This is a genomic window from Pseudomonas sp. R84, assembly GCF_009834515.1.
Taxonomy (GTDB): domain Bacteria; phylum Pseudomonadota; class Gammaproteobacteria; order Pseudomonadales; family Pseudomonadaceae; genus Aquipseudomonas.
Genome location: NZ_CP019426.1, coordinates 287918 through 344522, shown reverse-complemented (window position 1 = coordinate 344522; position 56605 = coordinate 287918). Strand labels below are relative to the sequence as shown.

Genomic DNA, 56605 nt, shown 5'->3' with positions numbered 1-56605 from the left:
GCGGGTTGCGGGCCGGGGTTACGTAGTGGCGCATGTCGCGATCGAGGAAGTAGGTGGTGTCGAGAATTTCCTCGTAAGTGGTCGATGCCAGTTGATGCTCGTGGGTGTCATACAAACGACTTTCCGCACCCTCGACGTTATTGCGGCCCCAGAAGTGCACACCGCTGAACGGATAACCGTCGCAGTGAATGCCTTCAGGGGTGATTTCCAGTTGTTTGCCGGGTTTTATCTCGATGCGGATCTGATGGATCTGGCACTGCCAGATTTCATCGTGCAGCTCTTCCGGCAGTACGCTTTTGTACACTTCGAAATCGGTGTCGATCAGGCTGCGCATCACCGGCGAAGTAATCACTTCATCGGAGAAGTCCTGAAAGTGCCGCACCAGGCCGCCAACATAGGCGTTGTTCTCTTTCGACTGCACGTAGGCGCGATGCTCGAGCTGCTTCAACTCACGCGTCTTGGGGTTGTACTCAAAGTCGCTGTAACGACGGTAACGCATGCCGGCTTCGGCCTGACCGTAGTAGCTGTCAGGCTCCATGTTTTCCCAACTTTTGGTCAGTCTGACGAAGTCGGCAAAATGACCGTAGAGATTGAAGTCACCACCCTGGACGTTGACATATTTGTCGCGCCGTAGCGATTCGCCCACTTCTCTGTTCAAAACGATCATTACCAAATTCTCCGCTGCGTTGAGCGGCCTAATCTATTAGGTGGAGAATTTGCGTCCATGAGAAAGAATTTCAGGCATTTAAAGCCCTGTTTGAAACGGAGTTTGCAGCGCCTCAAAAACAACTTTCACATGACAAAAACACGGGTTTTTTCTGGTTTTCATCGAAAAACCGTCGAAAAAAAACCCCGAACCAGTCGGGGTTTTTCTCATGTTTCTTACACTTGATCAGGCATCAGAAGATGTTGATCGGGTAATCCACGAATACGCGCAGTTCGTTACCGCTGACGTTGTACTCGCTGGATTTCTGCGAAACACGCAGGATCGAGCTGCGCAGTTTCACGCTCAGGTCTTTGGCCGGGCCAGACTGCACGACGTATTTGAACTGGTTGAAGATCTCTCGCTCGGTGCCGCCTTCGCTGGTGGAAGTGGTGATGTTGTCGCCACGCACGTAAGCAAAGTTGTAGCTCAGGCCCGGTACGCCGAATGCGCCGAAGTCGAGGCCGTAGCCCAATTGCCAGCTACGTTCGTCTTCAGCGTTGAAGTCGGACCAGTAGGAGTTGGCCAGGTAGATGGAGTTACCGCCGTCACCGACACGACCTTGATCTTTCTGGTAACCGCCGTAGGCGTAACCCAGGTTGCTGTCGCCGGTGGAACGCTGGTGCGCCACGGTGAACGAGTGCGGGCCCGTTGCGAATGTTGCGGCCAGGCTCCAGATTTTGTTGTCGCGACCGGTCACGATGCTTTCGCCCGGAACGGTGTTTTCGCGAACGTACGAGCTGTCCAGCTTGGTGCGATAGCCGTTGAAGTCCAGGGTCAGCGACTGATCCTTGTTGAACGGCAACACGTAGTTGGCGTTCACGTATTGTTTCTTCAATACGTCTTCGACGTCGGAAGCGTACAACGCACCTTTGAAGTTCTCGGTGAACTGGTAGCTACCGCCCAAAACGTTGATCGACTTCAGACCACCACTATCACGGCCTTCATCGCTCTTGCGCGATTCGGCGGTGAAACGACCGGCGTTCAGTTCCAGGCCTTTGATCTCTTTGGAAGTGATCAGGGTACCGGTGTAGCTTTCCGGCAGCAGACGCACATTGTCGTAGCTCAGCACCGGCAGGGCCGGCATCTGGTCGCCGTAGGTCAACACGGTGTTGGAGAAGCGGAACTTCACCGCGGCACCGCCCTTCGCTATGTCATGGTTCGCGCGGCCGTCATTTTCCTGCTTGAAGAAATCGATACCACCGGCGCCGCTGCGGCCCTTGCCGCCGTCCAGACGCAGTGCGTACAGACCGAAAGCGTCGACACCGACACCCACGGTGCCTTGGGTGAAGCCGGACGAGAACGTACCGATGGCCGCTTGGCCCCACTCGGCCTTGTCGTCGTTACCGTTTTTGTAATCACGATTGATGTAGGCATTGCGCAGCAGCACTTTGAGGCTGCTGTCTTCAACAAAACCCTTGGACTCGGCCTGGTCGTTAGCCATGGCCTGAGTGGCACTCAACATCCCCAGTGCGATCAGACTGATTCGCTTGTTCAACATTTTGTTTTCCTTATTACGGGTTGAAACGCGCTGTGTCGAACGGCGGAAACGGCGCTTTTGCACTCTTTTATTCACCCCGAAACAAAAAGGCCCGCCCACGATAAAGTGATGGCGGGCCTGCTCCTTGTTTTGAGTCATGGCGGTTGGCCACAGGCGTTGGGCCGAATCGTAGCCGCGCCCTCAACAATGTGTCAATTTCAAGAATCGTCTTTAAATAGGTAAAAATCGTCTAAGAAACGTAAATTTTGCGCTGACTCCTTGCTGGGAAATGCAAACAGCCGGTGAATCCAGCGCGTATCAGGCGCAACCATCGATAGAACAAAATGCAGAAGTTTTACCGGTTTCATCGAGGACTATTGCCTGTTGCAACCAATCGGCAAATGCCTGCGGCTTGCCCAGCCAAGGGCTGATGTCGATCAACTGGAACGTGCCATTCTGCTCCAGAGCAATCGTAGGAAAACCCTGACCGCCCAATTGAGCCAAAAACTGGCGACTGGCTTTTATATGCCCCTGGCTATCAACGGACTCAAACGCAATGTGGAAATCTTCCTGCGCATAGCCCATCTGCATGGCCAATTCCAACAGCACGGCTGAATCGGCAATGCGTCGCCCTTCCACATAGTGCGCGGTCTGCAACCGCCCCAACATGCGCAGGCCGCCTCCGTCGATGGCTTCGGCCGCCATGACCGCAGCAATCGGCGGCGTCGAATCGAACACTGCCGAGTGATCGCGCAGCAAACCTTCGAAATACCCTTCGCCAAAAGGCTGGCCGGTGTACTCGGCAATGCGTCGGTCGTGGGGCATGACGTAATTGCGCAGTTGCGAGGAAACCGGCTGGCGGTTGGCGCCACTCATCATGCCCCCGGCATGGGCAATCACTGGCAGCACCTGTTGCGCGGCTTCAACCAGCGGCTTGGCGCCATAACACCAGCCACACAGCGGGTCGTAGACGTAATGAAGAATCATGGGAAAACTCCGGCAAAAGTGAGGAAAATCGATGGCGGCAGATTAGTCCCCGCACTCATGCGGAAAAACGCTGGAATGGCTTTCAGTGTGTTTCACGAATCGGTCGAATTGGCCGACCGGTCAGATTGTGTCGAACAGGACACAAATTGAAACAATCAGACAAGGGAACTTATAAGGAATAATTAACGGAAGTAAATGCAAAGCATTACCATTCGCGCGATCGAATTCTTCTACCCTTTCGGATGCGCTGTTCAATGTCTGCCCCGTTCCGTCTTACGCCCGTCACCCTTGGGCTTTCTGCTTTTCTGTCCAGTGGTTTTGCCTATTCGGCGACCGAACTACCCGCCACCGCGATCAGTGCCGAAGCGCAAGTCGATGACCCGCGCGTGAAGCTCAGCAGCACCGCGACCCGCACCTCGACACCCGTGCGCTATGTGCCGCAGGCGATCGATTCGATCAAGACCTCGAACGTCGCCAACTACGGCACCAATGACATCGCCGACGCCTTGAGCGGCATGCCCAACGTCAGCAGCAGCGCCGATACTCGCTTCGACAGCCTGCGCATTCGCGGCTTTGATGCCAGCAACGATTTCTATCTCGACGGCATCCGCGACGACAGCCAATACAAGCGCGACCTGCACAACATCGAACGCGTCGAAGTGCTCAAAGGCCCGGCCGCCGTGCTGTACGGCCGAGGCAGTCAGGGCGGGATCGTCAACCGCGTGAGCAAAATGCCCGAGTTCGGTCGCCGCTCGACCATCGAAGCACAGGGTGGCAGCGAAGATTTGCGCAGTCTTTACGCTGATCTCAGCACCGACCCGAGCGAAAACATCAGCCTGCGCCTGAACATGGGCAACATGGATGAAAACAGTTTCCGCGATGGCGTCAGTGGCAATCGCCAACTGTTCGCGCCGTCGATGAGCTGGCAACTGACGCCGGATCTGCACTGGCTGGTGCAATACGAATACAGCCGCTACAACCGCACCCCGGATCGCGGCATCCCCGGCGTCAACGGGCGCCCGGCCGATGTCGGTCGTGACACCACCTACGGCAACGATCACGATTTCATCGATGACAAGTCGCAGTCCTTGCGCTCAAAACTCAGCTACGAAATCAACGACAACTGGCAACTGCGCCAGACCCTTGGCGTGTTCAAGCTCGACAGCGATTTCGACAACACCTACCTCACCGGTTACACCCCGGCGACCAACAAGGTCACGCGTCAGCACTGGCAGCAGGATCTGACCACCCGCAACGTCTACAACAACGTTGAACTCGAGGGCGGATTCGACACTTTTGGCCTTGAACATCGCCTGCTGACCGGCATCGAGATCGGCAGCCAGCACCGCGATCCAAAGCTGTATAACGCTGCAACCGGCAGAACGCCCGGCGCGCAGCCGGTGCCGTCGCTCGACCTGTACAACCCGAACCGCGATCTGCGCCACACCGGGGCCATGCAGGTTTCCAGCAGCAGCCACACCGAAGTCGAAAGCCGCGCGGTGTACGTGCAGGATCAGTTGCGTCTGAACGATCAATGGCAAGTGCTCGCCGGTCTGCGCTACGACACCTTCGATATCGAGTCGACCAACAAGCTGCGCAACATTTCTGAAGATCGCGACAGCCACAGCACCAGCCCGCGCGTCGGCCTGGTCTGGACGCCGTTGCAGAACCATTCGTTCTACGCGTCGTGGTCGAAAACGTTTTCGCCAGTGGGCGGCGGCTTGATCGGCATCACCCCAGGCGCGGCCGGCAACACCAACGACCTCAGCCCCGAATTGACCAAGCAGAAAGAGATCGGCGTGAAGAGCGACTGGTTCGATGACCGCTTGAGCACCACGCTGGCGATCTATGACCTGGAACTCTATAACCGCCGTACCACCGATCCAAACGATCCGACCTTGACCGTGATGTCCGGTCTGCAACGTTCGCGCGGGATCGAATTGACGGCCACTGGCAACATTGTCGGCAACTGGTACATGCGCGGTGGCGTTGGTATGCAGGACGCGAAGATCGAGAAGGACAACAACGGCCTGGAAGGCAAACGCATCAACAACGTCGCCAAGCACAACGGCAGCCTGTTCCTGACCTGGAAACCGGAGATGGGCTGGTATGGCGAAACCGGTCTGACCCTGGTTGGCCAGCGCTATGCCGACAACGCCAACACCACCGTGTTGCCGGGTTATGGCCGTTGGGATGCGCTGGTCGGTTACCGCTTCAAGGATTGGGATTTGCGCACAGCGCTGAACAACATCACTGATCGTGAGTACTACGCGTCGGCGACCAGCCAGTATCAGATCCAGCCGGGAGCGCCACGTAGCGTCGTGATGACCGGCACCTATTCTTTCTGATTCAACGCAAAACCTGTAGGAGTGAGCCTGCTCGCGATAGCGGTGTGTCAGTCGACATCAATATCAACTGACAAACCGCTATCGCGAGCAGGCTCACTCCTACATTGGTTTTTGTATGGTGCATAAAAAAGCGCCGCCATCCCGGCAGCGCTTTTACCAATCCCTGTTGTTTTTCTTATCCTTCCATCACAGCCCACAACGCATCCAGTTCGGCCTCGCTGAACAGGTCAGCGGGGTAACGCTCGATCATCATCCGGCGCGGATCAGGTTGCCTGATCTGACGCGTTCCATTGGACTTCAACCAGTGCGCGACAATCTGGAGCGATTCGCCGTTTACGGCCATGGGATGCAACGTCCGCTCGCTGACTACGTTCACTTCGGCGTTCATTTCAGCGCTCTCTCCCCGTTCATGAGCGGCTAAGTTATCCAAGGTTTATGACAGAACTGTTGAAGTTCTCCCCCCTCCCTAGTGCACGGGTGATGAATACAAGAGCTATGCCAAGGTTTCTGATTTGTCGACAAGCGGATACAAAGAAGCCCGCAGTCCAACCGGGCTGCGGGCTTCTGTGCATGCATAGTGAGCTAATCATTGCCCGGCTGATTTATTAATCAACTCAAGCTGTTACGACTCAACTCAATCTTTGTGCGGCGCGGGTTGCTGTTGGGTAAGGCAGTGGATATTGCCGCCACCCAGTAACAGTTCACGACCTGGCACCATCACCACTTCGTGCTGCGGGAACAGCTTCTGCAGGATTTCCTTGGCCGGCGCATCCATTGGATCGTCGAAGCTCGGCGCGATGATGCCGCCATTGACGATCAGGAAGTTCACGTAGGAACCGGCCAGGCGCACAGACGGATTGCGTTCTTGCGTGCCGTCTACCGGATCGACACCGGCGCACTCTTCTTCGGTCGCGTAGAGCGGACCCGGAATCGGCATTTTGTGCACCGTGAACGGGCGACCCTTGGCGTCGGTGCTGCTTTGCAGGACTTTCATCGCCGCCTGGCAGCGCGGGTAGTTCGGATCCTGCGGATCGTCAGTCCACGCCAACAACACTTCGCCCGGACGCACGTAGCAGCAGAAGTTATCCACATGGCCGTCGGTTTCGTCGTTGAACAAACCATCCGGCAGCCAGATGATTTTATCCACAGACAGATTGGCGCTGAGTACCGCTTCGATTTCTTCGCGGCCCAGATGCGGGTTGCGATTGCGGTTCAGCAAACACTCTTCGGTGGTGATCAGCGTGCCTTCGCCATCGACGTGAATCGAACCGCCTTCAAGCACAAAACCTTCAGTGCGATAACGCGAGCTGCGCTCGATCTCGAGGATCTTGCCGCCGACCTGCGAATCACGGTTCCACGGCGAGTACAGACCGCCGTCGAAACCGCCCCAGGCGTTGAAGTCCCAGTTCACACCGCGCACTTCGCCGCTGTTGTTGATGACGAAGGTCGGGCCGCTGTCACGTACCCAGGCGTCATCGCTGGACATTTCGACCACGCGGATATTCGGCACGTCGAGGCGTGCACGGGCGTTTTCATATTGGCCGGCGGACACGGCCACGGTTACCGGTTCAAAACGCGCGATGGCTTTGGCCACCGCGGCGTGTGCGGCTTGCGCCGGTTTGCCGCCCAGACGCCAGTTGTCCGGGCGCTCGGGCCAGATCATCCAGGTCTGCGTTTGCGGCGCCCACTCGGCCGGCATGTGAAAGCCGTCGGCACGCGGGGTACTTTTCAAGGTGGTCATCGGGATCAGGACTCCAGGGAACCGTCGAGGGTTTTCAACGCACCGTACAGGTTCGGACGGCGGTCACGGAATGAACCCCACGCGCTGCGAATGTGTTCGAGCTCGTCGAGGTTGAAAGTGTGCACAAGAATACCTTCTTCGGTTTTATTCAGCTCCTGCACTTTTTCGCCGAACTGGTTGGCGATGAACGACGAGCCGTAGAACGTGATGTCATAGCCGTCCTGTTCTTCGTTGCCGATGCGGTTGCTGGCGATCAGCGGCATCAGGTTGGCGCCGGCGTGGCCCTGTTGTACGCGCTGCCAGTGATCGCGGGACGAGATGGTCTTGTCGTGCGGCTCGCTGCCGATGGCGGTTGGGTAGAAAAGGATTTCTGCACCTTGCAGCGCCATGCTGCGTGCAGCTTCAGGGAACCACTGATCCCAGCAGATGCCCACGCCGATTTTCGCGTAACGGGTGTTCCACACTTTGAAACCGGTGTCGCCCGGGTTGAAGTAATACTTCTCGTGATAACCCGGGCCATCCGGGATGTGGCTTTTACGATAAATCCCGAGGTTGCTGCCGTCGGCATCGATGATCGCGATGCTGTTGAAACGCGCGCGGCCGGCCAGCTCGTAGAAGCTGATCGGCAGCACCACTTGTAGCTCTTTGGCGATCTTCTGGAAATGTTTGATCGCGAGGTTTTCTTCCACCGTCGTCGCCAGTTGCAGGTAGTCCGGGTTTGGCTTCTGGCAGAAGTACGGCGCCTCGAACAGCTCCTGGATCAGGATGATCTGCGCGCCTTTGGCGGCGGCTTCGCGCACCAGCCTTTCAGCGATTTCGAGGTTGGCTTGCAGATCCCAGGAACAGGCCATCTGAGTGGCGGCGACGGTAACGATACGGCTCATGAATCATCTCCGGGCAAGTGCTTCGACGGTCGACAATTCGACCGAAAAGAAAAACGCGCGCACCGGACATGAAATCGCCATGCCGGAGCAATGGCGACTTTATAGCCGATAAATATCGGCTTTAGAAGCGGATTAATAGCCTTTCGTCTAAATATACCCAACAAAAGCCGATACAAATCGAATTAGCAACCCAAAACAAATGTGGGAGCGAGCCTGCTCGCGAAGGCGATTGATCAATCAACACAGTGGTTGAATGAGAAACCGCTTTCGCGAGCAGGCTCGCTCCCACAGGGGTCAGTGTGCGTGCTTACAGACCTTCGCTGAGGACTCGATCAAGCATGTCGACAAAGAAATCCACGCTCTGGCGCGACGTCACCATCGGCGGTTTGATCTTCAGAATGTTCAGATCATCACCGGTCGGCTGCATGAAAATCCCCAACTCACGCAGGCGATCACACAGTAACGCCGTCTCCTCGGTCGCCGCTTCCAGCGTCTCGCGATTGCGGATCAGCTCAAGCCCGAGATAGAACCCGGAACCGTGCACCGCGCCCACCAGCGGATGTTTATCGATCAGCGCTTCGAGCCGCGCCTTGAAGTGGCCACCGACCACCTGCGCGTTCTCCCAGAGCTTTTCTTCTTCCATGACATCGAGCACCGCCATGCCAATCTGGCAACTGACCGGACTGCCGCCCGCCGACGAAAAGAAATAACCCTCGGCCTCCAGCGCCTCGGCAATTTCCCGCCGCGTGATGACCGCACCCAGCGGTTGACCGTTGCCCATGCCCTTGGCCATGCAGATGATGTCCGGCACCACGCCCTGCTCTTCGAAGCCCCAGAAGAAATGGCCCATGCGCCCGTACCCGACCTGCACTTCGTCGGCGATGCACACGCCGCCCTGCGCGCGTACCAACCCGTACACCTGTTTCAAATATCCCGGCGGCAGCGAGATACCGCCGGCATTGCCATACACCGGCTCGCAGATAAACCCAGCCAATTGGCGCTTCTGCTCGGCGAGCTTTTCCAGGTGATGCTCAACGCTGCGCACATAATCCGGCGCCGAGTCGAGACCGCGGAATTCACCGCGATACGTGTTTGGCGCAGGTACCGGATGCACCCAGTCCGGGCGGCTTTCCAACGCTTTCGGGTTGTCGGCGATTGACGTCGATACCGCATCGGCGCCGACCGTCCAGCCGTGATAGGCCTCAAGCACGCTGATCATGTCGCGCCCGCCGCTGTAGGCCCACGCCAGACGAATCGCCAGGTCATTGGCCTCGCTGCCGCTGTTGACCAGAAACACCCGGTCCATGCCTTCCGGCGCCAATTTCAGCAGACGCTCGGAGAATTCGGCAACCGCCGCATAGTTGAATCGCGAGTTGGTGTTGAGCAGCGACCATTGGCGCGCCGCAACCGCCGCCATGCGCGGGTGACCGTGGCCGAGCACCGCAACGTTGTTGAGCATGTCCAGATAGGAACGGCCCTGCATGTCGATCAGGTGATTGCGCCAGCCGCGTTCGATGCGCGGCGGGTCGACGTAGTAGTGCTTTTGCGTGCGGGCGAAACTGGCATCGCGGCGCTCGAGCAGGGTTTTCGCGTCCAGCTCCGGCTCGGCATCGCAGGCCAGCCCCAACAATGCCGCTGGCGATGGGCACAGCGCCTGCCAAGCCGCTGCATGCGCCGGGGTGCAAAACAACGGTGCATCAAGCTGCGCGCCCCGGCACAACTGCACCCGCAACGGGCCGCTGACCGCGCCCAGCACCTGACCTTTGACCAGCGCCGCGCCGCTGTGCAGCGACGGTGTCACGCCCCACAGCCGCAGGCTGAGTTGCGGGCCATCCAGTTGCAGCGCACCGTCAGCTGCCTGATGCACGACGCCAGCGAACGGCGCCTCCACGGCGCTGCCATCGGGCACGCGCAATTCCACGTGCAGCGGGAAGGTGTCCGGTTCAACGGCACTGTCAGGACGAGTACGCGACAGCCGGTACTGACCATAACGGCTCGCCGCCAAACCATGCGCTGCAGCCGCTTCAGTCAGCAGGCGCTGGTCGATGCCCGCCTGCTCCCAGTTGCCGGCCTCGAAATGCGGACTCAGGACACCGAGATCGATCAGGGCAAATTCACGTCCGACCAGGCCGGGCAGCAAGGGCGCAAAACCTTCGCTATCGATCACCGGCAATGCGTGACCGACGGCAGTGAGGATCGCCGCTTCCATCAGCGCCTGTGGCACCGATATCGCCACCCTGAAGATTTCCCACTCATGGCTGAGGTTGTCACGGCTGTAGGTATTCGCGGGGTCGATGCTGACCTGTTGCTCGCCACTGAGTACCAGCACCGCCGCGCGCGCGACGATCAATGGCCACAGCGCTTGCAACTCTTCGTGTTGCAGCGGGTTGACCGCGTGGTAGGCCTGCACCGCCGGCAGGATGATAAACGGATCACCATCGGCGTGATGCAACAACGCCGCACAGGTCACCGACAGATCGCTGATGCGCCAGGTGCGCACCAGATCGCCAAAGTCGATCACGCCCTGCAACTGCCAGTGACGCAGGGCATCGCGCGCCCAGACAGCGTTGTCATCGGTGATATCCATGTGGATCGCCTGCACCGGCAGTTTGCCCTGCAACGGTTGCAAGCGGCGCTCGGCCTGTTCTGCCGCATCGGCAATCAATGCGCGTTGCTGCTCATCCTTGATCACCGGCAGCAGATGGCTGATCAGTGCACTGGCGTGGCGGGCATCCCACTGCAATGTGCGCTCAAGGCCCGGATGGTCGAACCCGGCCAGCGCCAGATCCATCTCACCGCAGAGCCGGCCAAAACCCGCCACCACTTCCTGGCCCAGGTGATCGAGATGTGTCAGCGGTTGGCCGTCGATGTAATCGAGCAGACGCACGTGCACCGCTTCGCCCCCAACCTCCAGTGACAGCAGATCCTCGCCGTTATTGGCCGCGATCACCCGCGGCACCGTCACCGCCGCCTGCTCGGCCAGGTACTTGAGCCCAGCGTGCTGGGCTTGCAGCTCCACCAGGGCGTAATCGCCACGGCAGATTTTCAGCACGAACCGACCGCGCGGGCTGTCGACGCGGAAATTGAGATCCTGCTGGCTGCCAAGGGCCTGCAACGTGCCGCTGAGTCCGTAATGTTCCGCCAGCCATTGCCGGGCCTGCTCTGCAGAAACCTGCGGGCTGGGCAAACTGGCGCGATGAATCAACGTGGCGAGCGGCATGAAACGACCCCTGAAATTTTATTAGGCGCCTATATCGCCATTGCTGCGCGCTATCCGCAACCCCCAACCGTGTAAAGGCATCCGGGCTATTTGTCTTCCAGCACTCGCACCCTTCGGCACTTTGCGCAAGAATGACGGCCATTCACACCTGCCTAGGAAGCCCCCATGAATGTAATCACCACCGACCTGCCCGGTGTCTTGATCATCGAACCGAAGGTGTTCGGTGACGAGCGCGGTTTCTTCTACGAGAGTTTCAACGCCAAGGCGTTCCAGGACGCTACCGGTCTGGACACGCAATTTGTTCAGGACAACCACTCGCGCTCGCAAAAAGGCGTATTGCGTGGCCTGCATTACCAACTGCAAAACACTCAGGGCAAACTGGTCCGCGTGACCGTTGGTGAAGTACTGGATGTCGCCGTGGATATTCGCCGCAGCTCGCCGCACTTCGGCAAATCCGTGGCGGTGCGTCTTTCTGCGGAAAACCATCGTCAACTGTGGGTGCCGGAAGGTTTTGCCCATGGTTTCGTGGTGCTGAGCGAGTTCGCCGAATTCCTCTACAAGACCACCAACTACTACGACCCGTCGTCCGAGCGCAGCATTCGCTGGGATGACCCCGCTCTGGGCATCGACTGGCAGTTGGACGAAGCGCCTAAGCTGTCCGCCAAGGATCAGGTCGCAGCGTTGCTCAAGGACGCTGACGTCTTCGCCTGAGGCCGGGCATAATGCGCCTGTCCCTACAGGCGCATCTGGCTCATGAAACCAACCCTTCCCCGCAGACCTCGCTGGCGCAGCCTCGCCCTGCTGGCCCTGTGTCTGGCGCCGCTGTTGTGGCCGCTGGAACATCTGGCCGAGCGCTATTACCGCAGCGAACTGGCCGGACAGAACCGTCAGACCCTCGACCTGTACGTCGCCAACCTGCTGGGCACCCTGCACCGCTACGAAGTGTTGCCACAGATTCTCGGCGACCTGCCGGCCCTTCGCTCGGTCCTCGGCGCGCCGGACGACGGCGTTACCCAAGGCAATGCCAATCGCCTGCTGAAGAACATCGCCGCGCAGACCGGCGCCGAAGTCATGTACCTGATGGACACCAGCGGGCAAACACTGGCCGCATCGAACTGGGACAAGCACGACAGCTTTGTCGGCCGCAACTTTTCGTTCCGGCCGTATTTCAGTGAAGCCATGGCCGGACGCCTCGGTCGCTTTTTCGGTCTCGGTACCACCTCGGCCAAGCGCGGTTACTTCTTCGCCGCCGCCGTGCGCAACGGCGAAAAAATCATCGGCGTGCTGGTGATCAAGGTCGACCTCGACCACACCGAAAGCCTGTGGGGTAAAACTCCGGAACAACTGCTGGTGACCGACCACAACGGCGTGGTCATCCTCACCTCGCGTCCGGAATGGCGCTTTCGCTCGACCCGTAAATTGAGCGATGGCGAACGCTCAGCGATCACCGCCATCCAGCCCTACCCGACCCGCGAGCCACGTCCATTGAACCTCAGCCCCAGCGCGTGGCTGATTCAGACCCACGACATCGCCGAAACCGGCTGGAGCGTGAGCATCCTCGCGCCGCGCACGCTGATCGACCGTCCGGTGCGCACCGTGGTTGCAATCGGCGGCGCCACGCTGCTGGTAGTGATGCTGTTGCTCGGTCTGATGATGCAGCGCCGTCGGCATTATCTGGAACGCATCGCGTTCGAGGCCAAGGCACGCCGTGAACTGGAAGGCCGTGTGGCGGAACGCACCAGCGACCTCGAAGGCCTCAACCGACGTTTGAAAGAAGAGGTGCTGGAGCGTGAACAGGCTCAGCAGGAGCTGGTGCGCGCCCAAGATGATCTGGTCCAGGCCGGCAAGCTGTCGGCGCTGGGGACCATGTCAGCGAGCATCAGCCACGAACTCAATCAGCCGCTGGCGGCGATCCGCAGCTACGCGGAAAACGCCGAGGTGTTGCTCGATCATCAGCGCACCGACGACGCTCGCGGCAACCTCAAACTGATCAGCGAACTGACCGGGCGCATGGCCTCGATCATCGCCCACCTGCGCGCCTTCGCCCGCCGTGATCGCCACGCGCCGGAGAGCGTTGCCCTGCAACCGGCGCTCGACGATGCCTTGGCGCTGCTGGCCAAACGGCGCCGGAGCATGGAAGTCGAGCTGATCCGCGACCTGCCCGCCGCCACCCTATGGGTCGAGGCCGGGGAAACGCGTCTGCGCCAAGTGCTCGGCAACCTGCTCGCCAACGCTCTCGATGCCCTTACCGAAAAAGGCCCGCCGCGCAAACTCTGGCTGAGTGCCGAATCCACCGCCGAGGGCGTCAATCTGTACATTCGCGACAACGGCCCGGGCTTTTGCATGGAAGCCCTTGGCCGCGCCAGCGAACCCTTTTACACCACCAAGACCCGCACTCAGGGCCTTGGTCTGGGGCTGGCCATTTGTGAGACGCTGATGCGCGCCTTCGGCGGTGAACTGTCGTTCGCCAACCACAAGCAAGGTGGCGCCTTGATTACCCTGCGGCTGCGCGCCGGTGCGCCCGGGGTCAGCCTGCAACCGTCCGAGGATCGAAGTGCATGACCATCGACAATCGCATTCAGGTGGTGTTGATCGACGACGATCCGCACCTGCGTCAGGCCCTCGGCCAGACCCTGGATCTGGCCGGCCTGAAAATTCTGCCACTGTCCGAAGCCAAGGGCCTGGCCGCACAGCTTGAGCGTGACTGGCCGGGCGTGGTGGTCAGCGACATTCGCATGCCGGGCATGGATGGCCTGGAATTGCTCAGCGAACTGCACGCACAGGATCCGGAACTCCCCGTGCTGTTGATCACCGGCCACGGCGACGTGCCGCTGGCGGTACAAGCCATGCGTGCCGGCGCTTATGATTTTCTCGAGAAACCCTTCGCCAGCGATGCCCTGCTCGACAGCGTGCGCCGCGCCCTCGCTCTGCGCCGCCTAGTGCTGGACAACCGTAGCCTGCGCCTGGCCCTCAGCGACCGCAACGAACTGAGCGCGCGACTGGTCGGCCACTCGACGCCCATGCTGCGTTTGCGTGAACAGATCGGCGCGCTCGCCGCGACCAAGGCTGACGTGCTGATCCTCGGCGAAACCGGCGCCGGCAAGGAAGTCGTCGCCCGCGCACTGCACGATTTATCCAGCCGCCGAAATGGCCCGTTCGTGGCGATCAACGCTGGCGCACTGGCCGAGTCCGTGGTGGAAAGCGAACTGTTTGGCCACGAACCCGGCGCCTTCACTGGCGCGCAGAAACGTCGGATCGGTAAATTCGAATTTGCCAATGGCGGCACGCTGTTTCTCGATGAAATCGAAAGCATGAGCATGGATGTGCAGGTCAAGTTGCTGCGCATGTTGCAGGAGCGCGTGGTCGAGCGTCTGGGCGGCAATCAACTGATCCCGCTGGACATCCGCGTGATCGCCGCGACCAAGGAAGACCTACGCCAGGCCGCTGATCAGGGCCGCTTCCGCGCCGACTTGTATTACCGCCTCAACGTCGCGCCATTGCGCATTCCACCGCTGCGTGAACGTGGAGAAGATGCGTTGGTACTGTTCCAGCATTACGCCGATGAAGCCAGCGCCCGCCACGGTTTGCCGCCACATGAACTGCAGCCGGCACAACGCGCCTTGCTGCTGCGCCACACCTGGCCGGGCAACGTGCGCGAACTGCAGAATGCCGCCGAACGTTTCGCCCTCGGCCTGGAACTGGCGCTGGATAACGCTGGCACCGAAGGCGGTGGCAGCACCACGGTCGAAGTCATCACCGGAGGTCTCAGTGAGCAGGTGGAGAATTTCGAGAAGTCGCTGATCGCCGCTGAACTGGCACGCTCCCACAGTTCGGTGCGCAGCCTCGCCGAGGCCTTGGGTATTCCGCGCAAGACTCTGCATGACAAGTTGCGCAAGCATGGTCTCAACTTCGGCGACAGCAGCCATGGGGACGAGAACGAATGAGCACCGACAGTCACTATCTGGAGTCCGTGCTCCATCACGATATTCCACTGACCCGCGACATGGGCCTCAAAGTGCTCGACTGGCGCGAGCAGCAATTGAGTCTGCATTTACCGCTGGATCCGAACGTCAATCACAAGAGCACCATGTTCGGCGGCAGCCTTTACTGCGGCGCGGTGCTGGCCGGTTGGGGCTGGTTGCATTTGCGTCTGAAAGAAGAAGGAATCACCGACGGGCACATTGTGATTCAGGAGGGACAGATCCGTTATCCACTGCCCGTGACCGGCGATGCGGTAGCAATTTGCCCGGCGCCTGATGCGAAGGCGTGGAAGAGGTTTCTGGCGATGTATCGGCGTTATGGGCGGGCGCGGTTGGCGCTCGATACGCGGATCGTCAATGCGGGTAGCGATGAGGATGCGGTGAGGTTTACCGGCCAGTACGTTTTGCACCGCTGAAGATCAAAAGCCCCTCACCCTAGCCCTCTCCCAAAGGGAGAGGGGACTGACCGAGATGTCTTGCGTTGTACATCGACCTGGAAGATCGCAGCGATTATGGATTCAGCAAATCCTCGACCAGGTCAGCGCTGCTTTCCAATATCCCTCGGTCGGCTCCCTCTCCTGGGGGAGAGGGCTGGGGTGAGGGGGATTGCGGATCAGCCCACTTAACCCCGAGCCAACTCCAACAACCTGGAACGCCACGCCGCCTTCGCCGGCAGCGCCAAAAAGAACTCGTTCAACAGCGATTCCCGCGCCGGATAACAGAACGCTTCCCCGCGCAGATCCAACACCTCACCGCCCGCCCCTTCCAGCACACCTTGCGCCGCCGCCGTGTCCCACTGCGAAGTCGGTGCCAGGCGCGGATAGCAATCCGCCGCACCTTCGGCCAGCAGGCAAAATTTCAGCGAGCTGCCGATATTGGCCAATTGCAACTCGCCCAGACTCGCACTCAACCCCGCCAGCAAGCGCTCCTGCTCAGGACTGGAATGCCGACGGCTGGCCACCACGGTAAACGCCTCTCCCGGCCCCGGCACATCACGCACCTGAATCGCAACCGGCGTGCCGCCCTTGTCGCAGCGCCACGCACCAAGCCCGGCGCCGCCGACATAAAAGCGACCGTTGGTCGGCATCGACACCACGCCAAATACCACGCGACCGTTTTCGATCAGTGCAATATTCACAGTGAACTCTTCGCTGCCGCTGATGAACTCCTTGGTGCCATCCAGCGGATCCACTAACCACCAGCGCTGCCAGCCGGCGCGTACGCTCTGGGCGATGTTGGCGTCTTCTTCCGACAACACCGGAATGCTCGGATCCAGCGCCGTCAGCCCGGCAAGGATCAGATGGTGCGCGGCCAGATCAGCCGCCGTCACCGGCGAGTCATCGGACTTGGCCGTGACTTCAACGCCGGAGCGCCAGAACGGCAAAATCGCCTCGCCGGCCTGCAATGCCAGCTCAACGACCGGCGCCATCAACGGGTGGGGAAACGTCATCGATATCTCACTCATGCTGGAAAGAACCCGCGCTCGGTCAGCAGATCGCGGGTCAGATACAGTGCAGCCAACGCACGGCCTTCGGAAAATTGCGGATTGAGCGCCAGCGACGACAATTCGCGCAGGTTCACCTTATCGACGCGCATCGGTTCGGGCTCGTCGCCTTCCAGCCGCTCTTCGTACAAATCGGTAGCCAGAACGACCTGGATCTTCTGGCTCATGTAACCGGGCGATAACGACAGCTCGGTCAGATGCTCCAGTTGTCGCGCGCCAAATCCGGCTTCTTCCTTGAGTTCCCGCTCGGCTGCCGCCAATACGTCTTCGCCCGGTTCGATCAAACCTTTAGGCAAGGACAGTTCGTACTCATCGGTACCGCCGCAGTATTCCTCGACCAGCACTGCGTGTTCGGCGTCCAGCATCGCCACGATCATCACCGCGCCGTAGCCCGCACCTTTGCCGACCAGACGCTCGTAAGTGCGTTCCACGCCGTTGGAAAAGCGCAGCTTGAGTTCTTCGACGCAAAACAGGCGGCTGGTGGCGACGATCTCGCGGGCAAGTACGGTGGGTTTCTGGCGCATGCAAAGCTCCTTGGCGTGAACGCGCTACTATAACGCGGCTTTCCCGATTGTTTACGTCGGATATCTTTCTACCGCTCGAGACGTTGCCATGCCTTCATTACCGTGGTCCGACATCGATACCGTTCTGCTCGACATGGACGGCACGCTGCTGGATCTGCACTTCGACAATCACTTCTGGCTGGAACACCTGCCGCAGCGCTACGCCGAACTGCACGGGGTCAGCCGGGCCATGGCCGAGATGGAATTGCAGCCGTTGTTCGAACGCCACGCTGGCCAGTTGCAGTGGTATTGCCTGGATTTCTGGAGTGCCGAACTGAAGTTGTCGGTGCGGGAATTGAAGCAGGAAACCGCGCACCTGATTGCCTTGCGGCCGGATGCCGATACCTTTCTGGAAGCAATCAAACGTGCCGGTAAACGGGTGATCATGATCACCAACGCGCACCGCGATTCACTGTCGCTGAAGCTGGAACGGATTGAGCTGGCGCCGTATTTCGAACGGCTGATCAGCTCCCACGATTACGGTTTTCCCAAGGAAAACCCGCAGTTCTGGGATGCCTTGCAGGCAGACATCGGCTTTGATCCGTCGCGCAGTCTGTTTATCGACGATACCTTGCCGATTCTGCGCAGTGCGCGGGACTTTGGTGTCGCGCATTTGTTGGCGGTGAAGGAGCCGGATAGCCGCAAGGGGCCGAAGGACACGGCTGAGTTTGCGGCGGTTGAGGACTATCGCAATCTGATCGCAGGTCTTTGATCTTTGTAGGAGCTGCCGAAGGCTGCGATTTTTTGATCTGTTTTTTAAAAATCAAAGTCAAAAGATCGCAGCCTGCGGCAGCTCCTACAGGGGTGTTGTTTTACTCAGGAATACGCAGCGTCTGCCCCGGATAGATCTTGTCCGGATGCGACAGCAGCGGTTTGTTGGCCTCGAAGATCTTGTTGTACTGGTTGGCGTTGCCATACACAGCGAGGGAAATCGCGCTGAGGGTGTCGCCTTTTTTCACCACGACAAATTTTGCTGCAGCCACCACCGGGCCGGTCACGGTGATCTGATCATCCACGCTGCCAACCCCGGCAATATTGCCCACTGCCAGCAAAATCTTCTCTTTCTCTTCCTGACTCGCGACTTCACCGGTAACGGTCACTTTGTCGCCATCCACCGTTGCCTGCACATTCGGATTGCCCAGGCCGACCTTGCTGATGTGTTCCTTCAACTGTTCACTGGCATTGGCGTTACCCGGGGTCAGCAGATCGAGCAGCTTTTCACCGGCTTCTTTAACAAAACTAAAAAGGCTCATCGTGGTTCTCTCCATGGAATAAAGGTTCAGTCGTCCAAGCCTAGACCACCGCGGACAAACCCGGTTCCAAGCCGACCAATGACCCTGCCGCCGCGCAAGCGGTAGAATCCCCCACCCCTGCCAGCGCCTGGAGCGAAGATGGACATCAAGCAGCTGAAATTCCTCATCGCCCTCGACGAAACCCGCCACTTCGGCCAGGCCGCCGCGCGTTGCCATATCACCCAGCCCACCCTGTCGATGCGTCTACGCAGCCTCGAAGAAGAACTCGACCTGCCGCTGGTCAACCGTGGCCAGCGCTTCGAAGGCTTCACCGCGCCGGGCGAGCGGGTGCTGGCCTGGGCACGCTCGGTGATGGCGGCTTATGACGGTTTGCACGCGGAAGCAGCCGCGTGTCGCGGCAACCTGATCGGTACGCTACGGCTGGGCGTGGTGCCACTGTCGAGCTTCGATCCGCTTCCATTGATGCAACGCCTGCACAGCGCCCACCCAAACCTGCGTTTCGAAATGTCGGCGCTGAGTTCTGAGCAGATCCTCGAGCATCTGGCGAACAACCGAATCGACATCGGTGTTTCTTACCTCGACCGCCTGGATCACGAACGTTTCGAATCACTGGCATTCGACGAAACCCGCATGGGCCTGCTGTACGACCAGCGCACTTTTACCTTCGGTGAAGCTCCGTTGAGCTGGGAATCACTGATCGAACTGCCGCTGGGCATGCTCACCAGCGGCATGCACTTTCGCCAGTCCATCGACCACAACTTCCACAGCCGTGGCCTGACCCCGCAACCGTTGCTGCAAACCGATGCCGTCCATCAATTGTTACAAGCGGTACACGGCGGTTTTTGCTGCGCGATCATGCCGCTCGACGGCGGCCTGGAAAAACTCACCGACCACCTGCGCCTGCAATCGATCGAAGACGCCCAGACCCTCGCCCCGCTTGGCTTGATCATGCGCCGTGGCGCCCCACGTTCCGCGCTGGCCGAGGCCTGTTTCGCGCTGTATCAGCAATCGCCAATTGCCTCATGATCGACGGCATCTATCGATAGATCGACACTAGCGATTAGACGCGACAACTTGCCGCGCCTAGTCTTAACGTTGATCAAACCGTCGGTGATGCCATGAACGCCAAGCGCCCAGCCTGCGCGGCGCCTGCAATTGAAACGCCCGCGCCTGCCGCCAGCCAGACCTACAGTTACAGCGATTTACCCCGCGAGGCATCGGCCAGCACTGCGCTGGCTGAGGAAGTCGCGTTGGCGATCGCCTACAACGGCATCAGTCAGGCGGTGATGCTGGTGACACCGACCGACCTGGAAGACTTCATCGTCGGCTTCAGTCTAGGCAGCGGCATCATCGAGGACGCCACCGATATCTATGACCTGCAACTGACCGGTGCCGGCTCCGCGCAATACGCGCAAGTGACCATCGCCAATCGCGCGTTCTGGAACCTCAAGCAACAGCGCCGGCAAATGGCGGGTACCAGTGGTTGCGGATTGTGCGGTGTGGAAGCGGTGGAGCAGGCGTTGCCCGATCTCAAAGTCCTGGCCGGCGCAGCGTTACCGCCGATCGAATGGCTCGACGGCTTGCGCCAGCGCATCGGCGCGTTTCAGCCTTTGGGTCAGCATTGCGGCGCAGTGCATGCGGCGGTGTTCATGAACGCCAGCGGTGAATTGCTGCTCGGGCGCGAAGACATCGGCCGGCACAACGCCCTCGACAAGCTGATCGGCGGACTGATCCGCCAGAAGATATCCACAGCAGGCGGCCTGGCGATTGTCACCAGTCGTTGCAGTCTCGAATTGATCCAGAAAGTCTTGCGTGCCGGCATCCAGACCCTGGTCAGCCTGTCCGCACCCACCGGCCTTGCCGTGCAATGGGCCCGTCGACACAACCTCAATCTCATCCACCTGCCGCAGAAAAGTGCGCCGCGGGTGTATAGCCCCGCGATGGAGAATCAAGCGTGAGCCAACATCATCAAGCCGACCAGAAACCTGTCCCGCGCTACAAGCCTTACAAAGGTGCCGCCGGCGGCTGGGGTGCCCTGATCAGTGTGGCTCAGGCCTGGTTGACCAGCGACAACGCCCTGAAAAACCTGCGCATGATGCTCAAGACCAACCAGAACGGCGGCTTCGACTGCCCGGGTTGCGCCTGGGGCGATTCGCCGGAAAGCGGCATGGTCAAGTTCTGCGAGAACGGCGCGAAAGCGGTTAACTGGGAAGCCACCAAGCGCCGCGTCGATGCCAGGTTCTTCGCCAAACACAGCGTCACTTCGCTGCTGGAGCAGAGCGATTACTGGCTGGAATATCAGGGCCGTCTGACCGAGCCGATGGTCTACGACGCCGAAACCGATCGCTACAAGCCGATCAGCTGGGACGACGCCTACACCCTGATCGCCAAGCACCTGCAGAGTCTGCCGAGCCCGGATCTGGCCGAGTTCTACACCTCGGGTCGCGCCAGCAACGAGGCGGCGTATCTGTATCAGCTGTTCGTGCGCGCCTACGGCACCAACAACTTCCCTGACTGCTCGAACATGTGCCACGAGGCCAGCGGTGTGGCGTTGGCGCAAAGCGTTGGCGTCGGTAAAGGCACCGTGACCTTCGACGATTTCGAACACGCCGACGCGATTTTCGTCTGGGGCCAGAACCCCGGCACCAATCACCCACGGATGCTCGAACCGCTGCGTGAAGCGGTGAAGCGCGGTGCGCAAGTGGTGTGTATCAACCCGTTGAAGGAACGCGGTCTGGAACGTTTCCAGCACCCGCAACACCCGATCGAAATGCTCACCAACGGCGATAAACCGACCAACACCGCCTATTTCCGTCCGGCCCTCGGTGGCGACATGGCGCTGCTGCGCGGCATGGCCAAGTTCCTTCTGCAATGGGAGCGCGATGCGCAGAAGGCTGGCGAACCTGCTGTGTTCGATCACGACTTCCTCAACGCCCATAGCGCCAACGTCCTCGAGTACTTGGGCGTGGTCGATGACACGCCGTGGGAACAGATCGTCGAGCAATCCGGCTTGACCCTCGTAGAAATCGAGCAAGCTGCGCGCATGTACGCCAAGGGCAAGAACGTGATCATGTGCTGGGCGATGGGTATCACCCAGCATCGCCATTCGGTGCCGACCATCCAGGAAATCGCCAACCTGATGCTGCTGCGCGGCAATATCGGCAAACCGGGCGCCGGCCTGTGCCCGGTGCGCGGCCACAGTAACGTGCAGGGCGACCGCACGATGGGCATCAACGAGCGTCCGCCGGTGGCGTTCCTCGATTCGCTGGAACGTCGCTTCCAGTTCAAGGTGCCACGCCACAACGGCCACAACGTGGTCGAAGCGATCCACGCGATGGCCGAAGGTCGCGCCAAAGTCTTTATCGGTCTGGGCGGCAACTTCGCCCAAGCCACGCCAGACAGCCCGCGCACGTTCGCCGCACTGAGCAATTGCGACCTGACCGTGCAGATCAGCACCAAGCTCAACCGCAGCCATCTGGCTCACGGCAAGGACGCGCTGATCCTGCCGTGCCTTGGTCGTACCGACATCGACATCCAGACCGAAGGCCCGCAAGCGGTCACCGTGGAAGACTCGTTCAGCATGGTTCACGCCTCCAACGGTCAGTTGCAGCCGCTGTCGAACCAGATGCGTTCGGAGCCGTCGATCATTGCCGGTATCGCTGCTGCCACACTGGGCAGCAAACCGGTGGACTGGAACTGGCTGGTGGCCGATTACGGGCGCATCCGCGAACTGATCGCCGACACCATTCCCAACTTCAAAGCGTTCAACGAGAAGATCAAGAACCCGGGCGGTTTCTACCTCGGCAACAGCGCCGGCGCACGCAAGTGGAACACGCCGTCGGGCCGCGCCAACTTCCGCGCCAACATGCTGCCGAAAGATCTGGTGCACGAGCGCACCCGCGCCACCGGACAACTGCCGGATCTGATCCTGCAATCGATGCGCTCCCACGATCAGTACAACACGACGATTTATGGTCTCGACGACCGTTATCGCGGGGTGAAAGGTCAGCGCGATGTGTTGTTCGCCAATGAGGCGGACATCATTCGACTTGGCTTCCGTCCGGGGCAGAAGGCTGACATTGTTTCGATATGGGACGACGGTCGTGAGCGTCGGGTGAAGGGCTTCACCTTGCTGGCGTTTGATATTCCAGCGGGCCAAGCGGCGGCTTATTACCCGGAAGTGAATCCGCTCGTGCCGCTGGAGAGCACTGGGGATGGCAGCCATACGCCGACGTCGAAGTTCATTGCAATTCGGCTGGAAGCGGCGAGTGAGACCGGGTTGATCATGGCCAAGTCTGCTTAATCCAAAATCAAAAGATCGCAGCCTTCGGCAGCTCCTACACCGATTCCTGTAGGAGCTGCCGAAGGCTGCGATCTTTTCGCTTCTGCTTTTCAAACGGCCACAAAAAAGGCCGCTTTTTCACAAAAACGGCCTGTCCGAAGTAGCTAAAGACCGGCGAAAAACGGTTAAGTTCCGGTGAAAAAACAGCAACTTGCAAAATTGTATACAAGTCGTGTTATTCGTCGGATTTCGATTGTCACGCTTGTCACACAGCCTCAGGATCGGCGCCGTCATCCCTTTGAGGCTCATCTATGAAGTTCTCCTCGATTCTCTTGTTGTCCCTTGGCCTGGTCAGTGGTTTTGCTTCCGCAGGCGGCACCACCGAAGCAGGTGTGGGCGGCGCATTGGGCGGGGTTCTTGGCTCGGTCGTCGGTCAGTCCTTAGGCGGCAATACAGGTTCCACTATCGGCGCAGCCTTGGGCGGCGCGGGTGGTAGTGCGGTCGGCGCCGACAAACGCAGCCGTGGCGAAGCCGCCATTGGTGGTGCGCTGGGCGCAGCCGGCGGTAACGTAGTCGGCCGCAGCATGGGCGGCACCACCGGCAGCCTGATCGGCTCCGCAGCAGGTGGCGGCGCCGGTGGCGCGCTGGGCAACTACATGGGTAACAAAAGTGATGACGATGATCGTCATTACGATCGCGGTCGTGACCGTGACCGTGGTTATTACCGCGACCGTCACCCGGGCCGCGGCCACGCTTACGGCCATCGCAAACATCACAAGCACTATCGCGACTGAGGCCTCAAACACCTCGCTGGCCGGTAAAGCAAAATCGCAGCCCAAGGGCTGCGATTTTTTTTGCCGTTTACACCACCAGGTATTCCAAGGCCTGCCGCAGTTCGGCAGGAATCGGCACCGGCTGATTACTCGCCCGATCGACGAATACGTGAACGAAGCGCCCGGCCGCACACGCCTCGCTTTCACCGACCTTGAACACCGCCAATTCGTACTGCACCGAACTGTTGCCCAACTTGCCGACTCGCAGACCGATCTCGATCAGATCCGGAAAGGCGATCGAGGCAAAGTAATCACACGCCGAACTGACCACAAACCCCACCACCTCGCCGTCATGGATATCCAGACCACCGACCTGAATCAGGTAGGTGTTCACCGCCGTGTCGAAGAAGCTGTAGTAGGTGACATTGTTGACGTGACCGTAGGCGTCGTTGTCGTGCCAGCGTGTGGTGATGGGCTGGAAGTGGGGGTAGTCGGTGCGTTGTGGCATCGGGTTGGACATTGCTCAACAATCCCTGAAGTTAATGGGCGAGTCTAATTCAAAATCGCGCCGCACCCTTCGCGAGCAGGCTCGCTCCCAAATTGAAATGCGCTCTCCTGTGGGAGCGAGCCTGCTCGCGAAGGCGTCAGCACCGCCGCCAGACTTAACGATCAGCAAACCCCTGCCCTTGCGCCGCCAACTCACCAATCAACCGCGCCGGTTTCCACTGATCGCCCTGCCGCGTCTCCAGCGCCAGTAAACGCTGATGAATAACCGCGAGCCCTTGCTGATCCGCCCAGGCCATCGGCCCGCCCTTGTCCGCCGGGAAGCCGTAGCCATTCAGATACACCAGATCGATGTCATGCGCAGACTCGGCAATGCCTTCCTGCAAAATCTTCGCGCCTTCATTGACCAACGCCAGCAAACTGCGCTCCAGAATCTCCTCCGGACCAATCTCACGGCGCTGGAAGCCCAGCCCTTCGCTGACCTGCAACACCAGCGCATCGACCTCAGGATCGTGCTCAGCCTGACGACTGCCCGGTTCGTAATGGTAATAACCGTTGCCGGACTTCTGGCCGAACCGGCCCATCTCGCACAAACGGTTATCTACCTGAACCTCCGGCGCATCCTGCCCCTTGCCGGCCAACTCGCGTGCACGCCACTCCAGATCGATGCCGACTACGTCGTACATGCGGAACGGCCCCATGGCAAAACCGAAACCTTGCAGCGCTGCGTCGACCTGCTGTGGATAAGCGCCTTCGAGCAACATCTTGCGCGCCTCCAGCACATACGGATGCAGCATGCGGTTGCCGATAAAACCGTGACAGTTGCCCGACACCACACTGACCTTGCCCATGCGCTTGCCCAGAGCCAGCGCCGCTTCCAGCACCGCCGCCGAAGTCTGCGCACCGCGCACGATTTCCAGCAGTTTCATGATGTGCGCCGGGCTGAAGAAATGCAGCCCCAACACTTGCTCCGGGCGCCGGGTCGCAGCAGCAATCGCATCGATGTCCAGCGCCGAGGTATTACTCGCCAACAGCGCCTCAGGCTTGAGCAAACCATCCAGCTCACGAAAGATCTTCTGCTTCAGCTCAAGATTTTCGTACACCGCCTCGATCACCAGATCGACATTGCGAATCGCCGCGTAATCCGCCGCCGCACTGACCCGTGCGATACGCGCATCCGCCTCGGCCTGATCAATCCGGCCTTGGCGAACGTTGTGTGCATAAGTATCGGCCACGGTGGCGAGCGCCTGCTCAAGCATCTGTGGATTGTTATCCACCCACTGCACGCTCACCCCGGCATTGGCCAGGCACATGACAATGCCACGGCCCATGGTGCCCGCACCGATCACGGCGGCCTGCTGAATATCGAAGGATATCTGGCTCATGTTGTTCTCTTGTTGGCGATCCAAAGACAGACCTCAACCATAGTCAGCCAGCGACGTTTTTTGAAGTTTATTACCGTGATGATCGACATTCAGCGGATGGATACAGCCCCGCCTTGATGACACTTGATGTAGGAGCTGCCGAAGGCTGCGATCTTTTGATGCTGACTTTTTCAAGAGCAAAAGATCGCAGCCTTCGGCAGCTCCTACAACGATCAGAGGTGCTCTTGCGCCCAACTGCGGACTTCGCCGTAGGGATATTCCTCCAACGCCGCAAACCCGGGAATCGCTCGCGCCTTGAGCTTGGTGAACAACGGCACGCTGATCCCGCACAGGAAACGCGTCACCCGCTCCGCCGACGGAATCACCCCGGTGTGCTGCTCATGCCTGTGGATAAAATCACCACACAGCGCCGCGAAGTTTTTATCCACAAGCGCTGGCAACTCCGGTGGTGCCGGCAACCGTGCAACCTGGCCATGACACACCGAGCAATGCCCACACCGCTCAGGCGCATTGCGATCCCCGAAATACTCGGCCAGGCGATAACCCAGACAACGCTCGGTGGCAAAAACCTCAAGCATCGCGTGGATGCGCGCCACTTCGGCCTGCTCATGCCGGGTGAAATATTCATGCAGCTCGACGCTCAGGGCATCGCTGTCAAAGTCACTATTCAGCAGGCTGTAGACCTCGGTCATCTGCTTGCTTTCCAGTTCGACCCAGCCCTTTTCCTGGAAGTAATCCAGCGCCTTCACTACCCGATTGCGCTCAGCGGAATACTGCGAGTACATCGCCTCGAAATTCACCGTGGCCCAAGTGCGCGCACGAGGCGAGGTTTGAATGATCGCGCCGACAAAATCCCTGCGCTCACCGTCGAAGCGCTCAAGCAGCGCTTCGGGTTCCAGCAGGTATTTGAAACGGTATTCGGCGTAATAGGCGTAGCGCGGCGCGATCAAACCGCGCAGTTCCAGTTGTACCAGCAAGGTCTTCAGCGGCAGTGCGCGAATGTTGCTCTGATCCGCCAGTGGACCGAGCAGAAACTCCCATTGTCCTTCCGGTACCGAGGCCTTTAGCTCATCGAGTACATAGCGAATGCCGTCGCGCTCCGGCGTATCGCCGTAGACGAAGTTTTCCAGCACATTGAGACTGTCGCGATTGGCCAATACCAGACAATCCGACGGCTGCCCGTCACGGCCGGCGCGGCCGATTTCCTGACTGTAGTTTTCGATGGATTTGGGCAGGTCGAAGTGCACGACATTGCGGATGTCACTCTTGTCGATGCCCATGCCGAATGCGATGGTCGCGACGATGCAATTGGACTGCCCGGCCATGAAGCGTTTCTGGATCGCTTCGCGTTTGTCGTGGGCTAAACCGGCGTGATAGGCCTCGGCCTGAATGCCGTTGCGCTCAAGGTGCTCGGCGATGTGCTCAGCAGTTTTCTGCAAGGTCACGTAGACGATACTCGGCTGCCCCGCACGCTCGGTCATCCACTCGACCAGACGCCGGCGCTTGTCCTGACCACGTACCGGTTCCACCAGCAGATTGAGGTTTGGCCGATAGAAACCGGTGGTCACCACATCGTCAGCGGCGATAGCGAATTTGGCCTGCATGTCGGCGATGACTTTCGGCGTTGCGGTGGCCGTCAGGAGCAAAGTTTGCGGGATGTTGAACTGGCGCTGATAGTCCGGCAGCTTGAGATAATCGGGCCGGAAGTTGTGGCCCCATTCCGAGATGCAATGCGCCTCGTCCACCACCAGCAGCGAGATCGGCACCTGCTGCAGAAAGTTGCGGAAACGCTCGTTCTTCAAGCGCTCCACCGAGATCATCAAAATCTTCAATTCACCCGAACGGGCGCGGGCCATCACGTCATTGGCATCATCGCGACTCTGCGCCGAATCGATGCTGCCGGCCGAGATCCCGTGACGTTGCAGAAAGGCCAGTTGATCCTGCATCAGCGCCAATAATGGTGACACCACCAACGTCAGGTGCGGCAGCATCAGCGCCGGCAATTGATAACAAATCGACTTGCCGGAACCGGTAGGAAAAATCGCCGCCGCCGAGCGCCCGGCCAGCACCGCACTGATCGCGGCTTCTTGCCCGGGTCGAAACTGTGGAAAACCAAAAACCTGTTCCAGGGTGTTGTGCATTCGCTGTCACTCCATTGACTGCTGCCATGCCAACAGCCTAGCGGGCGATCGCAGCGAGTCGAGAAAAGGTCGGGGCCAAATCGATTCGGAATGATACAGCGATTACTTGAACACCACGGTCCCTGTGGGAGCGAGCCTGCTCGCGAAGAGGCCAGCCGCCACACCACAAAATTTAAAAAGTCAGGGGCGCAACACCGCCACCCGCAACTGCTCATTCAGCATCTGCTCATGCACGCCCTGACTCTTGCTCGCCCACAACGCATGGGCCGGGCTGATATCGCCGGTGAATGCCGCCGCCAACTGACGCAGATCAGCGACGCTGCGCACACGCGGACAGAACAGTTGCTCATCACAGTTCTGACTGGCGTTGCGATAGGTGCTCAGCAACCCCTCCCAGATACCGTCGCGTACATGGCGAATCGATTTCAGTTGCACGTGCGGCACCCCGAGTCGCTGCTCAAGCCCCTCTTCATCCAGCGCTTCACTGGCCAAAAGTGCTTTGGCGAACATCAACACTTCACCGCGCGACGCCGTGTCCAAGCTCGCCTGGCTGATCAGTGCCTCCGGCCAATCGGTGCGATCGAGGCGATCCAGCACCCACGCATTGCCAACGTCCGAGGCCAAGGCCAAACGGCAAGTGCCCAGCCCGAGCAATAAAACTGCGGCCATTCGTAGCCAGTGCATACCTAATTCCCTTTAAGCGCGTGTCAGACGTTTGGAAACGCCCTACAGATTCTGGCGCGCACGATACAGCGGTTTACCGCGAATCGCCTGACAATCACGTAGGAATTATTACGCCTAAGGGTTTTGGCCTGAAAAAGCTGCGAAAACACGTAGGGCATTTCCTCAAAACACGGAAAAAACCCTACGAATACTGTCCATTGCGGCTGTCTTGTCCCACAGAGAAACGCCCTTCTATAGTGGCCGCCGCGGCTGCATACACTGCACCGGCCCGCCCCAGCGCCTTCGAACAGGACACGCCTCACCATGATCAACCGCTATCGCCCACTCAAGACTTGCTACAGCGAAAACCCGGTACTGCTTATCGACAGCCACTCCAGCCAGACCGACCTGATCAATGCCGCCGATCAGCGTTTACGCGCGGCCGGTGATTTGCTGGAAACGCTCTACTGCTTATGTTTCAAACAGGCTGATGTGAAAGATATCCCCAACATCGTTAATGCGCTTTATTTGCTGATACAGGATGGCTGCGACTTGCTGGAAGTGGCCAAGCAGAGGCCAGCGCAGTCGGCGTACAACTAGATCACTCCAGGTCAGCGCTATATCTCCTTGGGCAGGAATCCAACAATGAATGTTACGAACGATGAGTTCGATCCACCGAGTGACGAGGATGCCTACACGGCTTGGTTAATCCGACAGGTTCAAGCCAGCCTTGATGATCCTCGCCCCAGCATTCCCGATGAGGTATCCAGAGCATTGATGGCTGATAAACGCGCGCGTTTAAAACAGAAGGTCGATCAGCGGCGATGACCTATCAAATCTACGTCCCGTTCCTACAAAGACAGACTCCTTGTCTTCTATCGGCTTCGTGTAGCTGATCTCTATAGTCGTGGCTGTCGCTGCCAATTCAGCGGATCGGGCTTGGTCACCCGTATTAGATGTGCATTCACAGTCGTTGTATGCTGCTGGCGCTTTTTTGTGTCAGCACGCTTTATGGCGGCTGTGTTCGGGACGCCTTCGGGCGTGCCGGTTGTGAATGCCTCATCGGTTGACCAACCCGAACGCAGTCCGCCACCTATCGCTTGGTCACGGTGGGTGCGGATTCTCATGACGCAAAAAACGAGGCAAAAATAATGAAGACATGGAATCAATTCACCACCGATCGCTACCGCCCACTCGAATCCAACCTCACCGACACCAAGCCCCTGATCATCGACACAACGGCCAACCCACAAGACATCCTCGAATGCGCCGTCCAGCGCCTGCGCGCCTCCGCCGATCTGCTACGCACCCTCTACTGCCTGAACTTCAAACAAGCCGACGTCGAAGACATCCCCCACATCACCCACGCCCTCTATCTGCTGACGCAGGATGGCTGTGATCTGCTGCAGGTTGCGCAGCAGCGAATGCTCAATTGGAAAGCTCCGACCGGAGCTTGAGTGATCACACCGCTCTCACCTAACCGTCGAGAGCGGTAAATAAGGCAATTAACCATCGGAGTAACCATGAGCAAATTTTTTGATGAGCTGATGGAAAGCGTCCAGGAAATGGACGAGATCTTACGCAGGGAGCGTGGCTCTTCCAGTCCGACCTCTACACCGAAAACAGACGACAAGACCGCGTTGTCGTTTGAGCAAAAGCAAGCCTGCTATGACAAGCCACTTCCTTCACGTGAGTCAGCCCTCGAAAAGCACCGTAGAAACAGAAACTGAATGGAAATCACAACCACCATAAGTGGCATTATTCTGGCTGTATACCCTAAAAACAGTTGGAATAATGCCAGTTAAAAACTTGAACACTGCAGATCCGCTCTACCCTGCACCCTTCAACTTAAGTGCTATTATTCTGGCAGTTAAGGTTAAAAAATGAAGGAATACTGCCATCATGGCCAAGAAAACAGCACCGCTTTTGCCCTCCACTGCTCGACTTCTGGTGGACTTTGGCGAACGCCTGAAGCTGGCTCGCCTGCGCCGCAAATTGACGGCCAAGCAGGTCGCCGAAAGGTCAGGCATGTCGCTAACAACCTTGCGCCATCTGGAGTCAGGTGGATCAGGCGTAACCATCGGGGCCTACCTGTCGGTCATGCAAGTGCTGGGGCTGGAAAAGGATCTGAACAAACTGGCTGCAGCCGATGAAATGGGTCGCCAATTGCAGGATGCGCAGTTAATGCCTGCAACACGATCCGCAGCGAAAAAGCCCCAGCGAGTACGAGCAGTCACTGCGGCAAAAAAGGGCACATCCAAACACGCCGGGACTTCAAACGTTATCGATGCCGCCACTACCACGAAAATTCCGGCTGACTTCCCATTCAACACACACTCACTCTCCAGCCTTTTGAACACGAAGAAAAAGGCCGGCCCCCCAACAGGTGAAGAATGACGCTGATTGCTGTTTATGCAGACTGGGAATCCTTGAAAGGCGCCAGACGCCTCGGATTTCTACACGCAAGGAAAACACGCAACACCAACGTGTTCGAATTTGAGTACGACCCTAAGGCGTTGGCCGATCCCGAGTTGAGTTCCATAACTCTAGACCCGCGCATCGGCCCCTTCGAAGGCCGCCAATTCCCCGGCGAACATCAGAGCCGCTTTGGCGTCTTTGCAGACTCGAGCCCTGATCGTTGGGGCCAACTGCTGATGAAACGCCGATTGGAAAGGGACATTCGCGACGGCTTGCTCCCCAGCAACAGCAAGTTGTTTGAATCCGATTACCTGCTTGGCGTCCACGACCTGTTCCGTGTCGGCGCCCTTCGCTACAAACTCAATGACGAAGGCAACTTCCTCGACGACCGCGACGGCGTTGCCGCCCCACCCTTTGTCGAGCTACGCGCGTTAGAGCAGGCAAGTCTCGCCCTGGAAAACGATAGTGACAACACAGCCACCGAGGGCCGCGAATGGCTAAGAATGCTCATCGCACCGGGCGGCTCGCTGGGCGGCGCCAGACCAAAAGCCAGCGTAGTCGACGAGTTCGGCCAACTGTGGATCGCCAAATTCCCAAGTACGAGGGATGACTACGATATCGGTGGCTGGGAAATGGTCGTGAACGCTTTGGCAGTCAACTGCGGGTTACGCGTAGCAACCGCCACAGCCCGACGCTACGCAAGCGATCACCACTGCTTCCTGGTGAAGCGTTTCGACCGAACCGAACGCGGCGGCCGACATCACTTCGCATCAGCCATGACCATGACCAACCGCGTCGACGGCGACGACGCCTCAACCGGCGCCAGCTATCTGGAGTTGGCGGAAGTCATCATGGAACACGGCTCGGAACCCAACACCGACCTCCGTGAGCTTTGGTCGCGAATTGTCTTCAACATTTTGGTTTCCAACACCGACGATCACCTGCGAAACCATGGTTTTATTCTGGATCCTGGTCGGGGATGGCGATTGTCGGCAGCGTATGACATAAATCCGGTGCCGCATGCGGATGGGTCGAAGCTGAACATCACTGATTCTGACAACGCGTTGGACTTAGAGCTGGCGAGGGAAGTCGCTGGTTATTTTCGGGTTAGCCGTGAGGATTCAGCAGACATCATTGAGCGCATTCAAGACGTGATCCGTCTTTGGCCGGAGATCGCTAATGCGCTTGGGATGTCCAGAAGTGAGCAGGAAAGGATGGCGCCTGCTTTTCGTATCTTCTAATCACCCAAAAAAAAGCCGCCCTAAAGGGCGGCTTCTTCATTGACGACAGATCTTACAACTTCGGCCCAGCAGCCTTGATCGCGTCGCTCACTTCGAACTTCTTGAAGTTCTCGATGAACAGACCGGCCAGTGCTTTCGCGGCCTCGTCGTACGCAGCCTTGTCAGCCCAGGTGTTGCGTGGGTTGAGCAGGTTGGTTTCAACGCCCGGTACGGCCAGGGGCACGTCGAGGTTGATGGTGTCGAGGTGTTCGGTGGCTGCGCCGATCAGTGCGCCGCTCTGGATCGCTGCGATCACTGCGCGGGTGGTCGGGATGTTGAAGCGTTTGCCGACGCCGTAGCCGCCGCCGGTCCAGCCGGTGTTGACCAGGTAAACCTTGGAACCGAAACCGCGGATGCGCTTGATCAGCAGCTCTGCGTATTCGCCAGCCGGGCGCGGGAAGAACGGTGCGCCGAAGCAGGTGGAGAAGGTCGACTTGATGCCGCTGCCCGAACCCATTTCAGTCGAGCCCACCAGTGCGGTGTAGCCGGACAGGAAGTGGTAGGCCGCTTGTTCTTCGTTGAGGATCGACACTGGTGGCAGTACGCCGGTCAGGTCGCAGGTCAGGAAGATCACCGCGTTTGGCTCGCCACCGAGGTTGTGCTCGGAGCGCTTGGCAACGTGCTCCAGCGGGTACGCGGCGCGGCTGTTCTGGGTCAGGCTGACATCGGCGTAGTCGGCGTGCTTGGCGTCGTCGATAACGACGTTTTCCAGCACAGCGCCGTGCTTGATGGCTTTCCAGATAACCGGCTCGTTCTTCTCGGAGAGGTCGATGCACTTGGCATAGCAACCGCCTTCGATGTTGAACACCACGCCTTCACCCCAGCCGTGTTCGTCGTCACCGATCAGGTAACGGCTTTCATCAGCCGACAGGGTGGTTTTACCGGTGCCCGACAGACCGAAGAACAGGGTCACGTCGCCTTCTTCGCCGATGTTGGCAGCGCAGTGCATTGGCAGCACGTCAGCGGCCGGCAGCAGGAAGTTCTGCACGGAGAACATGGCTTTCTTCATCTCACCGGCGTAACGCATGCCAGCGATCAGCACTTTCTTCTGTGCGAAGTTGAGGATCACGCAACCGTCGGAGTTGGTGCCATCACGCTCAGGCACGCACTCGAAGTTGGCGACGTTGAGCACTTGCCACTCTTCACGACCGGCCGGGTTGTACTGGGCCGGGTTGATGAACAGGCAACGACCGAACAGATTCTGCCAGGCAGTCTGGGTGGTCATTTTCACGGCCAGGTAGTGATCTTCCGCCGCGCCTACATGCACGTGGGACACAAAGTGCTCTTGCGCGTTGTTGAATGCTTCTACGCGAGCCCACAGCGCGTCGAACTTGTCGGCCGGGAACTTGCGGTTGATCGGGCCCCAAGCAATAGCGGCCTGGGTGGAAGGCTCTTCAACGATGAAACGGTCAACAGGCGAACGACCGGTGCGGTGACCAGTGCGAACAACCAGAGCGCCGGTATCGGCAAGCTCGCCCTCACCGCGGTTCAGGGCTTCTTTTACCAGATCATCAACACTCAGATCGGTGTACACGGCGTTATTGGCTTGCGTCATGAGGTTCCCCGTCGGCCAGTGGCCGAGTGTGCTCCAAACGTTTTGTAGTAGAAAGTCGTGCACTACTACCGCGAAAAAAGTGGGCCGGATTATGCCAGAAAAGCCCAAAAAGAGTAGGGTCCTCCCGTCGTAACGGCGATATTCCGTCGTTACGCAGTGAATTTACCTGCGCTGAACCGTTTTAGTGCCGGGTATCTGACGGCGTGTCGACGCCTGCGCCAGCGAACAATTGAGCAACATCCGTGGCATCGAACAGGTAGCGCTCGTTACAGAACTGGCAATCAACCTCGATGTTGCCACCATGTTCGACCACCAATTGCTGCGCATCTTCCAGACCGAGACTGACCAACGCATTGCCGGAGCGTTCCCGCGAGCAGCTGCAACGAAAGCGCAGTTTCTGCACATCGAACAGACGAACCTGCTCTTCATGGTAGAGGCGATGGAGGACGGTTTCGTTGTCCAGGCTGAGCAATTCATCGGCGGTCAGGGTGGTGGCCAGCGCGGTGATGTGCTGCCAGCTGGCGGCGCGATCTTCTTCGTCTTTCAGACGGTCAGCCGGCAATTGCTGCAGCAGCAGGCCACGGGCGCGACGGCCGTCGGCAAATAGCTTGAAGCGAGTGCCGACCTGTTGCGACATGACGAAATAGTTGGTGAAACAGTCGGACAGGGTTTCACCGTCGAGGTCGACGATACCCTGATAACGCTGGCCGACAGTCGGGTCGACGGTCAGGGCCAGAACGCCGTTCGGCATCAGGTCGGCGAGGGTCGCGTCCGCCGCGATCTGCTCGGCGTGATAACGCGCCAGGCCACGGATCTCACGCTCGCTGGAGCACTCGATCATCAGCATCGGGATCGGGCCTTCGGAACGCGCCTGCAGAATCAGCAAGCCATCGAACTTCAAGGTGCCCACCAGCAACGCGGCCGCCGCCATCAATTCGCCGAGCAGTTGTGCCACCGGCTCCGGGTACGGATGTTTGGCGAGGACTTCGGCGTAGCTGCGCTCAAGTGCAACCAGTTCGCCGCGTGTGTCGCTGTCATCAAAGATGAAACGTTGGGTGAAATCGGTATCCGGTAGGTCGGTCATAATTTTGGGTATCTGAATGTGGTGACAAAATGGTTACAAGACGTGAAAATTTGCACTTCTTGGCACTCTTTTTGGTGCCGACTGCTCTGCCATGGGAGGCATTTTATGAACAATCCGGGTTTGTTCCAATCTAGGTGGAACCTCGGCCGGCTGGTTCTGTGCAACGTAGTGCCGTTGGCGCTACTGGCTTTCTGGTTATGGCCTACGGGCAACGCGCTGTGTGTGATTTTCGACGAGTGGCTGTTTCGCTCACTCAATGCACCGCTGGCCAGCAACCCCATATGGCTCCACATCTGGGCAATTGCAAGTATGCGTCCGTTCGACATCGTCGTTGGCTTGATCCTGCTGACGCTGCTGATCAAGGGCGACTGGGTGTTCAAGGCGATTGACGTGCGCCGGGCTTTTTTCGGTTTTCTTTCGATCCTGCTATTGATGGTGGTGATTCGCGCACTGTTTTCCAAGTTCTCCGACCATATGGATTGGCAGCACAGCAGCCCGTCGATGATGCTTGAGGGCGCCGTGCACATCAGCGATTACTTCCCGAATCTGGAAAAAACCTGGGAAGTGAAGGATCGCTCGAGCCAGAGCTTTCCCGGTGACCACGCTTCGGTGTTGTTGATCTGGGCGCTGTTCATGGGCGTGTTCAGCCGCACGGCCGGCCAGTTCGTGACGACCTGGGGCCTGGCGCTGTTGTTCATGCTGCCGCGCCTGGTGGCCGGTGCGCATTGGGGTCAGGACGATTACATCGGTGGTGTATTGCTGGCGGTATGGGCGTTGGGCTGGGGTTACTACACGCCGTTTGCCTATCACGCCTCGAACTTCTGGCTGAGGGTAACGGCGCCGATCTTTGCATTGCTCGGCAAGTTGCCGCTGCTTTCGCGGATGAGTGTGGTGCGTAGCGCCTGATACCGAGCTGTCTTCAGCGAGGGCTGCGCTCTCGATTCGCGAGCAGGCTCGCTCCCACATTGGAATGCAATCCCCTGTGGGAGCCTGCTCGCGAAGAGGCCAGCACCAACAAAGCGCTTACTCGTCGTTACTGCTACCCCGGAACTTGAACAGATCCCGCCGCTGCTTCTTGCTCGGCTTGCCGTCGGTGCTCACGCCCAACGCGCCCGCCTTGCGCATCGCCGCAGCCGCTTCACGTTTGGCAATACTCACTTCGGTCTCCGCGTACAACGCCTGCGCTTCGGGAGCGCCCCGTCGAACAATCGACAACGCCTCGACCTTCACCGTACGCACTTCAAACCCGGTACGAATCTCGAACTCATCGCCAATGCGTGGCTCTTTGCCAGACTTGCAGCGCTCGCCGCGACAATGCACCTTGCCACTCTCGATCGCTGCTTTGGCCAAGGCACGGGTTTTGTAAAAACGCGCGGCCCACAGCCACTTGTCGAGACGGACCTTGTCGTCCTCTTCGCTTTTTTGTGCCATGGCATTTCCTCATTCTGAAATATTGATGAACTGTACTACCGTTTCACTCATGTCATGAATGACCGCGTCCCGGATTACAATGCTCGCGTTTCGGCGCCTGCTTCAGGGGCCGGAAATCCGGGCTGTAGAAATCTGTCGCCTTTTAACCCTTATTCTGCGTGAATACCGCGAATCCGGCCTCGTGCGGGCTGAAGCGGTTGTCACGGTTGAGCATTTTTTTGAAGACATTTGACCATTTGACCGTTGTCGGTCTGCGCGAGTGGGTGGCGCTTCCGGATTTGGGAGTCGCGGGCCTGCGAGCGAAAATCGACACCGGTGCCAGCACCTCCAGCCTACATGCCACCGACATCGAACCGTTCGAGCGTGACGGTGAAAAGTGGGTGCGTTTCACCGCGCACCTGGGCACGGTGGTGCAGCTGCGTCATCGCCGCTGCGAAGCCCCCTTGGTAACACGCAAAACCATCAAAAGCTCCAACGGCCATGCGCAGGTGCGCTACGTGATCAGCACCACTCTGGCCCTTGGAGATCGAGTGTGGCCGGTCGAGTTCACTCTCGCCTGCCGCAAGTCCATGCGCTATCGCTTGTTACTCGGATCCAAAGCCCTGATCGATGGCCAGTTGGTGGTCAATCCGGGCATCAAATATGTACAAGACAAGCCGGTGTTCCCGGTATCTACCTCCTCCACAGGTGTTGCATGAAGATCGCTGTGCTGTCGCGGAACCCGCGTCTGTATTCCACCCGTCGTCTGGTCGAAGCCGGAACCGAGCGCGGGCATGAAATGGTAGTGATCGACACCTTGCGCGCCTACATGAACATCGCCAGCCACAAGCCGCAGATTCACTATCGCGGCAAACCGCTGGAAGGCTTCGATGCGGTGATACCGCGGATCGGTGCGTCGGTGACGTTTTATGGTTGTGCCGTGTTGCGCCAGTTCGAAATGATGGGGGTGTTCCCGCTCAACGAGTCGGTGGCCATCGCCCGTTCGCGGGACAAGTTGCGCTCGTTGCAACTGCTGTCGCGTCGCGGTATTGGTTTGCCGGTGACTGGTTTTGCGCACTCGCCGGATGATATTCCCGACCTGATCGACATGGTCAACGGCGCGCCTTTGGTGATCAAAGTGCTGGAAGGCACTCAGGGCATCGGCGTGGTGCTGTGCGAAACCGCGACCGCTGCCGAATCGGTGATCGAAGCGTTCATGGGCCTGAAGCAGAACATCATGGTTCAGGAATACATCAAGGAAGCCGGCGGCGCGGATATTCGCTGCTTCGTGGTCGGTGACAAAGTCATCGCGGCAATGAAGCGCCAGGCCAAACCGGGTGAGTTCCGTTCAAATCTGCATCGCGGCGGCAGCGCCAGCCTGATCAAGATAACCCCGGAAGAACGCATGACCGCGTTGCGCGCCGCTAAGGTCATGGGCCTGGCGGTGGCGGGGGTGGATATCCTGCGCTCGAACCACGGGCCGCTGGTGATGGAAGTGAATTCGTCGCCGGGGCTGGAAGGGATCGAGACCACCACGGGGAAGAATGTGGCGGGGATCATCATTGAGCATCTTGAGAAGAATGGCGGGCCGAATATGACCCGCACCAAAGGCAAGGGCTAGAGCGAAGAGCTAGAGCTAAGAGCAACAGCCCCTCACCCTAACCCTCTCCCGAAGGGAGAGGGGACTGATTGGGGGATATTGGAGAACTACGCCGACCTGATCCTGCTGTGCCGAATCCACAATCGCCCCAGTCTTTCAGGTCGATGTATGACGCAAGACACCTCGGTCTGCCCCCTCTGGGAGAGGGAGCAGATTGAGGGACGATTAAGAGATACGCCGACCTGATCTTGCTGTGCCGAATCCATAATCGACTCGGATTTTCAGGTCGACGTATGACCCCAGACACCTCGGTCAGCTCCCTCTCCCTCCGGGAGAGGGCTGGGGTGAGGGGTTTTTGGGGGTTAGACGGCGTCTCTTGGTAACATCAACCCCAGCGGCAATCTCACCCGCGCCTCCAGCCCTCCCCCGGACCGGTTACGCAGTTCAACATTGCCGCCATGCATCGAAGCAATCCGCTTCACGATCGCCAAACCCAACCCTGTACCCTTGCCGCCGCGGGCACGATCGCCACGGGTAAACGGGTTGAAGATCGCCTCCAACTCCGAAGGGTCGATCCCCGCACCACGGTCCATCACACTCAGCACCACATACGGCGCACTGACGTCACCGGACACGTAAGCCGCGACTTCAACGTGACCGCCAGCATGGTTCAAGGCGTTGCCGATCAGGTTGTTCAGCAAGCGTTTCATCGATACCCGACGCAGCGGAAACGGCTGGATCGGCTCCAGACGCAAACGCACTTTCTCTTCATTCTGGTTGTACGGCGCCGCGACCTCGCGCACCAGATCAGTCAGATCCACCTCTTCTACCGACTCGTCACGACCATCGCGGATGAACGCAAGGAACTGGTCGAGAATCGCGTCCATGTCTTCAATGTCGCGCACCATGTCGTCAGTCAGGTCGTTGCGATCGCCCATCAATTCCAGCGACAGCCGCAAACGGGTCAGCGGTGTGCGCAAGTCGTGGGACACGCCGGCCAACATCAACTCACGCTCGCGTCCGGCCTGCTCGACGTCTTCGGCCATCTGGTTAAAAGCGCGATACACCTCGGTCATTTCGCTCGGCGTATCGCTGATCGGCAGACGTACGCTGCGACCCTGACCGAGTTGCCGGGCGGCATAGACCAGACGCTTCAAGGGTTGGTTGAGCTGACTGACGAAAATCCATGCAGACGCCGTCGACAACAAGCCGATGGCGAGGAACCAGCCGAGCACGTTCCAGATTTTCTGGCCGCGCAAAGGATGCGGATACAGCGGCACCTTCAGCCAGCCGTCACCGAGGCTCGGCGCGCGGACCCATAACGCCGGCGGCGAGTGCATGCGTAAGCGTACTTCGGTGTCGGCGCCCAACTCCGCCTGCATCTGCCGCTGATAGATTTCGCTGTACGGCCAGTGCTGTTCGCCTTCCGGCACACCGGCGCCCACGACCCGGATCAGGGTGGCGGCATCAGCGATCTTCGCGCGATTTTCTTCATCGGCAGCCCAATAGGCTCGCAGCGTCAGGGCGACGCCGTGGCTGTATTGGCGATCCACCAGCACGTCCTCGTTCATCAACAGATAAACCAGGGTCAGCGCCTTGGAAAACAGCACGACGATAAGCACCAGCCAAAGGGTGCGGGAGAAAAAACTTTGAGGGAACCAGACAGGGGTTTTCATCGATAACCGCTACACACTTGCAGGAGCGAGCAATGCTCGCATATTGCGGATTGCGAGTCTGCGGGCATGGCCGTTCGACCAAAACCTGCAGACCCGCTCCTACAAATCGCCGATCACTTGGTGGCGGCGCCATCCGGTACAAACACGTAGCCCACGCCCCAGACAGTCTGGATGTAACGTGGTTTCGACGGATCAGGCTCGATCATGCGGCGCAGCCGGGAAATCTGCACATCGATGGAACGCTCGAGTGCATCCCATTCGCGGCCACGGGCCAGATTCATCAGTTTGTCGCGGGTCAGCGGCTGACGCGCGTTCATCACCAGCGCCTTGAGTACCGCAAACTCACCGGTGGTGAGCATGTGCACTTCGTCGCCGCGTTTCAGTTCGCGGGTGGCCAGCGACAACACGTAATCACCGAAGGTGACGTTTTCGTCTTCACTGCCCGGCGCGCCCGGTACCGGAGCGGCCTGACGACGCAGGACGGCTTTGACCCGGGCCATCAGCTCGTCCGGGTTGAACGGCTTGGCCAGATAATCGTCGGCGCCCAGTTCCAGGCCCTTGATGCGGCTCAACTCATCGCCCTTGGCGGTGAGCATGATGATCGGAATCTGGTTGTTCGCGCCACGCAGGCGGCGGCAAGCGGTCAGACCGTCTTCGCCGGGCAGCATCAGGTCGAGGACGACCAGATTGAAGACCTCACGCGACAGCAGACGATCCATCTGCTCGGTGTTCGGTACGGTGCGGGCACGGTAGCCCTTGCTGACGAAAAAACGTTCCAGCAGGCTGCTCAGCCCCGGATCGTCGTCAACGATGAGAATTTTTTCGCCTTCAGCAGTTTGTGCAGTGCTGCTCATTAGATGCTCCTTTTAGCTCGGCGCGCATTATGGCGTAGCTGCCGTTATACGCACCGTGTGCATTGTTAGCAGATTTTTCCTTCACTGCCAGAAAACCGGGGTTTATGCCTACAGACTGCAACGCCCCCGAATGACAGAACGCTGGTTATAATGCGCGGCGTTTTGTGCCAGGCAACGTCTGAATCGTTACCGCAGGTGGCAGGCTTTTTTTCCTGCCGAGCGCAGTAATTGTTCGATTTCACGGGTCAATGGGCTGCCTTTTGACCCAGGCAGCGGCAATTTTCTAGCCGCTCAACCAGACTCCGGGCCTTTATTTCCGTGCCTGCGAGCCTGATTTCACACTATGTCAGGTGGTTTTATGGACAGCATCAACAGCCGCATTGCCGAGGAACTCGGCGTACGCCCACAACAGGTCGAAGCGGCCGTCGCGCTACTCGATGAAGGCTCTACCGTTCCCTTCATCGCCCGTTACCGGAAAGAAGTCACCGGCAGCCTCGATGACACCCAGTTGCGTCATCTGGAAGAGCGTCTGCGCTACCTGCGAGAACTCGACGAACGGCGCATCAGCATCCTCGCCAGCATCGAAGAGCAAGGCAAACTCACCCCAGCCCTCGAACGCGACATCAAACTCGCCGACACCAAGACCCGCCTCGAAGACTTGTACCTGCCGTACAAGCAGAAGCGCCGCACCAAGGGCCAGATTGCCCTGGAAGCCGGCCTCGGCGACCTGGCCGACGGCCTGTTCAACGATCCGAACCTGACCCCGGAAACCGAAGCCGCACGCTTCGTCGATGCCGAAAAAGGCGTGGCCGATGTGAAGGCCGCACTGGAAGGCGCCAAGTACATCCTCATGGAGCGCTTCGCCGAAGACGCCAGCCTGCTGGAAAAATTGCGCAACTACCTCAAGCAGGAAGCGACCCTCAGTGCCCGCGTTATCGCCGGCAAAGAAGAGGAAGGCGCCAAGTTCCGCGACTACTTCGAACACGACGAACCGCTGAAAAGCATGCCATCGCACCGGGCACTGGCGATTTTCCGTGGCCGCAACGAAGGCATCCTCAGCTCTGCTTTGAAAGTCGGCGACGAGCTGCCGGGCACCATGCACCCGTGCGAAGGCATGATCGGCCAGCAATTCAACATCCAGAACCAGAACCGCCCGGCCGACAAATGGCTCGGCGAAGTGGTGCGCTGGACGTGGAAGGTCAAGCTCTACACGCACCTGGAAACCGACCTGCTCGGCGAACTGCGTGACGGCGCCGAAACCGAAGCGATCAACGTGTTCGCCCACAACCTGCACGACTTGCTGCTGGCCGCACCGGCCGGCCCGCGTGCAACCCTGGGCCTCGACCCGGGCCTGCGCACTGGTTGCAAGGTTGCCGTGGTCGACTCCACCGGCAAGTTGCTCGATCACGCCACGGTTTACCCGCACGTGCCGCACAACAAGTGGGATCAGACCATCGCCATTCTGGCTGCCCTGTGCGCCAAGCACTCGGTTGACCTGATCGCCATCGGCAACGGCACCGCCAGCCGCGAGACCGATAAACTGGCGATCGAGCTGATCAAAAAATACCCAGCGATGAAAATGACCAAAGTCATGGTCTCCGAGGCCGGTGCATCGGTGTACTCGGCGTCGGAACTGGCGGCCAAGGAATTCCCGGACCTCGACGTATCGATTCGGGGCGCGGTATCTATCGCCCGCCGCTTGCAGGATCCACTCGCCGAGTTGGTGAAAATCGATCCGAAATCCATCGGTGTCGGCCAGTACCAGCATGACGTCTCGCAGCTGAAACTGGCGCGTGGTCTGGACGCTGTGGTCGAGGACTGCGTGAACGCCGTCGGCGTTGATGTAAACACCGCTTCGGTGGCACTGCTGGCCCGAATCTCTGGCCTCAACGCAACGCTGGCGCAAAACATCGTCACGCACCGCGACGAACACGGTGCGTTCAAAACCCGCGCAGCGCTGAAGAAAGTCGCGCGTCTGGGCGAAAAAACCTTCGAACAGGCGGCCGGTTTCTTGCGCGTGATGAACGGCGACAACCCGCTGGATTCCTCGGCGGTGCACCCGGAAGCCTATCCGCTGGTGCAGCGCATTGCCGCTGAAACCGACCGTGATATCCGCTCGCTGATCGGCGATGCAAGCTTCCTCAAGCGTCTGGATCCGAAGAAATTCACCGACGAAACCTTCGGTCTGCCGACCGTAACCGACATCATCCAGGAACTGGAAAAACCGGGCCGCGACCCGCGTCCCGAGTTCAAGACCGCTGAGTTCCAGGAAGGCGTCGAAGATCTGAAAGACCTGCAACTGGGGATGATCCTCGAAGGCGTCGTCACCAACGTGACCGCGTTCGGCGCATTCGTCGACATCGGCGTGCATCAGGACGGTCTGGTGCACATCTCGGCGTTGTCGGAGAAGTTCATCAAGGATCCACGCGAAGCGGTGAAGGCCGGTGACGTGGTGAAAGTGAAGGTCATGGAAGTCGACATCCCGCGCAAACGCGTTGGCCTGTCGATGCGCATGGGCGATACCCCGGGCGAGAAGATCGACGGCGCCCGTGGCTCGCGTCCGGGTTCGGCGCAGCGCCAGCCTTCGAACAACGCGCCACGCAAGGAAACCGCAACCGCCGCACCAGTGAACAACGCGATGGCCTCGCTGTTCGCCAACGCCAAGCAATTGAAGAAACGCTGATGGAAATTCCAGCCGGGCTCGTCGAGAGCGCGTTTTTCAAGCTGTTGGGCTGCCGCCTGCACAGCCTGGAAACCGGGGCGGCGCAAGTCGCCCTGGTGCTGGAACCGGAACTGCGCAATCGCGGCGGCAAATTGCACGGTGGTGCGCTGTTCAGTCTGGTCGACATTGCCATGGGGCTGGCCTGTTCCAGCACCCACGGTTTCGATCAGCAGAGCGCAACCATCGAGTGCAAGATCAACTATATCCGCGCCGTTTCCGATGGCGAGGTGATGTGCACGGCGCGGGTTATCCACCCGGGCCGGCGCACGCTGGTGGTCGAAGCCGACGTGATGCAGGGCGACAAACTGGTCGCAAAAGCGCAAGGCACGTTCGCTGTCCTGTAGCTTGTGGTCATCAATTTGAGTTAATTTCGGCGCAACGAATCCTGTGGGAGCGAGCCTGCTCGCGAAGAGGGTGTATCAGCAATGCAGATGTTGGCTGACACACCGCCTTCGCGAGCAGGCTCGCTCCCACAGGGATTGTGCAGTTCCTGACTGACCGGCAAATGGCCTGCCGCTACAAAACCAGGCGAAAACGCCAGTTTCAACTTCACCCTTGTAGACCGTCCTGCCCACCCCCATATTGGGGCGACTGACGCGTGAAGGAATCCAAATTGAGCGAACTTCTCAACCGCCGCCTGGCTCTGCTCGGCGAGCGCGCTAACCTCTCTCTGCTCGAGCAGTGCCTGCACGGTATCGAACGTGAATGCCTGCGCGTGACCAGCGAAGGTCGCCTGGCGCAAACGCCGCACCCCGAAGCCTTGGGTTCCGCGCTGACCAACGAACAAATCACCACCGACTACTCCGAGTCGCTGCTGGAATTCATCACGCCCGCCCTGCCGGATCCGGCTGATACCCTGGCGAGCCTGGACAAGATTCACCGTTTTGCCTACAGCAAGCTCGGCAACGAGTACCTGTGGAGTCCATCGATGCCGTGCCCGTTGCCGGCCGAGGAAGATATCCCGATTGCGTATTACGGCACCTCCAATATCGGTCAGCTCAAGTACGTCTATCGCAAGGGCCTCGCCCTGCGGTATGGCAAGACCATGCAGTGCATCGCCGGGATTCACTACAACTTCTCCCTGCCGGAAAAGCTCTGGCCGCTGCTGCGCGAAACCGAAGGATTTGTCGGCACTGACCGCGATTATCAATCGTTCTCCTACATCGCACTGATCCGTAATTTCCGTCGCTACAGCTGGCTGCTGATGTACCTGTTCGGTGCCTCGCCAGCGCTCGACGCCGGTTTCCTGCGCGGGCGTTCGCATCAGCTGGAACAACTCGATTCGGACACCCTGTATCTGCCGTACGCCACCAGCCTGCGCATGAGCGACCTCGGTTATCAGAGCAACGCCCAAGCCGGTCTGACGCCTTGCTACAACGATCTGGCGAGCTACACCGACAGCCTGCGCAAAGCCGTGGCCACGCCGTACGCGCCGTACGTTGAAGTCGGCACGCACCAGGATGGCGAGTGGGTGCAGCTCAACACCAACATCCTGCAGATCGAAAACGAGTACTACTCCAACATCCGCCCGAAACGCGTGACCTACACCGGCGAGCGGCCGATTCAGGCGTTGGTGGCCCGTGGCATTCAGTACGTTGAAGTGCGTTGCCTGGACATCAACCCGTTCCTGCCGATGGGCATCGATCTCACTGAATCGCGCTTCCTCGACGCGTTCCTGCTGTATTGCGCGCTGAACGACAGCCCGTTGCTGACCAACACTTCGTGTGGCAACGCGACGTCGAACTTCCTCAGCGTGGTCAAGGAAGGTCGCCGTCCGGGCCTGCAATTGCAGCGTGACGGTGAGTCGGTCGAGATGAAGGCTTGGGCAGCCGAACTGCTGGAACAAATTGCTCCATTGGCGGCGTTGCTGGATCAGAGCCATGGCGGCGATGCGCACAGCAAGGCGCTGGATACGCAACTGGCCAAGGTCAGCGATCCGTCCCTGACGCCATCCGCGCAGGTGTTGGCGGCGATGGCCGAGCACAAGGAAAGCTTTGCGCAGTTCTCCCTGCGTCAGAGCCAGGCACATGCCGAGTTTTTCCGTAGCGAGCCGTTGGCGGCGGATGAACAGGCGAAGTTTGAGGAACTGGCGCGTACGTCGCTGGCAGCGCAGGCTGAGCTGGAGCAGAACGAGGTGGGGGATTTCGATGTGTTTGTTGGGTCGTATCAGGCGAGTATTTTGGCGATTAGTAACTAAAAGCCCCTCACCCTAACCCTCTCCCAGAGGGAGAGGGGACTGATTTAGGTGCTCTTGAGATTTACGCCGACCTGAAATATCCAGCCGAACTCAGGCCTTGAAAAGCACACAGATCGGCCCCCTTTCCCCCTCACCCCTTTGGGGAGAGGGCTGGGGTGAGGGGGAAAAATCTAACGCCGAACGAAAAATCCGAAATACCCCACAATTCCCCCGCTCTTAGATTTTTCCGCTCATAAGCTCATTCTAAAAAGTTATTTATTTACTGATTCTTAGATCATTTAGTCTCCTTTCACGCCAACACTCGGTCGCCTGATATGGAGCTCTTCAATGAAACTGAATTTCCCGCTTCGCCTGCTCGCCGTGGCCTCCCTGGCTGCCGCGAGTTTTCTGGCTCAGGCCGCCGACCTCACCGTCGCCTACCAAACCACCGTTGACCCGGCGAAAGTCGCCCAGGCTGACGGCGCTTACGAAAAAGCCACCAAAGCCGATATCGCCTGGCGCAAGTTCGATAACGGCGCCGACATCATTGCCGCCATCGCCTCCGGTGATGTGCAGATTGGCTACCTCGGTTCGAGCCCGCTGACCGCGGCGATCACCCGCAAAGTCCCGGTCGAAACATTCCTTATCGCGACCCAGATCGGCGCCGCCGAAGCATTGGTCGCTCGAGACGGTTCCGGCATCAAGACCCCGCAAGATCTGATCGGCAAGAAAATCGCCGTGCCGTTCGTATCGACCGGTCACTACAGCCTGCTGGCGGCGCTGAAGCACTGGAACATCGATCCATCGAAAGTCACCGTGCTCAACCTCGCCCCACCAGCGATCATTGCCGCATGGAAACGCGGTGACATCGACGCCACTTACGTGTGGGATCCGGCACTCGGCGTGGCCAAGGAAAACGGCAAAGTGCTGATCACCTCCGGCGAACTGGCCAAGTTCGGTGCACCGACCTTCGATGCGTGGATCGTGCGCAAAGACTTCGCCGAGAAGCACCCGGAAATCGTCACCGCGTTCGCCAAGGTCACCCTCGACGCCTACGCCGATTACCGCAAAGACCCGAAAGCCTGGCTCGCCGACCAATCCAACGTCGACAAACTGGTGAAACTCTCTGGCGCCAAGGCCAGCGACATCCCATTGCTGCTGCAAGGCAACGTCTACCCGCTGGCCGCTGATCAGGTCGTCACCCTCGGCGCGCCGACAACCAAAGCCATCACCGACACCGCCGCGTTCCTCAAGGAGCAAGGCAAGGTCGAAGCCGTTCTGCCGGACTACGCGCCGTACGTCAGCGCCAAATTCATCACCAACTGATCGGGAGTTAACTGCGATGGCCTTGCTACAGCTGGAGCGCATCAGCGCACAGTACCCGGGCAGCCCGACACCGGTGCTGGCGGATATTTCTCTGACCCTGGGGCCTCAGCAATTGCTGGTCGCCCTCGGCCCGTCCGGCAGTGGCAAAACTTCGCTGTTGAACCTGATTGCCGGTTTCGTCGAACCAAGCGCCGGGCGCATCACCCTCGACGGCGTGCCGGTCAAAGGCCCGAGCGCCGAACGTGGCGTGGTGTTCCAGGACGACGCGTTGCTGCCTTGGCAGGACGTGTTGGCCAACGTCGCATTCGGTCTGGAACTGGCCGGTGTCGCCAAAGAAAAACGCGAAAAGATCGCCCGCGAAATGCTCGCACTGGTTGATCTTTCCGGTTTCGAAAGCCGCCGTATCTGGCAACTCTCCGGTGGCCAGAAACAGCGCGTCGGCCTCGCACGCGCCCTCGCCGCTGACCCGCGTGTATTGCTGATGGACGAGCCTTTCGGCGCCCTCGACGCGTTCACCCGCGAACAGATGCAGGAGTTGTTGCTGCAAGTCTGGCAGCGCACGGCCAAACCGGTTTTCCTGATTACCCACGACATTGAAGAAGCGGTGTTCCTCGCCACTGACCTGATTCTGCTCGCGCCGAATCCGGGGCAGATCGTTGAGCGTCTGCACCTGGATTTCGGTCAGCGTTACGCCGCTGGCGAGTCAGCACGTGCGATCAAATCCGATCCGCGCTTTATCGAAACCCGCGAACACGTGCTGAGCAAAGTGTTCTCGCAACGCAGCGCCGGGCAACGGCAGGAGCGCGCATGAGCAGTTACGACGTTTCCTCGGCGGCGGTAAAACCCGTCAGCGCATCGGCGGCGATACCCGTACGGCGTAGCCTCAGTACGCGCTGGATCAGCCTGCTGACGCTATTTGCCTTGTTGGCGATCTGGTGGGCAGTGACCGCCACTGGCTTGATCGAACCACTGTTTCTGCCGCCACCGTCCGCTGTTTTGCAGAAGGGCTGGTTGCTGGCGACCACCGGTTACATGGATTCGACCTTGTGGCAGCACCTTGGCGCCAGCCTGAGTCGTATCGGTCTGGGTCTGGGTTTCGCGATTCTAACCGCCGTGCCGGTGGGCATCGCCATCGGTGCCAACCGCATTGCCCGTGGCGTGCTCGATCCGCTGATCGAGTTCTACCGCCCTATCCCACCGCTGGCCTATCTGCCGCTGATCGTGATCTGGTGCGGCATCGGTGAGTTGTCGAAAGTGCTGCTGATCTATCTGGCGATTTTCGCGCCAATTGCGATTGCTACCGCCACCGGTGTGCGCACGGTTGATCCAGCGAAATTGCGTGCGGCGCAGTCGCTGGGCGCGACTCGCGTGCAATTGATTCGTCATGTGATTTTGCCGAGCGCTCTGCCGGACATTCTCACCGGTGTGCGCATTGGTCTGGGCGTTGGCTGGTCGACGCTGGTCGCGGCCGAACTGATTGCTGCCACCAGCGGTTTGGGCTTTATGGTGCAATCGGCCGCGCAGTTCCTCGTCACCGACGTGGTGGTGCTGGGGATTCTGGTCATCGCCCTGATCGCCTTCGCGATGGAAATGGGCCTGCGTGCCCTGCAGCGCAAACTGGTGCCGTGGCACGGCCAGGCCCACTGACTACGTTCATGTGAATCCCCTGTAGGAGTGAGCCTGCTCGCGAAAGCGTCGGATCAGTCACTGCACTTTAGCCTGACACTCCGCATTCGCGAGCAGGCTCACACCTACAAAAGCTTGAACCCCGAATTCGAAGAGAAAGACCATGAGCAGCCTGAACATCACCCCATTAAGCTCGGCCCTCGGCGCGCAGATCAGCGGCGTCGACATCAGCCAGCCGCTGAGCCTGGAACACCGCGACGCGATCGAGCAGGCACTGCTCAAATATCAGGTTTTATTCTTCCGCAATCAGCCAATCGAGCCGCCGCAACAGGCTCGTTTCGCCGCCTATTTCGGCGACCTGCACATTCACCCGATCTACCCGAACGTACCGGAACAACCGGAAGTGCTGATCCTCGACACCGCCGTCACCGACGTGCGTGACAACGCGATCTGGCACACCGACGTGACCTTCCTGCCGACGCCGGCGATGGGCGCGGTGCTCAGCGCCAAGTTGCTGCCGGAGTTCGGTGGCGACACGTTGTGGGCCAGCGGCATTGCCGCGTATGAAGCGCTGTCGGCACCCCTGAAAGACTTGCTGGAAGGGCTGACTGCAACCCACGATTTCACTCGTTCGTTTCCACTGGAGCGTTATGGCAACACGCCTGAAGCATTGGCGCAGTGGGAAGAGGCACGACGCAAGAATCCGCCGCTGTCGCACCCGGTGATTCGTACGCACCCGGTCAGTGGGCGGCGTTCGCTGTTCGTCAATGAAGGCTTCACGTCGAAGATCAATGAGCTGTCGGAAACCGAGAGCGAAGCGATTCTGAAGTTTCTGTTCGCCCATGCGACGCGGCCGGAATTCACCATTCGCTGGCGCTGGCAGCAGGACGATATTGCGTTCTGGGATAACCGCGTGACGCAGCATTACGCGGTGGATGACTATCGGCCGGCGCGACGGGTGATGCAGCGGGCGACGGTGTTGGGGGATGTGCCGTTTTTTCGTTGAGCCTTGAACAGCAAAAGCCCCTCACCCTAACCCTCTCCCAAAGGGAGAGGGGACTGACCGAGGTGTTTGTACAAGCTACATCGACCTGAAATATCGGGTTGAACTCAAGCTTTGAAAGGCATGAAGATCGGCTCCCTTTCCCCCTCGCCCCCCTGGGGGCGGTCCGACGTTTCGGGAGGGCTGGGGTGAGGGGGTTGGATCTTGCTGATCCAACCCAATCGTCATCACTCCGCCGTCGAAGGCTTCTCCCAAAGATTGATCCCGCCCTCTTGGGCAAACCGGTCAATCTCCGCCAGCTCTTCAGCACTGAAACTCAAATTCTTCAACGCCCCGACGTTCTCGATAATCTGCTCCGGCCGACTCGCACCAATCAACGCCGAGGTCACCCGTGGATCACGCAGCGTCCACGCCAGCGCCAGTTGCGCCAGGCTCTGACCACGGCGCTTGGCGATCTCGTTCAATGCGCGCACGTGAGCAATGTTGGCGTCGGACAAGTGCGAAGCCTGCAACGAACCACCCCCCGGACGATTGACCCGCGCATCCGCCGGCACGCCGTTGAGGTATTTGTCGGTGAGCAGACCTTGTGCCAGCGGCGTGAAGGCGATCACGCCCGTGCCGAGTTCATCGGTGGTATCAAGCAGGTCTTTTTCCACCCAACGATTAAGCAGGTTGTAGGCCGGCTGATGAATCAACAACGGCACTTTCCACTCTTTCAACAGCGCAGCGATCTCACGGGTTTTCACCCCGGAATACGACGAGATCCCGATGTACAACGCCTTGCCCTGTTGCACGGCAGTGGCGAGGGCGCTGGCGGTCTCTTCCAGCGGGGTATCCGGGTCGAAGCGGTGCGAATAGAAAATATCCACATAGTCCAGACCGAGGCGTTGCAGGCTCTGGTCGAGGCTGGCCAGCACGTATTTGCGCGAGCCGCCGCCCTGACCGTAAGGGCCTGGCCACATGTCCCAACCGGCCTTGCTGGAGATGATCAGTTCATCGCGATACTGCTTGAAGTCTTCACGCAGCAGGCGGCCGAAATTGATCTCGGCGCTGCCGTACGGCGGGCCATAGTTGTTGGCCAGGTCGAAGTGGTTGATGCCCAGATCGAACGCGGTGCGCAGCAAGGCGCGCTGGGTGTCGATCGGTGTGCTGTCGCCAAAGTTGTGCCACAAGCCCAGCGACAGCGCCGGCAGCACCAGACCGCTGCGCCCGACGCGGCGGTAAGGAATGGAGTCGTAGCGGTTTTCGGCAGCGGTGTAAGTCATCGAATCCTCTCTTGTCTGTCTTGAAATGGGTGTCGACTGCTTCGCGAGCAAGCTCGCTCCCACCTTTGGAATGCATTTCCCTGTGGGAGCGAGCTTACTCGCGAAGGGTGTTACACAAATCGATTGCCGGGTCGGGCCAGGCCAAGGTTCTCGCGCAACGTCCGGCCCTCATACTCCGTTCTGAACAACCCACGCCGTTGCAGTTCCGGGACCACGCCAGTGGCGAAGTCTTCGAGCCCACCCGGCAGGTGCGGTACCAGCACGTTGAACCCGTCCGCCGCGCCCTGTTCGAACCATTCCTGCAAGCGATCAGCGATCTGCTCCGGCGTACCGACCAGGCTGTAATGCCCACGTCCACCCGCAATCTTGCGACCCAATTGCGCAAGGCTCAGGTTTTCCCGGCCTGCCAATTCAGTCAGCAGTTTCTGCCGGCTCTGCTGACCGCTTTCGGTTAGCGGCAACTCCGGTAACGGCCCGTCCAGCGGGTACTTCGACAAATCGAAGTTGCCCAGCATACGCCCAAGCAAGGCGACGCCAACCTCAGGTTCGACTAATTGCTGAAACGTTTCACACTTTTCCTGCGCTTCGGCTTCGGTGCGGCCGACCACGACAAAAACCCCGGGCATGATTTTCACGGAGTCGGCACTGCGCCCGTACTTGGGCAAACGTCCTTTGAGGTCGGCGTAGAACGCCTGAGCACCGGCCAACGAAGTCTGCGCGGTGAACACTACTTCAGCCGTCTGCGCCGCCAATTCGCGCCCTGTTTCCGAAGAACCGGCCTGGACAATTACCGGTTGCCCCTGCGGCGAGCGCGCGACGTTCAGCGGGCCTTTGACCCGGAAGTGTTCGCCGACGTGATCCAGCACATGCAGCTTCGCAGGATCGTAATACGCTCCGCTGGCCTTGTCGCGAATGAAGGCATCGTCCTCCCAACTATCCCAAAGCCCGGTGACTACCTGATGAAATTCGCGAGCGCGGCTATAGCGTTCGGCATGACCAATGTGTTCATCACGACCGAAATTCAGCGCCTCGGAAGCATTGTCCGAGGTCACCAGATTCCACCCCGCGCGGCCACCCGACAGGTGATCGAGCGAAGCGAATTTGCGCGCCACGTGATACGGCTCGTTGTAACTGGTAGTCGCCGTTGCGATCAGGCCGATGTGCTCGGTCACTGCACTCAGCGCCGAGAGCAATGTCAACGGCTCAAAGTGATCGGAACGCGCCATGCGACTGGCGATTTGTTGGGTCGGCGCGGCGACGCTGTCAGCGACAAACAACGTATCGAACTTCGCCGCCTCGGCAATCTGCGCCAGCCGTTTGTAATGGGCGAAATCCAGACCCGCGTTGGCCGGCACATCCGGATGACGCCACGCCGCTACATGGTGCCCGGTGGCCATGAGGAACGCGCCGAGCTTCAACTGTCTGCTCATCTCAGAAATCCTTGCGCAGTTGCACGCCGAAGTAGCGCTCGTCATCCCGTGGCACGGCGCGATAAATGTAGTTGCCGCCGCTGGCGAGCAATGGCGAATAGGACTTATCGGTGAGGTTCTTGCCCAGCAGCGCCACGCGCCAGCCATTGCTGTAATCGGCCAGCGCGACGCTGGCGTTCCACAGGCCGTAGGCACCCTGCTTGGTGTCGGCGTTCTGGCTGATGTCGTACTGCACTTCGCTCTGCCAGCTGTAGTCGGTGCCGAGTTCGATATCCAGGCCGTTATCCAGCGGGATCGTGTAGTCGGCGCGCACGTAGCTTTTCCAGTCCGGGCTGAACGGCAGCGGTTTGCCGTTGACGTTGCACGACGCCGCCGCGCCCGCCGGGCAGGCGAACTCGTCGATCCGTGCGCGGGTGTAGGCGAGTGCGCCGGACAGCTTCAATTGCTGGGTGGCCTGCAAGGCGTAGTCGAGCTCGACGCCTTCGGTGCTGACGCTGCCGGCGTTGATCAAACGTGTCACAACCTGGCCGGCGACGGTGTCGAAGAAGTTCGCCTGATAGTTGTCGTAGTCGCTGTGGAAAACCGCTAGGTTGGTGGTCAGGCGATTGTTCCAGCTCGTCGCCTTGATCCCCGCTTCCCAAGTGTTGGAGGTCTCCGGTTTCAGCGCTTCGGTGTCGCGCGGCTGCATATTGAAGAACACGTTGTAGGCCGGGCCTTTGTAGCCGCGCGAGTAGGTCAGATAAGTGGTGACCGTATCGCTCAAGTCGTACTGCACGCCGAGGCGGCCGGACCAGCCATCTTCGTCGACAGAACCGGAACTGCTGGTGGCCGGTTGGATGCCGCTGACGGTGGTCGCTGAAGTCGAAACGCGGCGGTGATCGTATTCGAGATCATCGTGGGTATAACGCAAGCCGGCGATACCGCGAAAGTCGGACGTGAAGTTCAGGGTGGCCTCGCCGAACGCTGCGTAGCTGTCGCTGGTGGTGCTGTAATCAGCGACGCCGCGGTCAGTGCGCGTGGTCGTTGTCAGTGTGCGCTGATAGGTTTCTTCGTCCTTGCCGTGCATGTAGAACAGGCCGCCAACGTATTCGAGGAACTCGCCTTTCGGTGAAGCCAGACGCAGCTCTTGCGAATATTGATCGAAGGCCAGATCGCCCTTGTCCGCCGTGCCCGGAAACGCTGCGGTTATCGTGCCGAGACGGTCACCGTCCTGATATTGCGTGTTGTCCCAACCGCGCCAGGCCGTGATCGACGTCAGGGTGTAATCGCCCAGTTGCCAATCGAGCTGGCCGGACAGGCCTTTGTTGGTGTCTTCAACGTGTGAGCGGGTGTCGGTGTTGATATCGCGATTGTGGCTAGTCGCATTGACCGGGCTCAGCGCATTGGCGAAGGCCGGGGTCAGCGACTTGCTGACCACACCGTTGGGGCCGTCGTCATGGGACTGCATGTAGTCGGCGATCAGGGTGAAGGTAACGTCGTCATTCGGGGTGAATTCGAGTTTGCCGCGCACGCCACGATGGTTGTAACCGTTGACCTCTTGGCCATTGTGTTGGTTGTCGACGTTACCATCGTAGGTGCCGAACAGCGTGCTGATCGAGCCTTTCAACGTGTCCGGAATCAGGCTGCCGCCAATGCCGAAACGAGTGCGGCTTTCGTTGCCGCTGTAGTACGACTGGTCGATGTAACCGTGGGTCTCGGCGGTCGGTGCTTTGCTGGTGATGTTGAGCACGCCGGCCGAGGCATTCTTGCCGAACAGCGTGCCTTGCGGGCCGCGCAATACTTCGACGCGCTCCAGATCCAGCAAGTCGAGAGTGGATTGGCCGGGACGCGCGTAGACCACGCCATCGATCACCGTGGCCACGGTCGGCTCGACGCCCGGCGAGGTGGAAATCGTGCCGACGCCGCGCACGAACAGCGAGGTGTCCTTGTTCGACGCGCCGGTGCGGAAGTTCAGCGACGGTACCTGCTGGACGATGCTCGCTACGCCGTTGCGGTTATCGCGTTCAAGCTGTTCGCCGTCGATCACCGACACCGCGACCGGCACTTTTTGCAGTGACTCTTCGCGGCGCGTGGCAGTGACGGTCACCGATTTGAGCGTCGGCTCCTGATCACTACTCTCGGCAGCGAATGCGTTGGGCAATGGCAGCACCGCCAATCCCGTGAATAACCAGCCAGCGGCGCGAATCGACTGCGCCAGTTTGTGTGTCGCCCCAGGAATATTGTGCATGCTCTGCCCGCTCGAAATTGGCCCTTAACCGCTGCCGTTCTGCGACGACAGCGCCTGAATCGGTGTCTTGGGCATTCGCTCGAGCGAGTAGCAGACAGCGCGCTTTGTTAGCGCTACCATCGACAGTATTGGCAAGCCACACATAGAGCGTCCAATACTGAAAAATTACTTTTATATGCGATTTGGTTTTTAAGAAGGATCGACTCTTGAGCGAAGAAAAACCCCGCAAACGCCGTGGCGCCGGACGCGTGACCCTGAATGCGGTGGCACGTGAGGCCGGGGTTTCAGCGATTACCGTGTCGCGCTATTTCAATCAGCCCGATCAGGTTTCGCCCGAACGCCGCGAGCGGATTGCGGCGGTGGTAGCTGAGTTGGGCTATGTACCGAATCTGGTGGCCGGCGGGCTGGCTTCGGCGCGGGGCAAAATCGTCGGCATGGTGATCCCGAACATCTCCGGGCCGATCTTCGCCAATACCATTCAAGGCTTCAGCGACACGCTCAGCCATCACGGTTATCAACTGTTGCTGGCGTCGAGTTACTTCAGCACCGAGCAGGAGGAAAATGCGGTGCGGGCGTTTCTCGGCTGGTCGCCAGCGGCGCTGGTGCTGACCAGTCACTTTCACAGTGCCGGCACGGAAAAGATGATCGCCGAGGCGGATATTCCGGTGATTGAAACCTGGGATTACCAGCCGGATCGCGAGCCGATGCAGATTGGCTTTTCGCATTTCGAGGTGGGCGTGACAGCCGCCAGATATCTGCTGAAAAAAGGCTATCAACGTATCGCCTTCGTGCAGAACAGTGCTGCGGGCGACTTCAGCGCATTGGAACGCCGCGACGGTTACGCAGCGACTTTAAAAGAATCCAGCCTGGAACCCTGGGTCTACGCCCCGGACGCTGATCGCGCACCATTCGAGGCCGGCAAACAGGCGATGGACGCCCTGATGAATGCTTCACCACGCCCCGACGCGATCATCTTCGCCAACGACAACCTCGCCGCCGGCGGCTTGCTTGCCGGGCAACGCGCGGGTTTGAAAATCCCCGAAGACTGCGCCGTTCTTGGCTTCGGCGACTACCCGTTCGCCGAGATGCTGCTGCCCAGCCTGAGTACGATCAAACCACCGGCGCTGGAGATCGGCGTGCTCGCTGCAACGCGCGTATTGGAAAGTCTTGGCGTGTTGCCGAGCGACGAGGTGCAACGGCTGAACCTGCTGCAATGCCAGGTCATCGAGCGCGAAAGCACCTGATGAATATGGTGGGGGCTGGATTGGCTATGCTCTAAAGAACACCGAGGTGGCCCTATCGCGAGCAGGCTCGCTCCCACAGGGATTTCCTGTGTACGTAAAATTTATGTCCAGCCGAGATCCATTGTGGGAGCGAGCCTGCTCGCGAAAGCGATTATTCAGGCAATGCACCTTCACCAGACAGAACCCGCCATGCACACTGCCATCATCATTTTCTTCGGCCTGGTCCTGCTCGCTCTGATGCTGTACATCGGCGAGCGCATCGGCTTCAGCCGCCAGACCATGGGCTACGGCTTCGCCGCCCTGTGGCTGGCATTGACGGTGATTAATGGCGCCGTGGGAGTGGTGCATGCGGGCCAGCCGCTAGGTTCGGAAATTGCGATTGGCAGTGCGGTATTCGGCGTGCCGATGGCGGCGATGGTGTTGTTCATGGTGCTGAGCGCCGAGTCGTAAACGTCCCGGCGCCCAGCCGCCGATCAACGCACCAGATGCAGGAACTGCATGTGCCGTTCGTACTGATCGAGGATGTCGTTGATGATCTGCTCTTTGGTATAGCCGACCAGATCGTAGTCCTGACTGCCCTCGCTCAAGTGCACTTCGGCGCGGTAGTAGCGACGATTGTTGAGTTGCTTCGAGCCCATCCCGCCACGCGCGAACGACGGCGTGAAGTAGCCGCGCATCTGCACCTGATAGATGAACGGATGCGCATCACCGTGGCCGATTTCCAGGCTGACGCTGTCATTCGCCGGATCCGGCTGGGTGACCACGTTCAGGCCTTTCTCGACGAACACCGCCGTCACTTCTTCAATCGCCGGGCGCACCGTGGTGTCCATGAAGCGGTACACCTCGTCCCGCGACGGGAAATGCACAGCCTGACTCAAGCGCTGTCGCCATCCGCCCGTGCCGCGCCGCGAACCGGAGACCGGTGCCAGCGAATGCAACTGCGCGATCTGCTTCTGCGACTCCAGATAGAACGCCTTGTGCAGGCCCCACATCATCAGCAGCAGAATCAGTGAGAACGGCAACGAGGTCAGCACTACCGCCGATTTCAGCGCATCAATGCTGCCGGAGAACAGCAGCGCACTGGTGATCAGCGCGGTCATCGCCCCCCAGAACACCCGCAGCCATTTCGGCCCGTCTTCGTCCGGGCTACCACCCTTGGCCGACAGGGTCGAGAGCACCACGGTACCGGAGTCGGCAGAGGTGACGAAGAACACGAAGCTGATAAACACCGTCACGGCGATGACGGTTTTGCTCCATGGATAAGTTTCCAGCAGCAGGTAAATGCTCATCGACGGGTT

51 protein-coding genes (2 of these 51 cut by a window edge) are annotated in these 56605 nt (G+C 59.4%); 28 read left to right on the top strand and 23 right to left on the bottom strand.

Annotation, left to right across the window (positions count from 1 at the left end):
• From PspR84_RS01500 to PspR84_RS01490, 3 genes are all read right to left on the bottom strand, one after another.
• Positions 1-667, bottom strand: partial view of a 2OG-Fe dioxygenase family protein gene (locus tag PspR84_RS01500; protein ID WP_160054802.1) — the 5' portion only. Its footprint begins 80 nt before the window's first position; the window shows 667 of its 747 coding nt (coding positions 1-667); its start codon is at positions 665-667; its stop codon lies beyond the left edge, outside the window.
• A 232-nt stretch (positions 668-899) separates the two neighbouring features.
• On the bottom strand, positions 900-2204 hold the full coding sequence (locus PspR84_RS01495) for an OprD family porin (protein WP_160054800.1): 1305 nt from the start codon (positions 2202-2204) through the stop codon (positions 900-902).
• 297 nt (positions 2205-2501) lie between these two features.
• Positions 2502-3170, bottom strand: a complete 669-nt coding sequence (locus PspR84_RS01490; RefSeq protein WP_160054798.1) for a DsbA family protein — start codon at positions 3168-3170, stop codon at positions 2502-2504.
• A gap of 254 nt (positions 3171-3424) precedes the next feature.
• Here PspR84_RS01490 and PspR84_RS01485 point away from each other — a divergent pair, with 254 nt between their 5' ends.
• Positions 3425-5518: a TonB-dependent siderophore receptor gene (locus PspR84_RS01485; RefSeq protein ID WP_160054796.1), complete on the top strand. Its 2094-nt coding sequence runs from the start codon at positions 3425-3427 to the stop codon at positions 5516-5518.
• Positions 5519-5693: 175 nt separating this feature from the next.
• On the opposite strand, the gene PspR84_RS01480 is transcribed toward PspR84_RS01485, so the two are convergent.
• The 4 genes from PspR84_RS01480 to PspR84_RS01465 form a co-directional block, all read right to left on the bottom strand.
• Entirely contained in the window at positions 5694-5906 is a 213-nt protein-coding gene (locus tag PspR84_RS01480) for a hypothetical protein (RefSeq protein WP_016986304.1), read from the bottom strand.
• A 246-nt stretch (positions 5907-6152) separates the two neighbouring features.
• Positions 6153-7259, bottom strand: a complete 1107-nt coding sequence (gene aguA, locus PspR84_RS01475; protein ID WP_160054794.1) for an agmatine deiminase — start codon at positions 7257-7259, stop codon at positions 6153-6155.
• Between the two features lie 5 nt (positions 7260-7264).
• The gene (aguB, locus tag PspR84_RS01470; RefSeq protein WP_160054792.1) at positions 7265-8143 is read right to left on the bottom strand and encodes an N-carbamoylputrescine amidase; all 879 of its coding nucleotides are present in this window, start codon (positions 8141-8143) and stop codon (positions 7265-7267) included.
• 307 nt (positions 8144-8450) lie between these two features.
• Positions 8451-11363 (bottom strand): aminotransferase, encoded by a 2913-nt coding sequence (locus tag PspR84_RS01465; RefSeq protein ID WP_160054790.1) that lies wholly within the window; start codon positions 11361-11363, stop codon positions 8451-8453.
• A gap of 165 nt (positions 11364-11528) precedes the next feature.
• Between PspR84_RS01465 and rfbC the strand changes: the two genes are divergently transcribed.
• The 4 genes from rfbC to PspR84_RS01445 are packed head-to-tail and all read left to right on the top strand — an operon-like array spanning position 11529 to position 15759.
• On the top strand, positions 11529-12074 hold the full coding sequence (rfbC, locus tag PspR84_RS01460) for a dTDP-4-dehydrorhamnose 3,5-epimerase (RefSeq protein ID WP_160054788.1): 546 nt from the start codon (positions 11529-11531) through the stop codon (positions 12072-12074).
• A 42-nt stretch (positions 12075-12116) separates the two neighbouring features.
• Entirely contained in the window at positions 12117-13925 is a 1809-nt protein-coding gene (locus PspR84_RS01455; RefSeq protein WP_134176222.1) for an ATP-binding protein, read from the top strand.
• Complete coding sequence (locus PspR84_RS01450) at positions 13922-15307, top strand: sigma-54 dependent transcriptional regulator (RefSeq protein ID WP_160054786.1); 1386 nt, start codon at positions 13922-13924, stop codon at positions 15305-15307. The genes PspR84_RS01455 and PspR84_RS01450 overlap by 4 nt, the downstream gene beginning before the upstream one ends.
• Complete coding sequence (locus PspR84_RS01445; RefSeq protein WP_160054784.1) at positions 15304-15759, top strand: YiiD C-terminal domain-containing protein; 456 nt, start codon at positions 15304-15306, stop codon at positions 15757-15759. Before PspR84_RS01450 ends, PspR84_RS01445 begins: the two co-directional genes overlap by 4 nt.
• 206 nt (positions 15760-15965) lie before the next feature.
• On the opposite strand, the gene cysQ is transcribed toward PspR84_RS01445, so the two are convergent.
• A complete protein-coding gene (gene cysQ, locus PspR84_RS01440; RefSeq protein ID WP_160054782.1) occupies positions 15966-16793 on the bottom strand; it encodes a 3'(2'),5'-bisphosphate nucleotidase CysQ in 828 nt (275 codons plus the stop codon).
• Positions 16794-16804: 11 nt separating this feature from the next.
• Positions 16805-17371: an ADP compounds hydrolase NudE gene (nudE, locus tag PspR84_RS01435; protein WP_034151897.1), complete on the bottom strand. Its 567-nt coding sequence runs from the start codon at positions 17369-17371 to the stop codon at positions 16805-16807.
• Between the two features lie 88 nt (positions 17372-17459).
• Here nudE and yrfG point away from each other — a divergent pair, with 88 nt between their 5' ends.
• Positions 17460-18122, top strand: coding sequence for a GMP/IMP nucleotidase (yrfG, locus tag PspR84_RS01430; protein ID WP_160054780.1), 663 nt, complete (start codon positions 17460-17462; stop codon positions 18120-18122).
• Between the two features lie 100 nt (positions 18123-18222).
• Here the strand turns inward: yrfG and lysM are convergent, their stop codons facing one another.
• Positions 18223-18663: a peptidoglycan-binding protein LysM gene (lysM, locus tag PspR84_RS01425; RefSeq protein WP_160054778.1), complete on the bottom strand. Its 441-nt coding sequence runs from the start codon at positions 18661-18663 to the stop codon at positions 18223-18225.
• A gap of 138 nt (positions 18664-18801) precedes the next feature.
• Here lysM and PspR84_RS01420 point away from each other — a divergent pair, with 138 nt between their 5' ends.
• The 4 genes from PspR84_RS01420 (at position 18802) to PspR84_RS01405 (ending at position 23739) form a co-directional block, all read left to right on the top strand.
• Positions 18802-19689: a LysR family transcriptional regulator gene (locus tag PspR84_RS01420; protein WP_160054776.1), complete on the top strand. Its 888-nt coding sequence runs from the start codon at positions 18802-18804 to the stop codon at positions 19687-19689.
• A 92-nt stretch (positions 19690-19781) separates the two neighbouring features.
• Complete coding sequence (gene fdhD / locus PspR84_RS01415; protein WP_160054774.1) at positions 19782-20621, top strand: formate dehydrogenase accessory sulfurtransferase FdhD; 840 nt, start codon at positions 19782-19784, stop codon at positions 20619-20621.
• Positions 20618-22966, top strand: a complete 2349-nt coding sequence (locus tag PspR84_RS01410) for an FdhF/YdeP family oxidoreductase (protein ID WP_160054772.1) — start codon at positions 20618-20620, stop codon at positions 22964-22966. Before fdhD ends, PspR84_RS01410 begins: the two co-directional genes overlap by 4 nt.
• 290 nt (positions 22967-23256) lie before the next feature.
• Entirely contained in the window at positions 23257-23739 is a 483-nt protein-coding gene (locus PspR84_RS01405; protein ID WP_160054770.1) for a glycine zipper domain-containing protein, read from the top strand.
• A 67-nt stretch (positions 23740-23806) separates the two neighbouring features.
• On the opposite strand, the gene PspR84_RS01400 is transcribed toward PspR84_RS01405, so the two are convergent.
• The 4 genes from PspR84_RS01400 to PspR84_RS01385 all read right to left on the bottom strand — a co-directional run bounded on the left by PspR84_RS01400 (position 23807) and on the right by PspR84_RS01385 (position 28432).
• Positions 23807-24238: a thioesterase family protein gene (locus tag PspR84_RS01400; RefSeq protein ID WP_122594019.1), complete on the bottom strand. Its 432-nt coding sequence runs from the start codon at positions 24236-24238 to the stop codon at positions 23807-23809.
• A gap of 142 nt (positions 24239-24380) precedes the next feature.
• On the bottom strand, positions 24381-25607 hold the full coding sequence (locus PspR84_RS01395) for a 3-hydroxyacyl-CoA dehydrogenase (protein WP_160054768.1): 1227 nt from the start codon (positions 25605-25607) through the stop codon (positions 24381-24383).
• 212 nt (positions 25608-25819) lie between these two features.
• Positions 25820-27748 (bottom strand): ATP-dependent DNA helicase RecQ, encoded by a 1929-nt coding sequence (locus tag PspR84_RS01390; protein WP_160054766.1) that lies wholly within the window; start codon positions 27746-27748, stop codon positions 25820-25822.
• A gap of 180 nt (positions 27749-27928) precedes the next feature.
• The gene (locus tag PspR84_RS01385) at positions 27929-28432 is read right to left on the bottom strand and encodes a polysaccharide deacetylase (protein ID WP_160054764.1); all 504 of its coding nucleotides are present in this window, start codon (positions 28430-28432) and stop codon (positions 27929-27931) included.
• Positions 28433-28735: 303 nt separating this feature from the next.
• Here PspR84_RS01385 and PspR84_RS01380 point away from each other — a divergent pair, with 303 nt between their 5' ends.
• From PspR84_RS01380 to PspR84_RS01355, 6 genes are all read left to right on the top strand, one after another.
• Positions 28736-29011, top strand: a complete 276-nt coding sequence (locus tag PspR84_RS01380) for a hypothetical protein (RefSeq protein ID WP_160054762.1) — start codon at positions 28736-28738, stop codon at positions 29009-29011.
• A 45-nt stretch (positions 29012-29056) separates the two neighbouring features.
• Positions 29057-29239 carry a hypothetical protein gene (locus PspR84_RS01375; protein WP_099757719.1) on the top strand — a complete coding sequence of 61 codons (183 nt, stop codon included), beginning with the start codon at positions 29057-29059 and terminating at the stop codon, positions 29237-29239.
• 323 nt (positions 29240-29562) lie between these two features.
• On the top strand, positions 29563-29868 hold the full coding sequence (locus PspR84_RS01370) for a hypothetical protein (RefSeq protein ID WP_160054760.1): 306 nt from the start codon (positions 29563-29565) through the stop codon (positions 29866-29868).
• A 66-nt stretch (positions 29869-29934) separates the two neighbouring features.
• Entirely contained in the window at positions 29935-30141 is a 207-nt protein-coding gene (locus tag PspR84_RS01365; RefSeq protein ID WP_160054758.1) for a hypothetical protein, read from the top strand.
• Positions 30142-30313: 172 nt separating this feature from the next.
• Entirely contained in the window at positions 30314-30808 is a 495-nt protein-coding gene (locus PspR84_RS01360) for a helix-turn-helix transcriptional regulator (RefSeq protein ID WP_160054756.1), read from the top strand.
• Positions 30805-32070, top strand: coding sequence for a HipA domain-containing protein (locus PspR84_RS01355; protein ID WP_160054754.1), 1266 nt, complete (start codon positions 30805-30807; stop codon positions 32068-32070). Before PspR84_RS01360 ends, PspR84_RS01355 begins: the two co-directional genes overlap by 4 nt.
• 52 nt (positions 32071-32122) lie before the next feature.
• Here the strand turns inward: PspR84_RS01355 and PspR84_RS01350 are convergent, their stop codons facing one another.
• Both PspR84_RS01350 and hslO read right to left on the bottom strand, forming a co-directional pair.
• A complete protein-coding gene (locus tag PspR84_RS01350; protein WP_007917942.1) occupies positions 32123-33664 on the bottom strand; it encodes a phosphoenolpyruvate carboxykinase in 1542 nt (513 codons plus the stop codon).
• A 181-nt stretch (positions 33665-33845) separates the two neighbouring features.
• Positions 33846-34748, bottom strand: a complete 903-nt coding sequence (gene hslO / locus PspR84_RS01345; protein ID WP_160054753.1) for an Hsp33 family molecular chaperone HslO — start codon at positions 34746-34748, stop codon at positions 33846-33848.
• A gap of 105 nt (positions 34749-34853) precedes the next feature.
• Here hslO and PspR84_RS01340 point away from each other — a divergent pair, with 105 nt between their 5' ends.
• The gene (locus PspR84_RS01340; protein ID WP_160054752.1) at positions 34854-35654 is read left to right on the top strand and encodes a phosphatase PAP2 family protein; all 801 of its coding nucleotides are present in this window, start codon (positions 34854-34856) and stop codon (positions 35652-35654) included.
• A gap of 117 nt (positions 35655-35771) precedes the next feature.
• Here PspR84_RS01340 and PspR84_RS01335 read toward each other — a convergent pair whose 3' ends face one another.
• Entirely contained in the window at positions 35772-36179 is a 408-nt protein-coding gene (locus tag PspR84_RS01335) for an RNA-binding S4 domain-containing protein (RefSeq protein WP_160054751.1), read from the bottom strand.
• A gap of 236 nt (positions 36180-36415) precedes the next feature.
• Between PspR84_RS01335 and PspR84_RS01330 the strand changes: the two genes are divergently transcribed.
• Positions 36416-36877, top strand: coding sequence for an ATP-dependent zinc protease (locus PspR84_RS01330; protein ID WP_171057267.1), 462 nt, complete (start codon positions 36416-36418; stop codon positions 36875-36877).
• The gene (gene rimK, locus PspR84_RS01325) at positions 36874-37779 is read left to right on the top strand and encodes a 30S ribosomal protein S6--L-glutamate ligase (RefSeq protein ID WP_007949201.1); all 906 of its coding nucleotides are present in this window, start codon (positions 36874-36876) and stop codon (positions 37777-37779) included. Before PspR84_RS01330 ends, rimK begins: the two co-directional genes overlap by 4 nt.
• A 341-nt stretch (positions 37780-38120) precedes the next feature.
• Here the strand turns inward: rimK and PspR84_RS01320 are convergent, their stop codons facing one another.
• Together PspR84_RS01320 and ompR are read right to left on the bottom strand one after the other, a co-directional pair.
• Positions 38121-39434 (bottom strand): ATP-binding protein, encoded by a 1314-nt coding sequence (locus PspR84_RS01320; protein WP_007917930.1) that lies wholly within the window; start codon positions 39432-39434, stop codon positions 38121-38123.
• A gap of 113 nt (positions 39435-39547) precedes the next feature.
• Positions 39548-40288, bottom strand: coding sequence for a two-component system response regulator OmpR (gene ompR / locus PspR84_RS01315; protein WP_064388985.1), 741 nt, complete (start codon positions 40286-40288; stop codon positions 39548-39550).
• 358 nt (positions 40289-40646) lie between these two features.
• On the opposite strand from ompR, the gene PspR84_RS01310 reads away from it, so the two are divergent.
• The 7 genes from PspR84_RS01310 (at position 40647) to tauD (ending at position 49144) form a co-directional block, all read left to right on the top strand.
• The gene (locus PspR84_RS01310) at positions 40647-42971 is read left to right on the top strand and encodes a Tex family protein (RefSeq protein WP_160054750.1); all 2325 of its coding nucleotides are present in this window, start codon (positions 40647-40649) and stop codon (positions 42969-42971) included.
• Complete coding sequence (locus PspR84_RS01305) at positions 42971-43354, top strand: PaaI family thioesterase (protein ID WP_160054749.1); 384 nt, start codon at positions 42971-42973, stop codon at positions 43352-43354. The genes PspR84_RS01310 and PspR84_RS01305 overlap by 1 nt, the downstream gene beginning before the upstream one ends.
• A gap of 269 nt (positions 43355-43623) precedes the next feature.
• Entirely contained in the window at positions 43624-45207 is a 1584-nt protein-coding gene (gene gshA / locus PspR84_RS01300) for a glutamate--cysteine ligase (RefSeq protein ID WP_160054748.1), read from the top strand.
• 327 nt (positions 45208-45534) lie between these two features.
• Positions 45535-46512, top strand: a complete 978-nt coding sequence (tauA, locus tag PspR84_RS01295; RefSeq protein WP_122594035.1) for a taurine ABC transporter substrate-binding protein — start codon at positions 45535-45537, stop codon at positions 46510-46512.
• 16 nt (positions 46513-46528) lie between these two features.
• Positions 46529-47323 carry a taurine ABC transporter ATP-binding subunit gene (gene tauB / locus PspR84_RS01290; RefSeq protein ID WP_160054747.1) on the top strand — a complete coding sequence of 265 codons (795 nt, stop codon included), beginning with the start codon at positions 46529-46531 and terminating at the stop codon, positions 47321-47323.
• Positions 47320-48159, top strand: coding sequence for a taurine ABC transporter permease TauC (tauC, locus tag PspR84_RS01285; RefSeq protein ID WP_102899603.1), 840 nt, complete (start codon positions 47320-47322; stop codon positions 48157-48159). The genes tauB and tauC overlap by 4 nt, the downstream gene beginning before the upstream one ends.
• A 142-nt stretch (positions 48160-48301) precedes the next feature.
• Positions 48302-49144, top strand: coding sequence for a taurine dioxygenase (gene tauD, locus PspR84_RS01280; protein WP_160054746.1), 843 nt, complete (start codon positions 48302-48304; stop codon positions 49142-49144).
• A 224-nt stretch (positions 49145-49368) separates the two neighbouring features.
• Here the strand turns inward: tauD and mgrA are convergent, their stop codons facing one another.
• The 3 genes from mgrA to PspR84_RS01265 all read right to left on the bottom strand — a co-directional run bounded on the left by mgrA (position 49369) and on the right by PspR84_RS01265 (position 54063).
• Entirely contained in the window at positions 49369-50406 is a 1038-nt protein-coding gene (gene mgrA / locus PspR84_RS01275) for an L-glyceraldehyde 3-phosphate reductase (RefSeq protein WP_034148469.1), read from the bottom strand.
• 110 nt (positions 50407-50516) lie between these two features.
• Complete coding sequence (locus tag PspR84_RS01270) at positions 50517-51836, bottom strand: LLM class flavin-dependent oxidoreductase (protein ID WP_160054745.1); 1320 nt, start codon at positions 51834-51836, stop codon at positions 50517-50519.
• Between the two features lies 1 nt (position 51837).
• Entirely contained in the window at positions 51838-54063 is a 2226-nt protein-coding gene (locus PspR84_RS01265; RefSeq protein WP_160054744.1) for a TonB-dependent receptor, read from the bottom strand.
• A gap of 206 nt (positions 54064-54269) precedes the next feature.
• Here PspR84_RS01265 and PspR84_RS01260 point away from each other — a divergent pair, with 206 nt between their 5' ends.
• Together PspR84_RS01260 and PspR84_RS01255 are read left to right on the top strand one after the other, a co-directional pair.
• Positions 54270-55307, top strand: a complete 1038-nt coding sequence (locus PspR84_RS01260; protein WP_160054743.1) for a LacI family DNA-binding transcriptional regulator — start codon at positions 54270-54272, stop codon at positions 55305-55307.
• Between the two features lie 189 nt (positions 55308-55496).
• Positions 55497-55757, top strand: coding sequence for a hypothetical protein (locus PspR84_RS01255; protein ID WP_160054741.1), 261 nt, complete (start codon positions 55497-55499; stop codon positions 55755-55757).
• A gap of 23 nt (positions 55758-55780) precedes the next feature.
• Here PspR84_RS01255 and betT read toward each other — a convergent pair whose 3' ends face one another.
• Positions 55781-56605, bottom strand: the 3' portion of a protein-coding gene (gene betT / locus PspR84_RS01250; protein WP_171057266.1) for a choline transporter BetT. 1137 nt of this gene lie beyond the right edge of the window; the window shows 825 of its 1962 coding nt (coding positions 1138-1962); its start codon lies beyond the right edge, outside the window — the gene reads right to left on this strand; its stop codon occupies positions 55781-55783.

Excerpts from the sequence above, each read along its gene's own strand:
- PspR84_RS01420 (WP_160054776.1), top strand. The coding sequence starts at position 18,802 with ATGGACATCAAGCAGCTGAAATTCCTCATCGCCCTCGACGAAACCCGC.
- mgrA (WP_034148469.1), bottom strand. The coding sequence starts at position 50,406 with ATGACTTACACCGCTGCCGAAAACCGCTACGACTCCATTCCTTACCGC.
- PspR84_RS01355 (WP_160054754.1), top strand. The coding sequence starts at position 30,805 with ATGACGCTGATTGCTGTTTATGCAGACTGGGAATCCTTGAAAGGCGCC.
- PspR84_RS01485 (WP_160054796.1), top strand. The coding sequence starts at position 3,425 with ATGTCTGCCCCGTTCCGTCTTACGCCCGTCACCCTTGGGCTTTCTGCT.
- PspR84_RS01360 (WP_160054756.1), top strand. The coding sequence starts at position 30,314 with ATGGCCAAGAAAACAGCACCGCTTTTGCCCTCCACTGCTCGACTTCTG.
- PspR84_RS01490 (WP_160054798.1), bottom strand. The coding sequence starts at position 3,170 with ATGATTCTTCATTACGTCTACGACCCGCTGTGTGGCTGGTGTTATGGC.
- PspR84_RS01395 (WP_160054768.1), bottom strand. The coding sequence starts at position 25,607 with ATGAGCCAGATATCCTTCGATATTCAGCAGGCCGCCGTGATCGGTGCG.
- PspR84_RS01305 (WP_160054749.1), top strand. The coding sequence starts at position 42,971 with ATGGAAATTCCAGCCGGGCTCGTCGAGAGCGCGTTTTTCAAGCTGTTG.
- tauA (WP_122594035.1), top strand. The coding sequence starts at position 45,535 with ATGAAACTGAATTTCCCGCTTCGCCTGCTCGCCGTGGCCTCCCTGGCT.
- PspR84_RS01455 (WP_134176222.1), top strand. The coding sequence starts at position 12,117 with ATGAAACCAACCCTTCCCCGCAGACCTCGCTGGCGCAGCCTCGCCCTG.
- cysQ (WP_160054782.1), bottom strand. The coding sequence starts at position 16,793 with ATGACGTTTCCCCACCCGTTGATGGCGCCGGTCGTTGAGCTGGCATTG.
- PspR84_RS01375 (WP_099757719.1), top strand. The coding sequence starts at position 29,057 with ATGAATGTTACGAACGATGAGTTCGATCCACCGAGTGACGAGGATGCC.
- rimK (WP_007949201.1), top strand. The coding sequence starts at position 36,874 with ATGAAGATCGCTGTGCTGTCGCGGAACCCGCGTCTGTATTCCACCCGT.
- PspR84_RS01310 (WP_160054750.1), top strand. The coding sequence starts at position 40,647 with ATGGACAGCATCAACAGCCGCATTGCCGAGGAACTCGGCGTACGCCCA.
- rfbC (WP_160054788.1), top strand. The coding sequence starts at position 11,529 with ATGAATGTAATCACCACCGACCTGCCCGGTGTCTTGATCATCGAACCG.
- aguB (WP_160054792.1), bottom strand. The coding sequence starts at position 8,143 with ATGAGCCGTATCGTTACCGTCGCCGCCACTCAGATGGCCTGTTCCTGG.
- yrfG (WP_160054780.1), top strand. The coding sequence starts at position 17,460 with ATGCCTTCATTACCGTGGTCCGACATCGATACCGTTCTGCTCGACATG.
- tauC (WP_102899603.1), top strand. The coding sequence starts at position 47,320 with ATGAGCAGTTACGACGTTTCCTCGGCGGCGGTAAAACCCGTCAGCGCA.
- PspR84_RS01255 (WP_160054741.1), top strand. The coding sequence starts at position 55,497 with ATGCACACTGCCATCATCATTTTCTTCGGCCTGGTCCTGCTCGCTCTG.
- PspR84_RS01265 (WP_160054744.1), bottom strand. The coding sequence starts at position 54,063 with ATGCACAATATTCCTGGGGCGACACACAAACTGGCGCAGTCGATTCGC.
- aguA (WP_160054794.1), bottom strand. The coding sequence starts at position 7,259 with ATGACCACCTTGAAAAGTACCCCGCGTGCCGACGGCTTTCACATGCCG.
- PspR84_RS01400 (WP_122594019.1), bottom strand. The coding sequence starts at position 24,238 with ATGTCCAACCCGATGCCACAACGCACCGACTACCCCCACTTCCAGCCC.
- PspR84_RS01270 (WP_160054745.1), bottom strand. The coding sequence starts at position 51,836 with ATGAGCAGACAGTTGAAGCTCGGCGCGTTCCTCATGGCCACCGGGCAC.
- tauB (WP_160054747.1), top strand. The coding sequence starts at position 46,529 with ATGGCCTTGCTACAGCTGGAGCGCATCAGCGCACAGTACCCGGGCAGC.
- PspR84_RS01445 (WP_160054784.1), top strand. The coding sequence starts at position 15,304 with ATGAGCACCGACAGTCACTATCTGGAGTCCGTGCTCCATCACGATATT.
- PspR84_RS01405 (WP_160054770.1), top strand. The coding sequence starts at position 23,257 with ATGAAGTTCTCCTCGATTCTCTTGTTGTCCCTTGGCCTGGTCAGTGGT.
- PspR84_RS01390 (WP_160054766.1), bottom strand. The coding sequence starts at position 27,748 with ATGCACAACACCCTGGAACAGGTTTTTGGTTTTCCACAGTTTCGACCC.
- nudE (WP_034151897.1), bottom strand. The coding sequence starts at position 17,371 with ATGCGCCAGAAACCCACCGTACTTGCCCGCGAGATCGTCGCCACCAGC.
- PspR84_RS01450 (WP_160054786.1), top strand. The coding sequence starts at position 13,922 with ATGACCATCGACAATCGCATTCAGGTGGTGTTGATCGACGACGATCCG.
- PspR84_RS01365 (WP_160054758.1), top strand. The coding sequence starts at position 29,935 with ATGAGCAAATTTTTTGATGAGCTGATGGAAAGCGTCCAGGAAATGGAC.
- PspR84_RS01320 (WP_007917930.1), bottom strand. The coding sequence starts at position 39,434 with ATGAAAACCCCTGTCTGGTTCCCTCAAAGTTTTTTCTCCCGCACCCTT.
- fdhD (WP_160054774.1), top strand. The coding sequence starts at position 19,782 with ATGAACGCCAAGCGCCCAGCCTGCGCGGCGCCTGCAATTGAAACGCCC.
- ompR (WP_064388985.1), bottom strand. The coding sequence starts at position 40,288 with ATGAGCAGCACTGCACAAACTGCTGAAGGCGAAAAAATTCTCATCGTT.
- PspR84_RS01495 (WP_160054800.1), bottom strand. The coding sequence starts at position 2,204 with ATGTTGAACAAGCGAATCAGTCTGATCGCACTGGGGATGTTGAGTGCC.
- hslO (WP_160054753.1), bottom strand. The coding sequence starts at position 34,748 with ATGACCGACCTACCGGATACCGATTTCACCCAACGTTTCATCTTTGAT.
- PspR84_RS01350 (WP_007917942.1), bottom strand. The coding sequence starts at position 33,664 with ATGACGCAAGCCAATAACGCCGTGTACACCGATCTGAGTGTTGATGAT.
- PspR84_RS01335 (WP_160054751.1), bottom strand. The coding sequence starts at position 36,179 with ATGGCACAAAAAAGCGAAGAGGACGACAAGGTCCGTCTCGACAAGTGG.
- PspR84_RS01370 (WP_160054760.1), top strand. The coding sequence starts at position 29,563 with ATGAAGACATGGAATCAATTCACCACCGATCGCTACCGCCCACTCGAA.
- PspR84_RS01380 (WP_160054762.1), top strand. The coding sequence starts at position 28,736 with ATGATCAACCGCTATCGCCCACTCAAGACTTGCTACAGCGAAAACCCG.
- PspR84_RS01385 (WP_160054764.1), bottom strand. The coding sequence starts at position 28,432 with ATGCACTGGCTACGAATGGCCGCAGTTTTATTGCTCGGGCTGGGCACT.
- PspR84_RS01465 (WP_160054790.1), bottom strand. The coding sequence starts at position 11,363 with ATGCCGCTCGCCACGTTGATTCATCGCGCCAGTTTGCCCAGCCCGCAG.
- tauD (WP_160054746.1), top strand. The coding sequence starts at position 48,302 with ATGAGCAGCCTGAACATCACCCCATTAAGCTCGGCCCTCGGCGCGCAG.
- PspR84_RS01480 (WP_016986304.1), bottom strand. The coding sequence starts at position 5,906 with ATGAACGCCGAAGTGAACGTAGTCAGCGAGCGGACGTTGCATCCCATG.
- PspR84_RS01340 (WP_160054752.1), top strand. The coding sequence starts at position 34,854 with ATGAACAATCCGGGTTTGTTCCAATCTAGGTGGAACCTCGGCCGGCTG.
- lysM (WP_160054778.1), bottom strand. The coding sequence starts at position 18,663 with ATGAGCCTTTTTAGTTTTGTTAAAGAAGCCGGTGAAAAGCTGCTCGAT.